This is a genomic window from Streptomyces sp. NBC_00249 (assembly GCF_026342355.1).
Taxonomy (GTDB): Bacteria; Actinomycetota; Actinomycetes; order Streptomycetales; family Streptomycetaceae; genus Streptomyces.
This window is the reverse complement of sequence record NZ_JAPEMV010000013.1, coordinates 1-57,671: the sequence shown is the minus strand read 5'-3', so window position 1 is coordinate 57,671 and position 57,671 is coordinate 1. Positions and strand designations below refer to the sequence as shown.

Here is a 57,671-nt window from a genome sequence, read left to right as displayed (position 1 = left end):
GGAGCTGGTGGGCCTGGGCGGCAAGGAAGGCCGCATGCCCGGCGAGCTGTCCGGCGGTGAGCAGCAGCGCGTGGCCATCGCCCGCGCCTTCGTCAACCGCCCCGCCCTGCTGATCGCGGACGAGCCGACGGGCAACCTCGACCCGCAGACCTCCGTGGGGATCATGAAACTGCTGGACCGGATCAACCGGACCGGCACCACCGTGATCATGGCGACCCACGACCAGCAGATCGTCGACCAGATGCGCAAGCGCGTCATCGAACTCGAACAGGGCCGACTCGTACGCGACCAGTCGCGCGGCGTCTACGGCTACCAGCACTGAAAGGTCCTTGAGACGTCATGCGCGCCCAGTTCGTCATGTCGGAGATCGGCGTCGGTCTCCGCCGCAATCTCACCATGACCTTCGCGGTCATCATCTCCGTGGCCCTCTCGCTGGCCCTGTTCGGCGGCTCCCTGCTCATGCGCGACCAGGTCAGCGCCATGAAGGGGTTCTGGTACGACAAGGTCAACGTCACCGTCTACCTCTGCACCAAGAACGACGCCATCGACGCGGCGGCCGCCCCCGCCGGCAGCCCCGCCGACGGGTCGAAACCGGCCGCCGGTTCCGGGAAGCCCTGCTCCAGGGGGGCCGTGACCCCCGAGCAGAAGCAGGGCATCGAGGGCGAGCTCAAGAAGATGGAACTCGTCCAGAACGTCATGTACGAGTCCTCGGACGAGGCCTACAAGCACTACAAAGAGCGCTTCGGGCACACGGCGCTCGCCTCCGTCGTCACCCCGGACCAGATGCCCGACTCCTTCCGGGTCAAGCTGAAGAACCCGGAGAAGTACGAGGTCATCACCTCCGCCTTCACCGGCCGGGACGGGGTCCAGTCGGTCGCCGACCAGAGCTCCGAGCTCGACAACCTCTTCGCCCTGCTCAGCACCCTCAACTGGGCGGCGCTCGGCATCATGCTGATCATGCTGATCGTGGCCCTGCTGCTGATCGTCAACACGGTGCGCGTCTCGGCGTTCAGCCGTCGGCGGGAGACCGGCATCATGCGGCTGGTGGGCGCGTCCGGCTTCTACATCCAGGTGCCGTTCATCATGGAGGCGGCCGTGGCCGGCCTCATCGGCGCCGGTCTGGCCTGCGGCATGCTGGGCGCCGGCCAGTACTTCGTGATCGACCACGGCATCGCGCTCCGCGACAAGCTCCAGCTGATCAACTTCATCGGCTGGGACGCGGTGCTCACCAAGCTCCCGCTGGTCCTCGTCATCGGCCTGCTGATGCCCTCCCTGGCAGCCTTCGTCGCGTTGCGCAAGTACCTGAAGGTATGACAAGCGCCGCCTGTGAGCTCCGGCCAACCCGGCTTGCCACGGCGGCGCTTGTCCTAGACTCGGCGCCATGCCGGGTCTGCCCGCTCTCTGTCTCCGGCCCCGCGACCTGCGTCGCGGGGCCGTTTTGACGTTGGTCTTCCTCGTGTCCGTCGCCGCCGCCGCGGGGACGGGATGCTGGGACCCGGCGGACGCCCGCACCGTCGCCGCGCCGCAGGCCGGACAGCCGGCCGGGGCGTTATCCGAGGCCCCGCACCAGACCGGAACCGCCGACCGGGAGGCCGTGGCCCGGGCCGCCGCCGAGGCCGTCGCCGAGGGCAAGTCGGGCAAGAAGGCCGCCCAGGAGGTCGTCAGCCGCAGCGGCGACCGCTGGGGCACCGTCTACGACCGGGGCGAGTACGCCGCCTTCGCCGAGGACCTCGACGGCCGCTGGACCGGCGTCGGGCTCTGGGCCGGGCGCCGCCGCGACGGCCGCATCGAGGTCGACAAGGTCCAGCCCGACAGCCCCGCCGCCCGGGCCGGCCTGCGCGCCGGGGACCGGCTGCTGAGCGTGGACGGCCAGGGCGTCACGGGCCTCGCGGTGGCCGACGTGGTGGCGCTGCTGCGCGGCCGGGAGGGCACCCCGGTGGTCCTCGGCCTCAGCCGCGACGGGGCCGACCGCACCGAGACCGTCCGCCGGCAGCAGCTGCGCGCCGAGCCGGTGACCGTACGCCGCCTCGCGGACGGCACCACCGTCATCAAGGTCGCCTCCTTCACCCGGGGCTCGGGCGAACGGGTCCGGGAAGCCGTCCGCGAGGCCCCGCCCGGCGCCGGGGTGATGCTGGACCTGCGCGGCAACCCGGGCGGGCTGGTCACCGAGGCGGTGACGGCCGCCTCCGCGTTCCTGGACGGCGGGCTCGTGGCGACGTACGACGTACGCGGCTCCGAGCGCGCCCTGTACGCCCAGCCCGGCGGGGACACCGCCCGCCCCCTGGTGGCCCTCGTCGACGGCGGCACGATGAGCGCGGCCGAGCTGGTCACCGGCGCCCTCCAGGACCGCGGCCGCGCCGTGACGGTGGGCACCCGCACCTTCGGCAAGGCCTCGGTGCAGATGCCGACCGAGCTGCCGGACGGCTCGGTGGCGGAGCTGACCGTCGGCACGTACCGCACACCGGCCGGCCGCAGCCTCGACGGCGGGGGCATCACCCCGGACCTCGCGGCGGGCGACGGGGCCGAGGAACGGGCGCGCAAGGTATTGGGTGGCCTCGGGGTGGGTCCGTAGTGCGAAAATGACCGCACTATGGCTAAGGAAAAAGGGCGCAAGCTGATCGCCCAGAACAAGAAGGCGCGGCACGACTACACGATCGTCGACACCTACGAGTGCGGGATCGTGCTGACGGGCACCGAGGTCAAGTCCCTGCGCCAGGGCCGGGCCTCGCTGGTCGACGGCTTCGTGTCCGTGGAGGGCCGCGAGGTCTGGATGTACAACGTGCACGTGCCGGAGTACAGCCAGGGCACCTGGACCAACCACAGCGCCCGGCGCAAGCGCAAGCTCCTCATGCACCGCGAGGAGATCGACAAGCTGGAGCGGAAGGCGGACGAGTCCGGCCACACGGTCGTGCCGCTCGCCCTCTACTTCAAGGACGGCCGCGCGAAGGTCGAGATCGCGCTGGCGAAGGGCAAGAAGGAGTACGACAAGCGGCAGACCCTGCGCGAGAAGCAGGACACCCGCGAGACGAACCGCGCGATCTCGGCGATCAAGCGCAAGCAGCGGGGCACGGTTTAATCTCCTGGCACGTGGTGGTCCACTTCGCGTACCATGGCGTCAGCACCACCCCCCAGGGGGCGGCGCACCTTGAAAAAAATACATGGGGATGATCGGTTTCGACAGCGGATGTCGATGCAGGGGAAGCGAGCCGAGGAAGCGGCAATGATCTCGCTAACCACATGTCGCAAACAATAATCGCCAACTCCAAGAGCGATAACTCCCGCTTCACCCTCGCTGCCTAATAACAGTGAGCTGAAGCCTCTGTGAGGAGCGTCAGCCCGGAAGTGGTCCCGGTCCGGATCCTGGCGTCAACTAGGGATCTAAACCTCTAGCCCCGGTCACGGGGGCCTGAGGGAAATCAAACAGTGACTGAGCCCGTCGGAGACTTGTCCGTGTGATCTCCGGGGCCGAGAAAATCGCAGCGGACTGCGCTCGGAGAAGCCCTGCTTCTGCACCGTTGGACGCGGGTTCGATTCCCGCCATCTCCACCACCCCATGTGGGCGAAGGCCCCGCAGCCGGTTTCGACTGCGGGGCCTTCGTCATGTGCGAGCCCCCTGATTGGCATGCTCGGGGCTGTGTCAGAGATCGAGCATCAGCCGCAGGTACCGGCGTACCTCGTTTTTCTCTTTGTCGCTGATCACGCCGAGGGGCTGGCGTCCTACGAGGCGCTGCTCGCTGATGGAGCGGATGTCGTCGGTGCGGGCCCAGCTCGGGCGGTCGAGGCCGGATTCGCGGGAGGTGATGGGGATGTGGTGATCCAGGCCCCTGGTCTTCGTGGTGAGGGGCACGATGATCGTCATGGGGATGGGGAACACCGCGTGGGTGGGGGAAGAGATCACGAGGACCGGGCGGCGGCCTGACTGCTCGCTCCCGATGACGGGGGAGAGGTCGGCGTACCAGACCTGCCAGGGGCGGGCGAGACGGCTCACGCGTTGGTCTCCCAGGGGTCATTGGCAAGACCGTCTCCTGCGAGGGCATCCCACTCGCCCAGCTCGGCCATGTACTCGGCCCACTCGACCGGGTCGGCCTGGAGGCGGGTGTACTGGTCGAGGATGCGCTGGCGGCGGTGGTCGTCGAGGAGACGTTCCAGGGCCGTGGCCATCGTGCCGCCGAGTTCGGCCGCGACCTCACTGATCCGGTCGCGGAGGTCGACGGGGACCTTCATTGTGGTGATCGCTGCTGCTGCCATACGCAGAGTATACCCCGAGGTATCCCAAACGGTATCCCTAGATTTCTCCCTGGGCTGGACCTCGCCCAGCGTGAGAGGCCGGGATCATCTGTGCTCCCGGCGGGAGCGCGCCCCGTCGTGTCTGGCGTTGTCCGGCGCCGTCCCGTGCCGCCCTGTCCGGCTCTGACTTGCGTAAATAGCGATCACCGCGGGTCGCGCATACCCCTGCGAGCCGGTTCGATTCCCGCCATCTCCACCACCCCATGTGGGCGAAGGCCCCGCAGCCGGTTTTGGTTGCGGGGCCTTCGTCATGTGTGGGGTCAGGCGCAGTACGGGACCTTGCCGAGGTTCTGGGCGTAGCGGGCGGCGATCCAGCCGGAGCCGTCGGCGAGCTTGTACCAGATCGAATTGCCGTCGACCGTCTCGCCGTTGACCTTGCACTGGAGGGCTACGGTCTCGCCGCTGCGGAGCTTGGACTGCTTCGCGTAGTGGGTGCCGGGGCCGGAGCGGACGCCGAGGCCGTGGCCGCTGGTGACGATGCGGGCCTTGGGGCTGTTGGTGTGGTCGGGCTTGCCCGGCTTACCGGGCTTGTGCGGCTTGCTCGGCTTGTCGTGGTGGTGGTTGCCGCACTTCTTGCAGGTGCCGGGCTTGCCGGGCTTGCCGGTGTCGCCCTTCTCGCCCTTCTCGCCCCGGGGGCCGGCCGGGCCGCGGTCGCCCTGCGGGCCCGGGATGCCCTGGTGGCCCTTGTTCCCCTTGTTCCCCTTGTTCCCCTTGTCTCCCTTGTCGCCCTTGCGGCCCTTCTCGCCCTGGGGGCCGGTGTCGCCCTGCGGGCCCTCGGGGCCGGCCGGGCCGCGGTCGCCCTTGTCGCCCTTCGGGCCTCCGGCGGGGCCGGTGTCGCCCTTCGGGCCCTGGGGGCCGGCCGGGCCGCGGTCGCCGGCGGGGCCGGTGTCGCCCGTGGTGCCGCGGTCGCCCTGCGCGCCGCGGTCACCCTGGTCACCCTTGTCGCCCTTGTCACCCTTGGGACCGCCCGAGGGGCCCTGGTCTCCCTTGTCGCCCTTCGGGCCCTGGGGGCCCTCGGGGCCGCGTTCGCCGCGGTCTCCGCGTTCGCCCTTCTCGCCCCGCTCTCCGCGTTCGCCCTGGTCTCCCTTGTCGCCCTTGGGGCCGGGGCGGCCCGGCTTGCCGTGGTGGCCGGGCTTTCCGTCGTGGCCGTGGTGGCCGTCGTGACCCGGCTTGCCGTCGTCGCCCTTGGGGCCGGTGACCGGGGTGGACACCGCGAAGAGGGCGGGGTCGCCGGTGCCGGTGGCCCACTCGCCGCCGTCCAGGGTCACGCCCTCGGGGGCGTTGGCGTCCACCCGCAGGGACACCGCCAGCCGCGTCTGCGCGCGCGCCGGGAAGGCGAAGCCGGCCCGGGTCTGTGCCTCGCAGGTCAGCAGCCGCGCGTTGGAGGAGCGGGTGCAGGAGCCGCCCGCCCGCTGCCCGTTCCAGTAGAAGCGCGCCTCGGGGAAGGTCGTCCGGTCCGGGGCGGTGATCCGGAAGGTGCTGCTTCGGGCCGGGCCCTCGCCGTTGGTGGCGGTGAGGACCACACGGCCCGTCTTGCCGGCCGCGATCGAGGGGACGTACGGCTGGGAGAACCGGATGTGCGAGGAGTCGGCCAGGGCCGGTACGGCCGGCACGAGGCAACTCGCGGTGACGGCCGCGACGATCAGGGCCGAGGACACGGAACGGGAAGCAGACAAGGGGAGTTCCTCCGCGAAGGGAAGGGTGCTGTGAAGACCCCCCAGTTATGTCCGATCATGTGCGGCCGGGGCGCGTACCACGCGGGCACCGTCACTCGCCCGCCGGATCGATCGCCCCGGCATGGTGGAGAGCAGGAGGGCCAGGAGGGCCGCGCCCGCCGGGAGCGCGTACGCCGTCGTGGTGCCGAGGCGGTCGACGGTGAGGCCCGCCGTGGCCGACCCGGCCGCGATGCCCGCCAGGATCGCGGTGACGGCGAGGGTCATCCCCTCGTTGAGCCGCCCCTGCGGGGTCGCCCGCTGGACCAGGGCCATCGCGGTGACCATCGCCGGGGCCGTGGCCATGCCCGCCAGCAGCAGCGCCCCCGCCAGCAGCGGCAGGGAGCCCGTCCCGGCCGCCGCCCAGGGCAGGGCCATCGCCGCGCACAGGGCGAGCAGGCAGACGGTGAGGCCGCGGGGGCGGCGGGTGCCGTAGAACAGCCCGGCGGCGCAGGAGCCCGCCGCCTGGAGGGCCAGTACCGGCCCGGAGGCGGCCCCGAGCCCCTGCGCGGCGAGGTGCGCGACCGAGGTCACCTCCATCGAGCCGAAGACCGCCCCGGTGGCGAGGAACAGCCCGAGCAGCGGCAGCAGGGCGCGCAGCGGCGACGGACCCCGCCGCGCCGCCGCACCGGCGGCCGGGGGCTCCGTGGAGCGGTGCGCGGTGAAGACGAGCATGCCGGTCAGGAGCAGGGCCGCCCCCGTGAGGGTGCCCGCCTCGGGGAAGACGGCCGTGCAGAGGAAGGCCGCGAGCACCGGACCGAGCATGAAGCACAGTTCGTCGGCGGCCTGCTCGAAGGACATCGCGGTGTGCTGCGCCTGCGGGGGCAGCAGGTGGTTCCAGCGGGCCCGGGACAGGCCTCCGATGTTGGGGGTGGTCGCGGTGGCCGCGTAGGAGGCGAAGAGGGTCCAGGCGGGCGCCTGCGTACGGACGCACACGACCAGGCAGAGCGAGCCGAGGACCGCGATCACGGTGGCCGGTACGGCGATCCGGGCCTGGCCGTGCCGGTCGATCAGGCGGGCGGTCCAGGGCGCGACGAGGGCGGTCGCGGCCAGCCCGGTCGCGGTGACCGCCCCCGCGAGGGCGTACGAGCCGCGCTGCCCGGCGATCATCATGACCGCGCTGATCCCGAACATGCCCATGGGGAGGCGGGCGAGGAGGTTCCCGGCAGTGAACCCGCGCGTGCCGGGGAGGGCGAACAGGCGGGCGTACGGGCCGCGCGGCGTACGGGGCCGAGGGGGTGCGGGGACGGGGGCCGGGGCGGGGGCGGGCGTGCGCGGGGCCGGGGCGGCCAGGACCAGGGTGCTGCCGGTCACGGCCATGAGCGGGGTTGTCTGCGGCATGCCCCCGAGCCTGCCGCCGGGGACGCGGCGCGGTCCAACACCTGTTCTGGGCCCATTCACCCGTTCCCGTTGTTAATCTCCGGGAGTGAACCCCCGCGACCTCGACCCCCGGCTGCTGCGCGGCTTCGTGGCCGTCGCCGAGGAGCTGCACTTCTCCCGCGCCGCCGCCCGCCTCTACGTCGCCCAGCAGGCCCTCAGCCGCGACGTACGCCGCCTCGAACAGACCCTGGGCACCGCACTGTTCCTGCGCACCACCCGCGCAGTGGAACTCACCGCCGACGGGGAGCGGCTGCTGCCGCACGCCCGCGCGGTGCTGCGCGCCCACGAGGAACTGGCCGCCGCCTTCGCCGGACCGCCCCGCGCCCTGCTCGTCGACGTCAACACCGACGGCCCCGGCACCGGCCGCAGCATCCTCGAACGCGCCCGCGAACTGGCCCCCGGCTGCGAGCTGATGGCCCGCTTCGAGAGCGGCCTCACCTACGCCGCCGCCGAGATCACCGCCGGGCGCCTCGACGTCTCCTTCGGCTACGCCGCCGGCCTCGACCCCGCGCTGCGGGCCCGGCTCGCGCACCGCCCCGTGCGCTACGAACCCCTCGCCGTACTGCTGCCCGACACGCACCCGCTGGCCGCACTGCCCCGCGTACCGCTCGCCACGCTCGCCGGGGAGACCGTCTACGCCGGGGCCGGGAACCCCCGCACCCTGGAGTGGACCGGCCTCGCCCGCGAACTGTTCGCCGGGCGCGGGATCGACCTCGCGCCCCCCGCACCCGTCGCCATCGGCAAGGAGGAGTTCGGCCGGGTCATGGCCAAGACCGGCAACCCGGTGCTGGCCACCGTCGGCTTCACCGACATGCCCGGCTGCGTGAAACGGCCCCTGACCGACCCCGTCCCCCTGTCCCCGCTCGCCATGGTCTGGCGCAGCGGCCTGCGCCACCCCGGCCTCGACGCCCTGCTCCGGGCCGCCGAGGAGCTCGCCGGGCCGCGCGGCTGGCTGGAAGTCCCCGCGGGCAGCTGGCTCCCGGCGGCGCTCACAGCGGGCCCCGGAGGCGGGTGAGTGCAAGGTTTCCCGCCGGTCATCCGGCGGGGACCGGGGCCGAAACGCGCCGTTCCTACCGTCGTCACCACGGACGCGACAGCAGTGGAGGCGTGTGATGACCGGTACGACCGCACCGCGCAGGGGAGGCCGCTGGATCGAGCAGTGGGATCCCGAGGACGAGGTCTTCTGGAAGGAGACCGGCGAGAGGACCGCCCGCCGCAACCTCCTCTACTCCGTGCTCTCCGAGCACATCGGCTTCTCCATCTGGTCCCTGTGGTCGGTGATGGTGCTGTTCATGGGCCCCGCCTACGGAATCGACCCCGCCGGGAAGTTCTTCCTCATCGCCACCGCCACCTGCGTCGGAGCGCTCGTACGGGTGCCCTACACCTTCGCCGTCGCCCGCTACGGCGGCCGCAACTGGACCGTGGTCAGCGCCCTGCTGCTGCTCGCGCCGACCGTGGCCGCGCTGCTGGTCATGGAGCCCGGCACCTCGTACGCCACCTTCGTCGCCGTGGCCGCGCTCACCGGGGTGGGCGGCGGGAACTTCGCCTCCTCGATGACGAACATCAACGCCTTCTTCCCGCTCCGCAAGAAGGGCTGGGCGCTCGGGCTCAACGCCGGCGGCGGCAACATCGGCGTCCCCGTCGTCCAGCTCGCCGCCCTGCTGGTCATCGGCACCGCCGGGGCCGGACACCCGAGGCTGCTGCTCGCCGCCTACCTCCCGCTGATCGTGGCCGCCGCCGCACTGGCCCTCGTACGCATGGACAACCTGGCCCCGGTACGGGCCGACGCGGGCGCCGTCCGGGAGGCCGCGCGCGACGCGCACACCTGGATCATGGCCTTCCTGTACATCGGCACCTTCGGCTCCTTCATCGGCTACAGCTTCGCCTTCGGACTCGTGCTCCAGACACAGTTCGGGCGGACCCCGCTCCAGGCCGCCTCCCTCACCTTCGTCGGCCCGCTCCTCGGCTCGCTCGTACGCCCCGTCGGCGGGGCGCTCGCCGACCGCTTCGGCGGCGCCCGCATCACCCTCGCCTGCTTCGTGGCGATGGCGGCGGCGACCGGAGTGGTCGTCCTGGCCTCCGTACGGGAGTCCCTGCCGGTGTTCCTCGTCGGCTTCGTCGCGCTCTTCGTGCTCAGCGGCATCGGCAACGGCTCCACCTACAAGATGATCCCCGGCATCTTCCAGGCCAAGGCCCTCGCCCGGGGCATGAGCGGCGAGGACGCCGCCGCCAGCGGACGCAGGCTCTCCGGGGCCTCCATGGGCCTCATCGGGGCCGTGGGTGCGCTCGGCGGCCTCGGCATCAACCTCGTCTTCCGGCAGGCCTTCACCGACTCCGGCTCCGGGACGGCCGCCTTCGTCACCTTCCTCGGCTTCTACGCGGCGTGCTGCGCCGTCACCTGGTCGGTATACCTTCGCCGGCCCGCCCCGGCCACCGTCCCCGCCGCCGGAACTCCGGCAAAGGCGCAGCTCACGTCCGTGTGACGGGCCCGGGGCGCGGCGGCGCGTTACGGCCCCGAAATACGGTGGAACCGAGCCTGACACGACGTGTTGGCAGGCTCGGTCCACCCGTTCCCGCGATGTGCACCCCGCCCCGGCGGGCAAGGCAGCCAAGGCAGGTCACGACGATGGACGACGCCACCCACAGCGGTCCCCCCACCGGTTCCCTCCCTCCTCTTGCCGGTTCCCCCGCCGGTCCGCTTGCCGGTGCCCCCGCCGGGCCCCTCGCCGGATTCACCGTCGGGGTCACCGCCGCCCGGCGGGCCGACGAGCTCATCGCCCTGCTGCGCCGCCGCGGGGCGGCCGTCGTGCACGCACCCGCCCTGCGGATCGTGCCGCTGGCCGACGACAGCGAGCTGATGGCCGCCACCAAGAACCTCGTCGACTGCCCGCCCGACGCGGTCGTCGCCACCACCGCCATCGGCTTCCGGGGATGGATCGAGGCCGCCGACGGATGGGGGATCGGCGAGGAACTGCTCGACCGGCTGCGCGCCACCGAACTCCTGGCGCGCGGACCCAAGGTCAAGGGGGCCGTACGGGCCGCCGGACTGGTCGAGGCCTGGTCCCCGCAGTCCGAATCCCTCGCCGAGGTCCTCGACCGGCTGCTCGACGGCGGCGTCGCCGGACGGCGGATCGCGCTCCAGCTGCACGGCGAGCCGCTCCCCGGATTCGTGGAGGCCCTGCGGGCGGGCGGGGCCGAGGTCGTGCCCGTACCGGTGTACCGGTGGATGCCGCCCGAGGACCTCGCACCGCTCGACCGGCTGCTCGACGCGGTGGCCGTCGGGGCGGTGGACGCCGTCAGCTTCACCTCCGCACCCGCGGCGGCCTCACTGCTGTCCCGGGCCGCCGAACGCGGACTGCGGGAAGCCGTCCTGGAGGCGCTGCGGGGGAAGGTGCTCGCGGCCTGCGTCGGCCCGGTGACGGCGCTGCCGCTGCAGGCCGAGGGGGTGACGACCGTACAGCCGGAGCGGTTCCGGCTGGGGCCCCTGGTGCAGCTGCTGTGCCAGGAACTCCCGGGCCGGGCCCGGGTCCTGCCCGTCGCCGGGCACCGGCTGGAGATCCGGGGCCAGGCGGTCCTCGTCGACGACGGGCTGCGGCCCGTGCCCCCGGCCGGGATGGCCCTGCTGGAGGCCCTCGCCCGCCGCCCCGGATGGGTCGTGTCCCGGGCCGAACTGCTGCGGGCGCTGCCGGGCGCGGGGCGCGACGAACACGCCGTGGAGACGGCGATGGCCCGGCTGCGGGCGGCGCTGGGGGTGCCGATGCTGATCCAGACGGTGGTCAAGCGGGGGTACCGGCTGTCGCTGGACGCGGGGGAGTGCGGGGTGGCGCGGTGAGGGGCTGGTCGCGTCGCGGGGGCGTCCGTTAGCGTGCCGGAATGATCATTCACGGGGTGGAGATGAGGGGCGTCGCGCTCGACGACGCCGCCGCGCTGACCGACGTCATAGTGCGCAACCGGGCGTCCATGGCGCCCTACGAGCCCCACCGGGCCGAGGAGTTCTACACGGAGGCGGGCCAGCGGGACCGGATCGAGGGCCTGCTCGAGGAGCGCGAGGGCGGGCGGATGCTCCCGTACGTCCTCGTAGAGCACGCGAGCGGGGCGGTCGTCGGGTCGATCAACCTCGGCAGCATCGTCCACGGCCCCCTCGCCAGCGGCGGCGTCGGCTACTGGGTCGACCAGGCCTGGCACGGCAAGGGGCTCGCCACCGCCGCCCTGGAGGAGGTCTGCCGCATCGCGCGCGAGGACGTCGGACTGCACCGCGTCGAGGCCGGGACGCTCGTGGACAACCTGGCCTCGCAGCGGGTCCTCGCCAAGGTGGGCTTCACCCAGTACGGGCTCGCACCCCGCTACCTCCACATCGCCGGCGCCTGGCGCGACCACCGCCTCTTCCAGCGCCTGCTCCACGACGACCCGCCCGCCCCGTAACGCGCCCCGCGGCCCCCGCCCGGGGGCTTCCGCAACGCACGCGCCGACGGCACTCTGGAGAGGCGTCCCACGGCGACCGAGGCGGTGACGGGCATGTGGACGGGCATGGGGACCGGCATGTGGTTCGACTCAGGGCGGGTCTGTCTCGACCTGCTGGCCACCTTCACCCCGCACGGGAAGGCCGAGGGGATCCGAGACACCGACGACCTGCGGCTGTGGCTCGTCGGCGCGGGCCTGGTACCCGACCGGACCCCGCTCGGACGGCTCGGGCCCGACTGGGTGGCGGCCTTCCGGAGCCTGCGCGCCGACGTCGACAGCCTCGTACGGGCCGAACTGGCCGGCGCCGGCGCGGAGGCGGGCACCCTCGCCCTCGCCCTCGCCCGGGTCAACGCCGCCGCCGCGGGCCCGCCACCGGGGCTGTGCGCCGTACGGGACCAGGAAGGACACCTCGTACGCGAACTGTGCGGCGGGGTGGAATGCGCCGGGCTGCTGTCCTCGGTGGCCCGGGACGCGGTGGAGCTGCTCACCGACCCCGGCGACCTGGCGCTGCTGCGCTCCTGCGAGGGCGACGGCTGCGCCCGCGTCTACCTCGACACCTCCCGCGGCCACCGCCGCCGCTGGTGCTCCAGCGAACTGTGCGGCAACCGCGAGCGCGTAGCCCGCCACCGGAGGCGGGTCCGGGCGGTGGTGGGGGTGGGGGAGTAGGCGCTGCCCTTGGTCGGTCTCAGAGACGGTATGGGGGTTTCCCGTCAGTCTCATCGTCCTTCCGCGCCGTGCCGGCCTGTCAAGGGCGCTCCTTCGTCGCGTCGCTCCGCGATGGCCTTCGGCCACCCTTGACAGACCGACCCGGCACGGAAAAACGAAGACTGCCGGGAAACCCCCAAAAGAACGGGACGGGGCGGAGAGGGGGGAGGGGCGGGTCTCTCAGCGAAGAGACGACCTGCCTTCGGCCGCCATCCACCCATCCGGGCAGCTCAGAGTCCTGATTCCGGACCGGTGAGCGGCCTACCCGCACGAAATGACGACGAGGCGGCCATCAGCCCCCTCCAGACGCGTCAGATCGCTACGCGCTCCTCATTTCTCAGCGTCTGCGGTCCGTCCGGGGCTGGTCGTCCGGTAGAGCACACAAGGGCGCAGTGGTCCTTCGGGTACGGACGGGTCCTCGAAGTCGTCGGCCGGGTCGCGGGTCATGCCGATGCGGTGCATGACTGCCTGGGAGCGGAGATTGCCGACCGTCGTCGACGCGAGGACTTCCCGCAGCCCGAGGGTCCCGAAAGCAAACGCCAGGCAGGCCCGGGCGGCTTCGGTCGCGTAGCCGTGGCCCCAGGCCGAGCGGACCAGCCGCCACCCGACATCCACCCCCGCGAACGGAATGTCGATCTCGTCCAAGCCGGCGCGGCCGATGAACTCACCGGTCTCCCGCAGCTCCAGCGCCCACCATCCAAAGCCGCGCGCGTCGAAATCTGTCCGCATGCGCTCCACGACGGCATCGCTCTGCTCTCGCGTCAGCAGGTCCCCCAGATACTTCCGCACCTCGGGATCGGCGTTCATCGCCGCCCACGGCTCGAGATCGGACTCGCGCCACGGGCGCAGCAGGAGACGATCGGTACGCAGCTCAGGCATGGCGCCACCCAACGCCATCACGGGTCGGGGTGTCGACCGGTTATACGGCCGTCACGGGCTCGACGTTGCCGACCGCCGTGGTGAACTCCCGCCCGGACGCGGCCCGGATGTAGGCCAGCGGCATCCAGCGCTCGACACCGGTGTCCGAGACGTTCTCGTTGATCACCGCCATCAGCTCTCCTTCGGTGCCGGAAGCGATATCCCGGACACGCCGACGCAGCAATTGATGCGGGAGGTACGCGTAGCACTCACTCATTTCCTGCCTCCTCGAATGAGGAGAGGAACCGCTCCCAGCCGACGCGTGCGCGGTCGAGGAGGGCCTGGGTGGGTGCAGGGTTCAGGCGGACTGCGCCGCAGTCCTCGCATGTTTCGGCGTGGAGCCGGGTGACGCTGGTGTCCGTGGCCATGGTGCCTCTCATCTGCATGTGCGGTGCGGGCAGACAGATGGTGGGGCACTCCAGGCGGCACAAGGGATACTTCCTGTATCCCCGCAAGGGCTCAGACGGCGCCGATCCATTCGGCGTAGTGCGTCAGCTCCGTGGCATCGGCACGCTTGAGCCGACGGATCTTCTCGATGTCCTCCCGAGCCCATGGGTGTTCGCGTACGTGCTGTGGGGCTTGGCTGCGGGCTGCCTTGAGGGACTCGAAGGCGCCGTCCGGATCCCCTGACCACAACTGGGCGCGTGCCACCTCGATCCAGAATCCGGACCGGCGTTCCGCAGGAAGCTCATCGCCCGGCCGCCATTCGCGGGCGACATTGAGGGCATGGCCGATGTGGTCCCGGCCGAGGCTGACGGAGAGCGCCACCTCGTGGATGCGGATGCTGGACGGTCCGAACGCGGTGCCGAGGTAGATGCCCTCGCGAAGACCCTCGGCAAGCCTTCGAGCCTCACGCAGGTGCGCGTACGCGGCATCCGGGTCAGCCGCTCGGGCGGCCACTACAGCGGTCCGCATGTGCAGGGCACCGCGCGTGGCCGTCGACAGTTCACCGCCCGGAGCGGGCGCCGCGTCCAGAGCCTGCTCCAAGGCGATCTGGCCGACCCGGTGAGCTCGGGCGGCAAGGAAGGTCTCGGCGCGGACGTAGGCGACTGTGGCATGGACGGCGGGGTCGTCGACCTGCACAGCTGCCCATCGCATCACGTCGATCAGCCGGGCCGAGAGATCGTGCGCCCCGAACTTGTAGGCCACCGCGTCGGCCGTCCGCGCCGCCGTGACCACCAGCCGCGCGGCATCCTCCCTCCTGACCCCCGCGGCCGTGTGCAGGCATGCCAACGTGTCCGCGAGGAGCTCAGGAGCACGGGTTGCGATCAGGCCGTACTGCGCGGCGAGACGCCACCCGACCGCGGTATGGAGATCGGCCCGCAGTTGCGGCAGAGGACGCGGCGACGGGCCCATTGCGTACTCGTATCCGGCGATGGCCGCCGAGATGGAAGGGAGTGAGGCGTGCACTCGGCGAGTTGTCGCTCTGCACGCCGGATCGAGGCGCGACGCGTCCACGGCGAGCGCGGACGCGATCGCCTCCAGCGTCGAGGGGCCGGGCGTACGGACGCCCCGCTCACAGGCTTTGATCATGGCGAGGGAGACGTGGGCCTCACGAGCGAGATCGGCTTGGGTCATACGTCGGGCCCGGCGCCGTGTGGCGATGCGCTGCCCGATGTGGTCGGCCATCCCCGCAAGGTAGTACGACCTCCGGTGAAAGCGGGCGAACTCGGCCCTGATGCCTATTGTTTGACGATGTGGGGCAGCTCTGCGAGGGAGTCGATGGACCAGTCCGCGGCAGCGCGGACACCGGGGTCGTCGGCCCACCAATGACCCCACGGCCCACGCCGCAGGTGAGCGGTCCGCAGGCCGGCGGCGCGGGCCGGATGGATGTCGTTGGCCGGATGGTCGCCGACGTACAACGTCTCCGACGCCGGGCACCCGGACACCGCCAGCACCTGCTCGAAGAACCCGCGCGCAGGCTTCGCCACGCCCCACTCGCCCGAGGTGACGACCAGGTCCGCGGGCAGGTCCAGCGCGCGCAGGAGGTCGCCCGCCTGGCGGCTCTGGTTGCCTGCGACGACGACACGCACCCCTGCCGCACGAAGGGCTGCCAGCGCCGGCCGGACATCCTCGTAGAGGTCCGTCTCGTCGAGCCACTCGCCGCGCCCCGCAGCGTCGCGGGCAGCGTACTCGGCGGCGATGTCGACATCCGGGCGCAGCATGCGAATCGCATCCGCGTTGTCTCTGCCGTCCACGACCACGGCCCCCACCAGCGCGGAGAGCGTGTGCCGAGACACGCCGAGCCAGTCGGCCCATGCCGCCCAATAGCGATCGTCCCGGGTGAGCGTCTCGCCGATGTCCAGAACGACCGTCCGAATCATCCCGCCAGCCTACTGAGCCCTGGTGCGGGGAAGCACCCGTGGCCTCCTGGCCGTGGGCTGGTGCGGGGAGCGGCCCCGGACGGACCGCAGACGCTGAGAAATGAGGAGCGCGTAGCGATCTGACGCGTCTGGAGGGGGCTGATGGCCGCCTCGTCGTCATTTCGTGCGGGTAGGCCGCCCACCGGTCCGGAATCAGGACTCTGAGCTGCCCGGATGGGTGGATGGCGGCCGGAGACAGGTCGTCTCTTCGCTGAGAGACCCGCCCCTCCCTCTCTCCGCCCCGTCCCGTTCTTTTGGGGGTTTCCCGGCAGTCTTCGTTTTTCCGTGTCGGGTCGGTCTGTCAAGGGTGGCCGAAGGCCATCGCGGAGCGACGCGAACGCAGTGAGCGCCCTTGACAGGCCGGCACGGCGCGGAAGGACGATGAGACCGACGGGAAAGCCCCAACACCTCTCCGAGACCGTCCCGCCCCTATACGGACCCTTTGCCTCCCCCGGGTGATTTGTCCGGCGCGTGGAACCGGCGTGCGCGCAGGCCCTGGATTCGCGTACGGTTGACGGTCGCCCATGCACGTCAGAAGGGGGCCTTGGTGGCCGCGCAGAATGCCGCTGTCGACAGCACGGCGGATTCCGTCCGCGATCGGGAGATCGCGGTCGAGCAGACGCATCTCGATCAGGTGTACCGACGCCTTGAGGAGAAGATCCACGAGGCCGAGTTCCTGATGAACGACGCCGCCAAGCGGGGGCAGGTCGGTACGCCCGGCGCCCTCGCCGAGCGCGACGCGCAGGTGTTCCGCGCCGGGATCCACCTCAACCGGCTCAACAACGAGTTCGAGGACTTCCTCTTCGGCCGGATCGACCTCGTCCTCGGCAAGGACGGGGAGCGCGGCCCCGACGGGGCGTACACCTCCGGCGAGCCCGCCGACGACGCGATCCGTGCCGATCTCACCGCCGACATCGCCGAGACCCTGCACATCGGGCGCATCGGCGTACTCGACACCGACTACGCGCCGCTCGTCATCGACTGGCGCGCCCCGGCGGCCGCGCCGTTCTACCGTTCGACCCCGAAGGACCCCGGCCGCGTCGTGCGCCGACGCGTGATCCGCTCCAAGGGCCGCAAGGTGCTCGGCGTCGAGGACGACCTGATGCGTCCCGAGATCACCGCCTCCCTCGATGGGCGGGAGCTGCCCGCCATCGGTGACGGCGCCCTGATGGCCGCCCTCGGGCGGGCCCGTACGCACTCGATGCGGGACATCGTCTCCTCCATCCAGGCCGAGCAGGACCTCGTCATCCGAGCCCCCGCCGCGTCCGTCGCCGAGGTGGCCGGCGGGCCCGGGACGGGGAAGACGGCCGTGGCCCTGCACCGGGCCGCGTACCTGCTCTACCAGGACCGCCGCCGCTACTCCGGCGGCATCCTGATCGTCTCCCCGACGCCCCTCCTCGTCGCGTACACCGAGGGCGTCCTGCCCTCCCTCGGCGAGGAGGGCCAGGTCGCCATCCGGGCGCTCGGCTCGCTCGTCGACGGGGCCGAGGCGACCACGTACGACGACCCGTCCGTGGCCCGGATCAAGGGCTCCTCCCGCATGCTCAAGGTGCTGCGCAAGGCCGTACGCGGCGCCCTGGAGCTCGGGAACGCCCCCGAGCGGCTGCGCGTGGTGGCCTTCGGGCGCCGCCAGGAGCTGGAGGCGCCCGAGCTGAACCGGATCCGCCAGACCGTGCTCAGCGGCACCGCCCCGGTGAACCTGCTGCGCCCGCGCGCCCGCAAGCTGCTCCTCGACGCCCTCTACGCGAAGTCCGGCGGCGCGGGCCGGCACAGCGACCCGGAGCTGGCGGCCGAGCTGCGCTCCGCCTTCGACGAGGACATCTCCACCGAGGACGACTTCATCGGCTTCCTGAACGCCTGGTGGCCGGAGCTGACCCCGCGCAAGGTGCTGGCCTCCATGGCCGACGAGCGCCGCCTCGGCCGCTGGTCGCGCCGGGACCTGAACCCGCGCGAGACCCGCCAGCTGGCCCGCTCCCTGCGCCGGGTCGGCCAGGACGGCAAGGGCCCGCTGTCGGTGCACGACGTGGCGCTCCTCGACGAGCTCCAGCTGCTGCTGGGCGCGCCCGCGCGGCCCAAGCGCAAGCGGGAGATGGATCCGCTGGACCAGCTCAGCGGGCTGGAGGAGCTGATGCCGACCCGCGAGGAGACGCAGTGGGAGCGGGCCGAGCGGATCGCGGCCGAGCGCACCGAGTACGCGCACGTGATCGTCGACGAGGCCCAGGACCTGACGCCGATGCAGTGGCGGATGGTGGGCCGGCGCGGCCGGATGGGCACCTGGACGGTGGTCGGTGACCCGGCGCAGTCGTCCTGGACCGACCCGGACGAGGCGGCCGCAGCCCGCGACGAGGCCCTCGGGAGCCGGCCGCGCCGCCGGTTCACCCTGACCGTGAACTACCGCAACCCGGCCGAGGTCGCCGAGGTGGCCTCCCGGGTGCTGAAGCTGGCGATGCCGGGCATGGAACCGCCGACCGCGGTGCGTTCCACGGGCCTGGAGCCCCGCTTCACGGCCGCCGGGGACGATCTGGGCGCGGCGGTCCGGGAGGAGACGCAGCGGCTGCTGGAGCAGGTCGACGGGACGGTCGGCGTGGTCGTGGCCATGGACCGGCGTGCGGAGGCCACGGGCTGGCTCGCCGACCTCGGCGCGCGGGCGGTGGCCCTGGGCAGCCTGGAGGCCAAGGGGCTGGAGTACGACGCCACGGTGGTGGTCTCCCCGGCGGAGATCGCCGACGAGTCCCCGGCGGGCCTGCGCGTGCTGTACGTGGCGCTGACGCGCGCGACGCAGCAGCTGACGGTCGTCTCGGCGGCGGCGGACCGCCCGGGCGCGGACGGAGTACCGGAGCTCCTGCGCCCCTGAGGCGGCCCGGGCCGGGCCCACCCCCGGCCCGGGCCGGCTCGGGCCGCGGGCCCGGCGCCGCCGGAGCGTCGCCCGCGCGCGGCCGGAGAACCACCCGAGAACCGCCCGAGAACCACCTGGCCCCGCCCCGAGAGCCGACGGAGCCCCGGGGCCCGCCCTGGCCACGCCCTGACCGCCGCCGGATGGCCCGCGGCCAGGCGCGTGAGCCGGGGGACCGACTCGCGGGAGGGGGGACCGCATTCGGCGATCCTTTGTTAGCCTGGGTACGACACCGGCTCGATCCAAGCCCCCGGGCCCAACCTTCGTCGCCTAGAGCGACCACTTGCCGCGAGGCGAGCATGGCGGGTCGGTGTCATCAGTCTTAGTGAGTCAGTGAGAACACCAGGTCCGCGCTCCCCACCCGTGGGGGGCGCGGACCTGTTTTGTATCAACCCACCATTCCGAAGGCCCCTGGTATCTCGTATGGTGGAAGTGTCTTTCCGAAATTTGTAGCTGGTTACCTCGTACCGGCTGGTAGGTGGGACGATCGGACAACGGGACCCGACACACCTGCCGTGTGCGGGCCCTGTGTACAGCGAAAAACAGGGACAGAAGAGGAACACGGCCATGGCAACGGCGCCCAGCGTCTCGTATTCGATGACGGTCCGCCTGGAAGTGCCCGCGAGCGGAACCGCGGTCTCCCAGCTCACCACCGCCGTGGAGTCTTCCGGAGGCTCGGTCACCGGCCTCGACGTGACCGCATCGGGCCACGAGAAGCTCCGTATCGACGTCACCATCGCCGCCACCTCCACCGCGCACGCCGACGAGATCGTCGAGAAGCTGCGCGGCATCGAGGGCGTCAGCCTGGGCAAGGTCTCCGACCGAACCTTCCTGATGCACCTCGGCGGCAAGATCGAGATGTCGTCCAAGCACCCCATCCGCAACCGTGACGACCTCTCGATGATCTACACCCCGGGCGTCGCCCGCGTGTGCATGGCCATCGCGGAGAACCCAGAGGACGCGCGCCGCCTCACCATCAAGCGCAACTCCGTCGCAGTCGTGACCGACGGCTCCGCCGTGCTGGGCCTGGGCAACATCGGCCCGATGGCCGCGCTGCCCGTCATGGAGGGCAAGGCGGCCCTCTTCAAGCGCTTCGCCGGCATCGACGCCTGGCCGATCTGCCTCGACACCCAGGACGCCGACGAGATCGTCGCCATCGTCAAGGCCATCGCCCCGGGCTTCGCCGGCATCAACCTGGAGGACATCTCCGCGCCGCGCTGCTTCGAGATCGAGGCCCGGCTGCGCGAGGCCCTCGACATCCCCGTCTTCCACGACGACCAGCACGGCACCGCCATCGTCGTCCTGGCCGCCCTGACCAACGCACTGCGCGTGGTGGGCAAGGCAGTTGGGGACGTCAAGGTCGTCATGTCGGGCGCCGGCGCCGCCGGTACCGCCATCCTCAAGCTGCTCCTCGCGGCGGGCGTCAAGAACGCGGTCAGCGCCGACATCCACGGCGTCGTGCACGCGGACCGCCCCGACCTGGTCGACGCGGACGCCGACTCCCCGCTGCGCTGGATCGCCGACAACACCAACCCCGAGGGCTACACCGGCACCCTCAAGGAGGCCGTGGTCGGCGCCGACGTCTTCATCGGCGTCTCCGCCCCGAACGTGCTCTCCGGCGAGGACGTCGCCGCCATGGCGGAAGGCGCGATCGTGTTCGCGCTCGCGAACCCGGACCCGGAGGTGGACCCGGCCGTCGCGCGCCAGACCGCCGCCGTCGTGGCCACCGGCCGCTCGGACTTCCCGAACCAGATCAACAACGTGCTGGTCTTCCCCGGTGTCTTCCGCGGCCTCCTGGACGCCCAGTCCCGGACCGTGAACACCGACATGATGCTGGCCGCCGCGAGCGCCCTGGCCGACGTCGTCGGTGAGGACGAGCTGAACGCGAACTACATCATCCCGTCCGTCTTCAACGACAAGGTCGCCGGCGCGGTCGCCGGAGCCGTCCGCAAGGCCGCCACCGCCGCCACCGCCGGCTAGACCCCGCCCGGGCCGCCTCCCCGGCCGCCGGGTGTCCGCGACGCGCTGTGACGGGCCCCACGGTCCGATCCCGGCGCGTCGCGGGATGCGGGCCCGCCGGGGCGCCTCTAGGGTTGCGGGGATGCCCGCGTGGCCCGCGGTCCGCATCCACCCGGGCACTCACCGGAGCCCTCGGTGCGGACGGAGCGTCACCGCGGCGTGACTGTGGCGCTTTTCGTGTGACCCTGGCGGGTGCCGGATTGGCTTTCCCGCCGCTGGTGGGGGCAGGATGCGTAACCGGGCGAGAGGGTCTGACGTTCAGACCCGGGTCCGGGGACTGTCCGAGGGCCCTGGCAGCATCGGCTTCGATCTCACGCCTCTAAGGCAAGTTGAACACGGGAGTACAACATGAACCGCAGTGAGCTGGTGGCCGCTCTGTCCGAGCGCGCCGAGGTGACCCGCAAGGACGCCGACGCCGTTCTGGCCGCGCTCGCCGAGACCGTCGGCGAGATTGTCGCCAAGGGCGACGAGAAGGTCACCATCCCCGGCTTCCTGACCTTCGAGCGCACCCACCGTGCCGCTCGCACCGCGCGCAACCCGCAGACCGGCGACCCCATCCAGATCCCGGCCGGCTACAGCGTGAAGGTCTCCGCGGGCTCCAAGCTCAAGGAAGCCGCCAAGGGCAAGTAGTCCGCCCTTGTGCCGAGGGCCGCACAGGCCCTCGGGACGGCAGTAGTACGTAGAACGGACGAAGGGCGGCCACCCCCGTGGGGTGGCCGCCCTTCGGCCTTCCCAGGGCCCCGTGGGGCCCTGGGAGGAGGATCAGACGAGGTCGCCGTTCGGCAGCTCGACCTTGGCGCCCAGCTCGACGAGCTTCTCCATGAAGTTCTCGTAGCCGCGGTTGATCAGGTCGATGCCGTGGACGCGCGAGGTGCCCTCGGCCGCCAGCGCCGCGATCAGGTACGAGAACCCGCCGCGCAGGTCGGGGATGACCAGGTCGGCGCCCTGCAGCTTGGTGGGGCCGGAGACGACCGCCGAGTGCAGGAAGTTGCGCTGGCCGAAGCGGCAGGCGCTGCCGCCCAGGCACTCCCGGTACAGCTGGATGTGCGCGCCCATCTGGTTCAGCGCCGAGGTGAAGCCGAGGCGGGACTCGTAGACCGTCTCGTGGACGATCGACAGGCCCGTCGCCTGCGTCAGGGCGACGACCAGCGGCTGCTGCCAGTCGGTCTGGAAGCCCGGGTGGACGTCCGTCTCCAGGTGGATCGCCTTGAGCGGGCCGCCCGGGTGCCAGAAGCGGATGCCCTCGTCGTCGATCTCGAACGCCCCGCCGACCCGGCGGAAGGTGTTCAGGAAGGTCATCATCGAGCGCTGCTGCGCCCCGCGGACGTAGATGTTGCCGCCGGTCGCCAGGGCCGCGGAAGCCCAGGAGGCGGCCTCCAGGCGGTCCGGGAGCGCCTTGTGGTTGTAGCCGCTGAGGCGGTCGACACCGGTGATCCGGATGGTCCGGTCCGTGTCGACGGAGATGATCGCGCCCATCTTCTGCAGAACGCAGATGAGGTCCTCGATCTCGGGCTCGACGGCGGCGTTGCTGAGCTCGGTCACGCCTTCGGCCAGGACGGCCGTCAGGAGGACCTGCTCGGTCGAGCCGACCGACGGGTAGGGCAGGCGGATCTTGCATCCGCGAAGACGCTGCGGGGCCTCCAGGTACTGACCGCCCTCGCGCTTCTCGATGGTCGCGCCGAACTGGCGGAGCACGTCGAAGTGGAAGTCGATCGGCCGGCCGCCGATGTCGCAGCCGCCCAGGCCCGGGATGAAGGCGTGGCCGAGGCGGTGCAGCAGGGGGCCGCAGAAGAGGATCGGGATCCGGGAGGAGCCCGCGTGCGCGTCGATGTCGGCGACGTTCGCGCTCTCGACGTGGGTCGGGTCGAGCACCAGCTCGCCCGGCTCCTCGCCGGGACGGACGGTCACGCCGTGCAGCTGGAGCAGCCCGCGAACCACCCGCACGTCGCGGATGTCGGGAACATTGCGCAGCCGGCTGGGTTCACTGCCGAGCAGAGCGGCGACCATGGCCTTCGGCACGAGGTTCTTCGCGCCGCGGACACGGATCTCGCCCTCAAGCGGGGTACCGCCGTGGACAAGCAGGACATCGTTGCCGGTCATGGATCTCGCGTTCCGGAGAGGATGGGCAGGGGGCCAGGGAAAAGGGTAAGCGCCATCACCCCCTTGTTTGTATGGCTGACGTGGCCCTGTATCCGACATGAATTCGGGACGGCACCCACCGTGTGCGCGAAGTAGCGGAGCGTTGTGTTCCGGCGCACGAGGCGGCGCGCGCTCCTGCTTGCCGCCGTGCGCCCTGAGCTGCGCGTGATCCGATCACGCCGCCCGCTCCCCCTGGAGGGCGATTGTGCGAGATCATGTGCGCATGACCGAGGTGTCCTCCCTCACAGGGCGGCTGCTCGTGGCCACCCCCGCCCTCGCGGACCCGAATTTCGACCGCGCGGTGGTGCTGCTGCTCGACCACGACGAGCAGGGCTCCCTCGGCGTTGTCCTGAACCGGCCCACCCCCATCGACGTCCGCGACATCCTGCTGCCCTGGGCGCCGCTGGCCGGCGACCCGGGCGTGGTGTTCCAGGGCGGCCCGGTGGCCCTGGACTCGGCCCTGGGGGTCGCCGTGATCCCGGGCGAGGAGGGGCCGCTCGGCTGGCGCCGGGTCCACGGGGCGATCGGCCTCGTCGACCTGGAGGCACCGCCCGAGCTGCTCGCCGCCGCCCTGGGGGGCCTGCGCATCTTCGCCGGGTACTCCGGATGGGGCCCGGGCCAGCTGGAGGTCGAGCTGGGCGACGGCGCCTGGTACGTCGTGGACTCCGAACCGGGTGACGTCTCCTTCCCCGACCCCGAACGGCTGTGGCGGGCGGTGCTGCGCCGCCAGCGCAGCGAGCTGGCGATGGTCGCCACCTATCTGGACGACCCGTCGCTGAACTGAGCCCGGCGGGGTTCAGTACCCTGGCTTTTATGAGCACTCTTGAGCCCGAGCGCGGGACTGGTACGGGGACCCTCGTAGAGCCGACGCCGCAGGTGTCCCACGGCGACGGCGACCACGAGCGCTTCGCCCACTACGTCCAGAAGGACAAGATCATGGAGAGCGCGCTCGGGGGCACCCCCGTCGTCGCGCTCTGCGGCAAGGTCTGGGTCCCGGGCCGCGACCCGAAGAAGTACCCGGTCTGCCCCATGTGCAAGGAGATCTACGAGTCCATGGGCGCCGGCGGCGACAAGGACAAGGGCGGCAAGGACAAGTAGGAAAGTCCTGACTGTCGAAGGCGAAGGCCCTCGGTGCGCGGATTCGCGCCCGGGGGCCTTTTCCGTGCCCCGGGGGCGGGCTAGGGTCGGTCGCGACGAGCGCTCTGTGGAACGGGTGTTGCGCAGGGTGCAACAGGTGCGCTGTGGCGAAGGGCTGACGCATGGACCTGATCCCGCTACCCCAGGTCGCGGTTCCGGACGGTGAGGGACGCCGCTACGCCTTCGGGCCCGCGCCGGCGCTGGCCGCCGGGCCGGGCGCCGAGGGGGTCGCGCGCTGGCTGCGCCGCGAGCTCGGGGCCGCCACCGGATGGGAGCTCCCGGCGCCCGCGGGAGGCGCGCGGGGCGACGTACGGCTGGATGTCGACCCGGGGAAGCTGGACGGGCTCGGGCCGGAGGCGTACCGCATCGAGGTCGGCGCCGACGGGGCCGAGCTGACCGGGGCCACCGCCGCCGGGCTGTTCCGGGGGGCGCAGACGCTGCGTCAGCTCCTGGGGCCCGACGCCTACCGCAGGGCGCCGCTGCCCGGCCGCACCGGCTGGAGCCTGCCGTACGCGGCCATCGCCGACAGCCCCCGCTTCGCCTGGCGCGGGCTGATGCTCGACGTCGCCCGGCACTTCATGCCCAAGGACGCGGTGCTGCGCTACGTCGACCTGCTCGCCGCGCACAAGCTGAACGTGCTCCACCTGCACCTGACGGACGACCAGGGCTGGCGGATCCAGATCCGGCGCTACCCCAGGCTCACCGAGGTGGGGGCCTGGCGGGAGCGCAGCCGCTGGGGGCACCGGGCCTCGCCGCGCTGGGACGAGACCCCGCACGGCGGCTTCTACACCCAGGACGACATCCGCGAGATCGTCGCCTACGCCGCCGAACGGCACGTGCGGGTGGTCCCCGAGATCGACATCCCCGGGCACTCGCAGGCCGCCGTCGCCGCCTATCCGGAGCTGGGCAACACCGACGTCGTGGACACCGCGGCGCTGCGCGTGTGGGACGACTGGGGGATCAGCGAGAACGTGCTCGCCCCCACCGAGGACGTACTGCGCTTCTACGAGGGGGTCTTCGAAGAGCTGCTGGAGCTCTTCCCGGCCGAGGTCTCGCCGTTCGTGCACATCGGCGGCGACGAGTGCCCGAAGGGGCAGTGGCGGGCGTCGGAGGCCGCGCAGCGGCGGATCGCGGAACTGGGGGTGGACGGGGAGGACGGGCTGCAGTCCTGGTTCGTCCGGCACTTCGACACCTGGCTCGCCGCGCGCGGCCGCCGCCTCATCGGCTGGGACGAGATCCTGGAGGGCGGGCTCGCGGACGGCGCGGCCGTGTCCTCCTGGCGCGGGTACGCGGGCGGGATCGCCGCCGCCGAGGCCGGGCACGACGTGGTGATGTGCCCCGAGCAGCAGGTGTACCTGGACCACCGTCAGGCGCCCGGCCGCGACGAGCCGATGCCCATCGGATACGTCCGCACCCTGGAGGACGTCTACCGCTTCGAGCCGGTCCCGCCGAAGCTGTCGGCCGAGGCCGCCGCGCACGTCCTGGGCGCGCAGGCCAACGTGTGGACCGAGGTGATGGAGAACCAGAGCCGGGTCGACTACCAGGTGTTCCCTCGGCTGGCCGCCTTCGCGGAGACGGTGTGGTCGCGACTGCCGGAACCGGAATCCCGGGACTACGCCGCCTTCGAGGCCCGTATGACGGCGCACTACGCGCGGTTGGACGCCCTGGGGGTCGAGTACCGGCCACCGGGCGGACCGTTGCCGTGGCAGTGCAGGCCAGGGGTGCCGGGGCGTCCGCTCGAGGGGGTCCCTCCGATCGTGTGACCCGGGGGCGCGCGGCCCGCGGCCGCCGGCCATGACCGCAAGCGGAACTCTTCGGGAAGGTTCGGGAAGCATCGGGAAGGTTCGGGAAGGTTCAGGAACCTTGGGAAACCGGGGGAACTCTCGCTCGAACGAGGCGTATACGGCGAAAAACGGGCGTAACGCGGGCGCATGGGGGCGCGAGGTGCGAAGGCCGCGCGGCGCCGTGCGGGTGGTGTGCGGGCGGTGGCGCGCCGGTCCGCCGGGCCGGGTGCGGGCCGGGTCCGGGCGGCGGGGCGGGGGAAGCCGTGCGGGAGACCCTCGCGCCGGGCGCTCCCGAAGATGTGCCAGAGTTGCCACGTCCCGGCGGTGAGCACGTACCGTACGGCGGACAGGCGTGAGCGCCGGGACCGGGACATCGGGAAGGGGCAGCTGGGTTGACCACGCACGCACCGCACGCACCGCATTCAGCTCAGGGGCCGCAGTCCGTGACCCTGCCGACCTCGCTCGACGAGGCAGTGGCGGCTCTCGCCGCCATGCCCGCCGCCGTGCCCGTGGCCGGCGGCACCGACCTCATGGCAGCCGTCAACGCGGGCCTGCTGCGGCCCGCCGCGCTGGTCGGACTGGGGCGGATCAACGAGATCCGGGGCTGGCAGTACCAGGACGGACACGCGCTGCTCGGCGCCGGACTGACGCACGCCCGGATGGGACGGCCGGACTTCGCCGCCCTGATCCCGGCGCTCGCGGCGGCCGCGCGGGCCGCCGGCCCGCCGCAGATCCGCAACGCCGGCACCCTCGGCGGGAACATCGCCACGGCCGCGCCGACCGGTGACGCCCTGCCCGTGCTGGCCGCGCTGGAAGCCGTACTGGTCATCGTCGGCCCCGGCGGGACGCAGCGCGAGATCCCGGTCTCCCATCTGCTCGCCGGACGCGAGATGCTGCGGCCCGGCGAACTGATCGGTTTCGTACGGGTGCCGCTGCTGCACGCGCCGCAGGTGTTCCTGAAGGCCACGGGCCGTACGGGTCCGGGGCGCGCGGTGGCGTCCGTGGGGCTCGTACTGGATCCCGCGCGCCGGGGTGTGCGGTGTGCGATCGGGGCGGTCGCGCCGATGCCGCTGCGCCCGCTGGAGGCCGAGCAGTGGGTGGCCTCGCTGATCGACTGGGACGGGGACCGCGGACTGGCCCCCGAGGCGCTGGAGGCCTTCGGCGAGTACGTCGCGGCCGCCTGCGTGCCCGACCAGGGGGAACCGGTGTCCTCCGGAGTACTGCATCTGCGGCGGACGGTGGCCGTGCTGGCGCGCAGGGCCCTGGGAAGGGCGCTGACCTCATGAGTGAGAACGAGAACGTGAGCGGAACGACCGGGAACACGGGCGGCGCGGGCAACGCGTGGGGCTGGGAGCCGGTGCCGCACGGCGGCGAGTACGACTCCGAGGCCACGGCCTTCGTGAAACTGCCGCAGGACATGCTGGACGCCCTCGACAACGGCGAGCCCCTGGCCGCGCCCGGACACGGCTACGTGCCGCCGCCGATGATCGTCCCGCTGGGCTCCGGCAGCGCGGACCCCAGCGCCACGGGCACGTGGACCATGCCGGTGCAGTGGCCCGAGGCGGGGGCCGCGGCGCCCGCCGACACGGCCCCGCCGGCCCGGGCGCCGATCCCCGCGTCGATCCCGCTGCCGGCTTCGGTGGCCGCGGTGTTCACGGACGCGGGAGCGGTGGACGCGGAGCGCGGACCGGAGGCGGAGCGGGAGCCCGATCCCGGCGCGACCGCCGAATGGCAGTTCCCCGAGGCGGTGCACCAGCCCGAGGCGCAGACCGCCACCGGGCAGTGGACGCTGCCGACGGGGGCGACGGACGGCGCGGGCTACTCGTTCGCGGACCTGCACGGGGACCCGAACCAAGGTCTGCACGCGGACCTGCACGCGCAGCCGCACCGGGACCCGCACGGGGACCCGCGGGGCGAGCTGCACGGGGGCCCGCAGGGGGACCCGCGGGGCGAGCTGCGCGGGGGCCCGCAGGGGGACTTGCACGGCGGGTACCAGGGCGACGGGCTCGGCGGTGACGGCCTGGGCGGTAACGGCTTGGGCGGTGGTGGCTGGGGTCAGGCCCCCGCGACGCTGCCGGGCGGTGCCTCCGCACCGTGGGCCGCGCACGGTGCGCCGCAGGGTGCGCCCGGCGAGGGCCTGCCCGACGGACTGATGAGCTCCGGCGTGCTGCCCGGCGAGGGCCACGCGGCCGGCGCCCTGGGACGCGGTCCCCGGGTGCTCGGCGGGCCCGGGGTGGGTACCCCGCTGCCCGAGGGCTACGCGCAGCACGGGTCCGGCCCGGCGGCCGGGCCGGAGCCCGAGGCCGTGCCGCACGCCGCCCCGGACATCGAAGCCGCCCACGGCCCGGCCGGCGTACCGGCCGACGGTCCGGTCGAGGGGGAGCGGCCGCGCCCGGTGGACGCCGGGGAGGCCGCCGACACCGCGGAGCCGGAGCCGCCCGTGGTGGCCGGGCAGGGTCCCGGGCACACGCTCGGGCAGGGCCTCGCCGTGACGCTGCCCGCCCCGGCCGGAGCGGAAGCCGCGCCGGTGCCGGGCGAGGACGCCCCCGACAGTGCTGTGGCGGCCCCGGACGAGGGCGACGCGGCAGGTTTCCCGGGGCAGGAGGCGACGTACGAGGAAGAGGGCATTCCCGCCGTCGCCCATCACGAGCACCCGGCAGCTTCCTACGTCCTGCGCGTCAACGGCGCCGACCGGCCCGTCACCGGCGCCTGGATCGGCGAGTCGCTGCTCTACGTGCTGCGCGAGCGCCTCGGCCTGGCCGGCGCCAAGGACGGCTGCTCGCAGGGCGAGTGCGGGGCCTGCGCGGTACAGGTCGACGGGCGGCTCGTCGCCTCCTGCCTGGTCCCGGCGGCCACGGCGGCGGGCAGCGAGGTGCGGACCGTCGAGGGCCTCGCGACCGACGGGGAACTCTCGGACGTGCAGCAGGCGTTGTGCAGGTCGGGCGGGGTGCAGTGCGGGTTCTGCGTACCCGGCATGGCCATGACGATCCACGACCTGCTGGAGGGCAACCACGCCCCCAGCGACCTGGAGACCCGGCAGGCGCTGTGCGGCAACCTCTGCCGCTGCTCCGGCTACAAGGGCGTCATCGAAGCGGTCCGCGAGGTCGTCGCGGAACGCGAGGCGACGCTGTCCGCGGAGGCGGAGGCCGAGGCGCAGGCGGCGGCCCAGGCGGCGGCCGAGCCGCGCATCCCGCACCAGGCACTGCCCGGCGAGGGCGGCATCCACGGGATGCACGGGACGCACGGGACCAACGGGGCCCACGGCATCCAGGGGATGCACGGGTTTCCCCAGAACGGAGGCATGGCGTGAGCGGCCACGACGCGGCCACGGCGACGACGACCGTCACCACGGTCAGCACCGCCCCCGCCGAGGAACAGCCGCGCGCCGTGCGCGGAATCGGAGCCTCCGTCCCGGCCGCGGACACCCGCGCCAAGACCGAAGGCACCTTCCCCTACGCCGCCGACCTGTGGGCCGAGGGCCTCCTGTGGGCCGCCGTCCTGCGCTCCCCGCACGCCCACGCCCGCATCCTGTCCGTCGACACCACGGCCGCCGCCGCGATGCCCGGCGTGCACGCGGTCATCACCCACGCCGACGTCCCCGGCGCCACCACCCACGGCCGCCGCATCGCCGACCGGCCCGTCTTCGCCCACGACGTCGTACGCCACCACGGCGAGCCCATCGCCGCCGTCGCCGCCGACCACCCCGACACCGCCCGGCTCGCGGCCGCAGCCATCGCCGTCGAGTACGAACTCCTCGACGCCGTCACGGACCCCGAACAGTCCTTCGGCGCCGCCCCGCTGCACCCCGACGGCAACCTCGTCCGCCACATCCCGCTCCGCTACGGCGACCCCGAAGCCACCGGCGAGGTCGTCGTCGAGGGCCTCTACCGGATCGGCCGCCAGGACCCCGCGCCCATCGGCGCCGAGGCCGGGCTCGCGGTGCCCCGGCCCGACGGGGGCGTGGAGATCTACACCGCCTCCACCGACCCGCACACCGACCGCGACCTCGCCGCCGCCTGCTTCGGCCTCGACCCCGACCGCGTCCGCGTCGTCGTCACCGGAGTCCCCGGTGCGACCGCCGACCGCGAGGACGCCGCCTTCCAGCTCCCGCTGGGCCTGCTCGCGCTGCGCACCGGCTACCCGGTGAAACTGGCCGCCACCCGCGAAGAGTCCTTCCTCGGCCACGCCCACCGCCACCCCACCCTGCTGCGCTACCGCCACCACGCGGACGCCGAGGGCCGCCTCGTCAAGGTCGAGGCGCAGATCCTGATGGACGCCGGCGCGTACGCCGACTCCTCCTCGGAGTCCCTGGCGGCGGCGGTGGCCTTCGCCTGCGGCCCGTACGTCGTCCCGCACGCCTTCGTCGAGGGCTGGGCGGTCCGCACCAACAACCCGCCGTCGGGCCACGTCCGCGGCGAGGGCGCCATGCAGGTCTGCGCCGCCTACGAGGGCCAGATGGACAAGCTCGCCGCCGCCCTCGGCATCGACGGCGCGGAACTGCGCATGCGCAACGTCCTCGCCACCGGCGACCTCCTGCCCACCGGCCAGACGGTCACCTGCCCGGCCCCCGTGGCCGAACTCCTGCGGTCGGTCCGTGACTACCCCCTGCCCTCCCTCCCCAAGGACACCCCGGAGGAGGACTGGCTGCTGCCCGGCGGGCCCGAGGGCGCGGGCGAACCCGGCGCGGTACGGCGCGGGGTCGGCTACGGCGTGGGCATGGTCCACATGCTCGGCGCCGAGGGCGCCGACGAGGTCTCCACCGCCACCGTGAAGGTCGTCGGCGGCACCGCCACCGTCATCTGCGCGGCCGTCGACACCGGCCAGGGCTTCTCCACCCTCGCCCGCCAGATCGTCCAGGAAGTCCTCGGCGTGGACGAGGTGGCGACGGCCCCCGTCGACACCGACCAGCCGCCGGCCGGCCCCTCCGCCCACGGCCGGCACACGTGGGTCTCGGGCGGCGCCGTCGAACGCGCCGCGAAGATGGTCCGCACCCAGCTGCTCCAGCCCATGGCGCACAAGCTCGGCATGTCGACGGAGCTCCTCCAGATCGCGGACGGCCGGATCACCTCCTACGACGGGGCCTTCTCCATGTCCGTCGCGGAGGCCATAGAGGGCAAGGAGCTCTGGGCGACCGCCCAGTGCCGCCCCCACCCGACGGAGCCGCTGGACGCGGACGGCCAGGGCGACGCCTTCGTCGGCCTCGCCTTCTGCGCGATCCGCGCGGTGGTCGACGTCGACATCGAGCTCGGCTCGGTGCGGGTCGTGGAACTCGCCGTGGCCCAGGACGTGGGCCGCATCCTCAACCCCCGCCAGCTGGAGGCCCGTATCGAAGCGGGCGTCACCCAGGGCGTGGGCGCGGCCCTGACGGAGAACCTCCGCTCCGTCGCCGGCCTGGTCCGCCACCCCGACCTGACGGGCTACGCCCTGCCGACGTCCCTGGACGCCCCGGAGGTCCGCATCGTCCGGCTGGTCGAGGAACGCGACGTGGTGGCCCCGTTCGGGGCGAAGGCCGCGAGCGCGGTCCCCGTGGTGACGACCCCGGCGGCCGTGGCCTCCGCGGTGCGGGCGGCTACGGGCCGGCCGGTGAACCGGATCCCGATCCGGCCGTCGGCGGCGGTCGCGGTGCCCAGCGCGTGAGGCCGCGCCGCGTAATGTGACCTCGGACACATGCGCGCCGGAGCGGGGGAGAGCACCGTGGCAACGCACTTAGCCGGGGACCCGCCGGCGGCGGCCCTGGCCGAAGCCCTCCGGAGCCAGGCCGGGGCGCTCGCGGTCGAGTACCAGGCCATGTCGGACTACAAGAGGACGGTCGACGACCTCCTGCGCCGGCTCGAGGGCTCCGAGGCCGACGGCCGTCGCCTGGCCCACGGCACCCTCCCGACCGGCACGCTCGGCCGCGGCTTCGCGGAGGCGGACGCGCTGTTCACGGCGTACGGGACGGTCCACACGGAACTCCAGAAGCTCTCCCGGGCCCTGGCCGGCCAGATCGAGGCCCTGGGCATCGCCGTCCTGACGGCGGGCAAGGGCTACGCGGAGGTGGACGAAGCCACCCAGGACCGCATGCGCACCCTCATCCGCGGCGCGAAACAGAACTCCACCCCGCCGACGGGCCCGTCCCCCTCCCCCTCCACATCGGGGGGCTCCTTCTGATGCCCACGGACTTCGAGGCGTACTCGCACCGCCAACTCCTCGCCATGCTGGCCGGGCTCGACCCGGAGACGGTCAAGGCCCGCGCCGCGCAGCTGGCGCGGGCCGCGGAGGACATCAGGGGCATCGGGGAAGCCCTCAAGGCACACCGGGTCACCGGCTGGGAGGGCGAAGCAGCCCGCACCTTCCAGGACTGGGTCAACGGCGCGGGCAACGCGACACTCCGTCTGGGCGACTTCAGTGCCGACGGGGCGAAGTGGATGACCCACGCCGCCCAGACGATGATCGAGGTCAAGGCCAACACCCCGCCGTACGACACCACGGCCTCCGCCGACCTCGAGGCAGCCCAAGCCGCCCACAACGACCCGGACGCCGAACGCGTAGCCCGCGCGGCCCACACCAAACTGACGACGGACCACCAACAGGCGATCCAACAACTGACGAAGCTGGCCCAGTCGTACGACACATCGACAACCCAGCTGAACAGAGCCGAGGCCCCGACGTTCCCGCCACCACCGCCGGCATTCGAACCGGGGAGTATCTCCAGCCAGACTTCCCTGAACCGTTCGAGTGATGGTTTGGACGGAGGCTCAAGGCAGGGGAGCCCATCCCACATGCCGTCGATCTCGGGCGCCGGCACCTCGGTGACCGAACCTGGCTGGGTGACTGGCGCACCGCCGAGGGACAGTCCGCTGCATTCGGTGGCTGGGCGTCCGTCGACCCAGGCCGTCCCAGCGCCTGGTGTGGACTGGAACCTCGATCACGTCGCGGCGCTTCCGGATGGCGCCCTGCCTTCGAGTACGGGTGTTCCAGGAGGGGTAGGACCCGTCGGCCCGGGAGGAGTTGGCCATGTCGGCGGGGCGATCCCCTCGGTACTCCCGCCGATAGGTGCCCTGCCGATGCCTGGCGCCTTCCCGAGTACGAGGCCTGTGGCTGACTCCGGCATTGTCGGTGGTCGGTCCGTCTCGTCTGGCAGCCCCAACGTAGCCATTCCACGTGGCACAGTCATCGGGGCGGAAGGTGGGCCCGCCGTGGGGCGCGGCAAGGGAGGCTCGATCGGCGGTTCGCATGGAGCGCCCGGTGGTTCGGTCACGAGTGGCCAGCCCTTTACCCAAGGTGGCTCGGGCCTAGTACGCAACGGACCGGGCGGTGTGATGGGGCACGGTGGTGTTGGGGCCCCAGCTCCAAGTCCACGGCGCGGATACCAGGGGAGCGGACGCCCCGATTACCTGGTCGAAGACGAAGAGACCTGGCAGAGCAACCGTCGCGTTGTTCCGCCGGTCATCGACTGACGGAACGGACGGCGCACGAGATGCGTTGGTTGAAGGCGACCTCGGGCCTGGTGGGTCTGCTGTTGGCCGGGGTCGCCGTGACGCCAGCTCACGCGCAGACCATTCGAGAGCGGCAATGGCACCTCAACGCCATGAAAGCCGACGACATCTGGAAGACCAGCACTGGCAAGGGGATGACTGTCGCCGTCATTGATAGTGGGGTCGAAGAGATTCCTGAACTTGAGGGCCAAGTTCTCTCAGGCAAGGACTTTGCGGCCGGTGAGAAGGGTTACAAGGGCGATGAGCGCAACGACTACGAAGGACACGGCACCGCGATGGCGGCGTTGATCGTGGGCTCTGGCAAACATCCGAGCGGCGACGGTGCATTTGGGCTGGCCCCCGGAGCCAAGATTCTTCCTGTCCGAGTGCCGCACGAGTTCAATGACACCAGGCCATCGTGGACTGCAGCGATTCGATACGCGGCAGAATCGGAAGCCAAGATCATCAATATCTCCCTGGCCACAGGCAAGGACGATCCCGAGCGGGCAGGCGCTGTGAAATACGCCCTGTCCAAGGGGAAGCTGATTTTCGCCGGCGTCGGGAACGACGGAGACACAACGAACAGCACGCTCTATCCAGCGGCGACGCCCGGAGTGGTGGGTGTCGGTGCGGTGGGCCTTGAGGGCGCTGCTACGAGGGAGTCACAGCACGGCGCACAGGTGGACATCTCCGCCCCCGGCGTGGACATCGTCACGGGTTGCGGACGTAAGACGGGACTCTGCACAAGCCACGGCACCAGCGACGCCACCGCCCTAGCCTCCGCATCCGCCGCCCTCCTCTGGGCCGTTCATCCCGACTGGACCAACAACCAGGTGCTCCGCGTCCTGCTCGACACCGCCGGGAAGCCCGTCGACGGGGTGCGGCGGAACGACTACGTCGGGTACGGGGTGGTGCGGCCTCGGGTTGCCGTGGTGGAGGAGCGGGATCCGGGGCCGGCGGATGTGTTCCCGTTGCCCGAGCTCGCGGCGGGCGGTCCCTCGACCGGGCGGAAAACCCCGCCGCGCCCCGCACCGCAGGCGCGGTCCGGCGTTAGGGAGGGCGGCGGCGGTTTCCCCTGGCTCGGGCTCGGGCTCGCGGCCGGCGTCCTCATCGGCGGGGCCGTCGCCGCGGCCGCCGCCGTACGCCGCCGCCGTTGACCCATGGCAGAGGAGCCCGCCGGATGTCCTTCGACGAGGAGTGGTCCGCGGCCCGCGCAGCAGCAGCCGCCGCCAGGGTCACGGCTGCCCCCGCAGCCAAAGACCTGGAGCTGAACCAGGACCACATCGGCGCCATCGGCTCGGAGGCGTACGAGCTCCACTCGCGCCTCCAGGCCGACGCCCGGCACGCCGCCACCGCCACCTCCGAGGCGGCCGCCGCCCTCGCGAAGGAGGGCTTCGCGAGCGGCGCGGCCCTCGCCACGGCGCAGGCGCGCTGGGAGGGCCAGGTGAAGACCCTCGTCGCGGCATGCGCGCAGATCTCCAACGGGCTGAACTACTCGCTCTCCTCCCACCGCAAGGAGGAGCAGCGGCTGTACGCCGAGTTCACCTCCTCCAAGATCGCCGAGTACCTCACGTAGTGCTGACGTACGAGAACGTGCTGCACGCCCCGCTGGACGCGCTCGGGGCGGCGGCCCGCGACTGGCGGGCGATGGCCGGGAAGCTGACGGAACTCGCGCAGGCCGCCCGGGGCGGCATGAAGGCGGCGTCGGACAGGGCCGAGTGGAGCGGGGTCACGGCGGGCGTGGCGCGGCCGTTCGTGGACCGGACGGCCAAGGAGTTCGAGGACGCCGCCAAGGAGGCCGACGGCGTGCACCGGGCCCTCGCCCAGGGGCACGCCGCCTTCAAGGCGTCCCGCGACCGGCTCCGCGTGCTCGCCGAGCAGGAGGTGCCCGCCGCCGGGTTCCTCGTGGACGCCCGGGGCAGGGTCCGGGCCGCGCCCCTCACCACGGACGCGGAGCGGGACGCGGCCCGGCACGACCCGGACTACCAGGAGGCGGTCCGCGTCAACCTGCCCCTCTGGCAGGCGAGGATCGACGCCGTCGTCGACGCCTGCGACGACGTCGACCGGTCGCTGGCCCGGCTCCTGAACGCCAACATCGCCGACGAGCACGACTTCCGGCGCCCGAAGTACGCCGGCTTCACCGCCGAGCAGTGCGGCCACGCCGTCGACCTCGCGCGCAAGGGCCGCGCCCTGTCGCACGCGGAGCTCGGGGAGCTGAACGAACTGCTGGCGGACCACGCGGGGGCGCCGGAGTTCGCGACCGGGTTCTACGAGGGCCTCGGCCCGAAGGGCGCGCTGGAGTTCTTCGGGCAGCTCTCGACCGACACCGGAGCGCGCGGCTACGACCCCGAGCGGCTGAAGGACGTCCAGGACCTCCAGCGGAACCTGGGCCTCAACCTCGCGACGGCCACCGACCCGGACCACCCCCGCCACCTCCCGGACCGCTTCGGCCAGGACCTGCGGCGGCTGGGGACGGAGCGGATCCCGCTGTCGAGGTACGACGGCAACCCGCCCTTCGGCTACCAGCTGCTCGGCGGCATCATGCGCTACGGGAACTACGATCCGCGCTTCCTCGTACCCATCGCGGACCACGCCACCCAGGTCCAGGCGAAGGACAAGGACTTCTTCTTCCGGAACAAGCCGGTCAACGGCTGGACCCAGACCCAGTTCAACCCGTCCGGGGCCGGCGGGGCCGGCTTCGACCCCGTCAACAGCTTCCTGGAGGCGCTCGGGCACAGCCCGCAGGCCGCCACGGAGTTCTTCCGGCGCGAGGGCAGCGACCTGGTCGCCTACCACCAGGACGGCACGGTCAAGGCGGGAGCGCCCGCGCTGGGCAAGGGCGTCACCAACTACCTGGACCACTTCGCCGACGAGAAGTACGCCGCCCCGGCCGACTCCAACGACGTGGACGCCAAGGGCGTGGCGCGCGCGAAGCAGTACATGCCCGACGCCCTCGGCCACGCCCTGGAAGCGGCGACCCTCGGACACGCCTGGGACGAGACGGCCCCGCAGCTGCGGCGCAGCGAGGCCACCGCGGAGGTCATGGAGGCGGTCGTCGCGAAGTACGGCGCCGATGCCGGACTGCTCAAGCGGCACGAGGCCCTCGCGGACAGCCTGGGCCGGATGACGGCCGGGTACCTCGACGACGTCAACCGGGCCCTCGCCGACCCCGGCGCCGGAAGCGTGTTCGCACCGTCCGGGGGCCACGGCGCCGGTCATGTGGACCTGAGCCGCGAGGAGGCGAGGGACCTGCTGAGCGCCCTGGGTCAGCACCCGGATTCGTACGCGACGCTCACCACCGCCGAACGGATCTACGGCGCGAGCGTCCTGGAGGCGCAGGGCTTCCGCGACAGCCGGATCGACCAGGGCCGCGCCGAGTCCACCGTCCGGATCACGGCGGAGGTCCAGGGGATGCTCGACGAGTCCCGCGCCGGGCAGCTGGGAGCCGAGGCCGAGAAGAAGCACAAGGAGTTCGAGGAGGCCGTCGAGAAGCGCGGCGCGTGGGTCGAGTTCGGCACGTCGGCGGCCGTGGGCGGCGTGGTGGCACTGCTCCCCGTGACGCTCGTCGGCGCGGGGGTCGCCGCCGTGGCGGTGCCGATCGCCATCGACACCGGCAGCGGAGCGGTGGAACAGGCCGCGTCCTCGGCGATCACCGAATGGTCGGACGAGGCGGCGGCCAAGGAGAAGGACCGGATCGACGACGCCACGCACACCCGCACCCGGGCGATGTACCAGGCGGGCGAACGCAGCGCGGAGACCCCGCTCGTGCAGTTCATGTCCCGCCACGGCATCAGCGGGACGAGCGTCCTCGCCAACAGCCTCACCAACTCGATGGAGATCGGCTACGCGAAGGGCAACGCCCGCGCGGGCCAACAGGGTCACGCCGCGGAAACGGGCCGCGAGCCGTGAGGCGGGTGATCTGGAGTGGGCGTGAGTGACGCGCTGTGCGATACCGAGAAGTGGAAAACCGTACGAAGCCAGGGAGTTCCCCTGGCCATCGCGTATGAGTCAAACCTCCTGTCCGATGCGGAACAGGAAATGGCGCCGACGGTCGAGGGCGATCTCGGGCCTCGGCGGGAGTGTTCCCGGCATGACGGTCACGCGGCCGTAGCAATCGCAGTGGGTCAGGAAGGCGGGAAGACGGGGCGGCAGGGCGGCACCCGGATCGGGTGCCGCCCTGCCGCCCCGCTACGTCAGCGGGCAGAAGCCGTGACCGGAATCGAACCGGCGTAACTCGCTTTGCAGGTTTGTCCGCGTTGGGCAGAGCGTGATCCGGGCGCGTTCAACAACGTTCAATCCGGTGCGTGAGCAGTGATCACCAGAGGCGCATGAACGGCCTTGGGCGGCAGCGTACGGGGATGAACGAGACGGAAACCGAGACGGGCGGGTAGCACCGTGGCACCGTTGGACGGGGTGCTGCAGGCGCTCCGCAGCCGCCAGGTAGCCCGTTGGCCTGGTCGAGACCGCCCGCAAGGCCGGGCTGGACCAAGGCGATATCGGCGGTGCTGACGCCGTGGCGACGTCCGCAGGCGGTGCGCGATCCGGGCAAGATCCTGCCGGACGTGGCCCTCGCCGTCGCGGTGGGCGGGGACTGCCTCGCGGATGTCGGGATGCTGCGGGCAGAGCCGGCCGTGTTCGGGCCGGTGGCCTCCGACCCTACGGTCGCCGCTGGGCTGAAGGGTCGAGGTTAGAGCTGGGTCGCACCGATGTGGGTCCAGTCCCCGAATTGTCCGGCCGGGAAATCCTGCAGGTGGACGAAATCACCACTGGCGTCGAGCTCGCCCGATGCAGCGGCTCGCGTGTTTTTGTTGTAGAAGAAGAGCTTGCGGCGGGCGGGCACGATGTGGGTCCAGTCCCCGAATTGTCCGGCCGGGAAATCCTTCAGGTGGACGAAATCACCGCCAGCATCGAGCTCGCCCGATCCAGCAGCCCGCGTGCCCTTGCTGTAGAAGAAAAGCTTGGAGGCATCTTCGTCGAAGGCGATGTGGGTCCAGTCCCCGAACTGACCGGCCGGGAAATCCTTCAGGTTGACGAAATCACCGCCAGCATCGAGCTTGCCCGATCCGGCAGCCCGCGTGTCCTTGCTGTAGAAGAAGAGCTGGACGCCGTCGGGCACGATGTGGGTCCAGTCCCCGAACTGCCCGGCCGGGAAATCCTTCAGGTTGACGAAATCACCGCCAGCATCGAGCTTGCCCGATCCGGCAGCCCGCGTGTCCTTGCTGTAGAAGAAGAGCTTGCCGCCGCCGGGCGCGATGTGGGTCCAGTCCCCGAACTGCCCGGCCGGGAAATCCTTCAGGTTGACGAAATCACCGCCAGCATCGAGCTCGCCCGATCCGGCAGCCCGCGTGTCCTTGCTGTAGAAGAAGAGCTTGCCACCGCCGGGCACGATGTGGGTCCAGTCCCCGAACTGCCCGGCCGGGAAATCCTTCAGGTTGACGAAATCACCGCCAGCATCGAGCTCGCCCGATCCGGCAGCCCGCGTGTCCCTGTTGTAGAAGAAGAGCATGGTGTTGCCTCCTGTTTCGCTACCGCCGATTCACCAGTGCCAGCGCGGATGCACCGACCAGACTGCCGGATACGTCGTCCGGAGCCCTACAGGCCATCTTGGTTGTGAGGAACCTCAATGGCATGCGGGCGGGGCCATGTAGGTGAGAGGAGTCCGGCTCAGGATCTAACCTCGGCAGCGGGACGCCAAGACCGTGCGCAAGCCGGGCAAGGCCGTGACGGTCAAGGCCTGGCTGACGCACTGGATCGAGAACGTGGCACCCCTCACGGTCAACGACAACACGATGGTCGGGTACGGCGTCGCCGTGCGGAAGCACCTCATCCCCGGCTTGGGAGCTCACCGTCTCGACAGGCTCAAGCCCGAGCACATCGAGATCTTCTACACGAAGATGCAGGCCAACGGCAGCAAGCCCGCGACCGCCCACCAGGTGCACCGCACCTTCCGCACCGCCCTCAACGAGGCCGTACGGCGCGGCCATCTCGGCAAGAACCCCGTTCAGTTGGCGAAGGCTCCGAAGACGGGGGACTACGAGTGGAAGGCCCTGCTTGTGGAGGCGGAGGCTCGTGACGGGCGTCTGCACGACGCACGCCACACGGCCGCCACGGTTCTGCTCATCCTCGGAGTATCCGAGCGGGCCGTCATGGGCCTCATGGGGTGGTCGACAACCGCCACGGCAGCGCGGTACCAGCACATGGTCGACGCGGTGCGAGCCGATGTGGCGCGGCAGGTCGACGGTTTGATCTGGAAGGCTGAGGCGGACCGGCCGGACGATGATGACGGCGCGGCCGGCGCGCTCGTACGGGCCGACTGAGACGGGAACTGAGACGAACGAACGAAGAGGCGGCGCCCCATCCGGGGTGCCGCCTCTTCGTTTTGCCTGTTCAAGGCGTGAGAAGCCGTGACCGGAATCGAACCGGCGTAACTCGCTTTGCAGGCGAGTCCCTCAACCACTCGGGCACACGGCTGTGGGGTGGTGAGTACGAACGTACGGGGGTGCCGGCGGGCGGGGAAGGGATCCCGGCGGGACGCAATGCGACTGCCATACCGCGTTCACAGACCTAGGTCGTCTCTTTCGGATCTTGCCTGGCCCGCGCCGCCCGGCACCGCACCTCGCCGCGTTGGCGGGGCACCCGAGTACGTCCAGTACACGGGCGCCCCGCCAACGCACCGATGCACGGCACCGGACGACGCGGGCTTAACCGGCAAGATCCGAAAGAGACGACCTAGGTCCCGCGGACGAGGCGAGATCCGTCGAAATGACAGGGTCAAGAGCGGGGGACGCGCCTTACCCTGGGGCGATGAGTGCCCTTGAACCCCGGATATCCGATCCTGCCGCAGCCGTCCCGCCCCCGCAGGGCGGGATCCTGGGGACGGCGTACCGGGCGCTCAGTGTCGGGATCATCTCCGTCGTCTTCCTCATCGCCTTCGAGGCGACCGCCGTCGGGACGGCCATGCCCGTCGCCGCGCGGGAGCTCGACGGGATCGGGCTCTACGCCTTCGGCTTCTCCGCCTACTTCACCACCAGCCTCTTCGGCATGGTCCTGTCCGGGCAGTGGGCCGACCGGCAGGGCCCGCTGCGGCCGCTGACCGTGGGGATCGGGGCCTTCGCCGCCGGGCTGGTGTGTTCGGGGACCGCCGGGGTGATGGGCGTGTTCGTCATCGGGCGGGCCGTGCAGGGGCTCGGCGGAGGGCTGGTGATCGTCGCGCTGTACGTGGTGGTCAGCCGGGCCTACGAGGAACGGCTGCGGCCCGTGATCATGGCGGCCTTCGCCGCGAGCTGGGTGGTGCCGTCGATCGTCGGGCCGCTGGCCGCGGGGACGGTCACCGAGCACCTGGGCTGGCGGTGGGTGTTCCTCGGGATACCCGTCCTGGTCGTCGTACCGCTGTGCGTGGCGCTCCCGGCGATCCGGCGGACCGCCTCCGGGCCCGTGGGCGGACAGGCCGCCGCCTTCGACGGGCGGCGGATCCGGCTCGCCCTGGGGATCTCCGCCGGCGCCGGGCTGCTCCAGTACGCCGCCCAGGACCTGCGGTGGCTGTCACTGATCCCCGGGCTCGCGGGCGCGGCCCTGCTCGTGCCCGCGGTGCGGGGGCTGCTGCCGCGCGGCACCTACCTCGCCCGGCGCGGGATGCCGTCCGTGGTGCTGCTGCGCGGGGTGGCGGCGGGGTCGTTCATCGGGGCGGAGAGCTTCGTACCGCTGATGCTGGTCACCCAGCGCGGCATGAGCCCGACCCTGGCCGGGTTTTCGCTCGCGCTGGGCGGGGTGACCTGGGCGCTCGGCTCGTGGGTGCAGTCCAAGGGGCGGGCCGCGCCGTACCGGGAGCGGCTGATGGTCGCCGGGATGGTGATGGTGGCCTTCGCGATCGCGGCGGCCCCGGCGGTGCTCGTGGACCGGGTGCCGGTGTGGACGGTCGCGCTGGCGTGGGCGGTGGGCTGCCTCGGGATGGGCCTGGTGATCGGTTCGACCAGCGTGCTGCTGCTGAAGCTGTCGCCGCCGCGGGAGGCGGGGGCGAACTCCGCCGCGCTGCAGATCTCGGACGCGCTGGCCAACGTGGTGCTGCTCGCCGCCGTGGGCGCCGCCTTCGCCGCCCTCGGCGGGGGAGCGGTCGGGGCCGGGCACGCGGGGGGCGCGGACGGTGCGGCCTCGCACCCCGCCGCGTTCCTGGTGGTGTTCCTGCCGATGGCCGTCGTGGCCCTGGCGGGGGCCTGGGTCGCGACCCGGCTGGACCCGGCCGATGCCGCCGCTCCCGAGGGGGACGTGCGCAAAACCCCGTGAACCGGAACGCGCCGGGCCGCTAGGGTCCCGGCATGGACCAGATGATCATCCCGCTCACCGGCGCCGAGCGCGCCGAGCTCGCCGACCTGGCCGATGCCACCGGGCGTACGCCCGAGGAGCTCGCGCTGGGCGCCGTACGGGCACACCTGCGGGCCGAGCGCGGGCGGGTCGCGGACGAGGCCGCCCGGCTGGCCCGGCTGCACGCCCCGCTGCTGGAGAGGCTCGGGCAGTGAGGGCCGAGAGGGCCGAGACGGCCGACGGGGTCCGGGGAGCCGGGGTGCGGCACCTCACCCTCGCCGAGGTGCTCGATCTCGCCCGGCACGCCTGCCTGGCCCAGGGACAGCCCGTCGAGCTGCGCGCCCCCGGCCTCCTGGAGTCGGCGGTGCACCGGCCGAGGGCCCGGATGTTCGGGACCCCGGCCTACGAGGACCCGTACGAGCAGGCGGCCGCGCTGCTGCACGGGATCGCCACGAACCACCCCCTCGTCGACGGGAACAAGCGCACCGCCTGGCTCGCCGCCGCGACCTTCCTCGCCGTGAACGGAGTCGATCTCGCCGGGGTGGACCAGGACGTGGCGTACGGCCTGGTCATCGATGTCGCCGCCGGGCACGAGGGTGATGTGGCCGTGATCGCACAGCGGTTGCGTTCCATGTGACCCTCGCCGCACCCGCCGAGGTCACGGGCCTGTCCCTCGATGAGGGGCGGGCCCGTGCCGGTAAGGTGGCCCGGTTGTCCTACGTACGACCGCCACCGAGAGCACGAACCGGAGACCGTGACTACTACCGCCTCCCACCACCTCTCACCCGCCTTCCCCGGCCGTGCGCCGTGGGGCACCGCGAGCAAGCTGCGTGCCTGGCAGGAGGGTGCCCTCACCCGGTACATCGAGACGCAGCCGCGCGATTTCCTCGCGGTCGCGACCCCGGGCGCCGGCAAGACCACCTTCGCGCTGACCCTCGCCTCCTGGCTGCTGCACCACCACGTGGTCCAGCAGGTGACCGTCGTCGCGCCGACCGAGCACCTGAAGAAGCAGTGGGCGGAAGCCGCCGCCCGGATAGGCATCCGGCTCGACCCCGAGTACTCGGCCGGGCCGCTGAGCAAGGACTACCACGGGGTAGCCGTCACCTACGCGGGCGTCGGCGTGCGCCCGATGCTGCACCGCAACCGCTGCGAGCAGCGCAAGACCCTGGTGATCCTCGACGAGATCCACCACGCCGGTGACTCGAAGTCCTGGGGCGAGGCCTGCCTCGAAGCCTTCGACCCGGCGACCCGGCGGCTCGCGCTGACCGGTACGCCCTTCCGGTCCGACACCAACCCGATCCCCTTCGTGACGTACGAGGAGGGCAACGACGGGATCCGGCGGTCCTCCGCCGACTACACCTACGGCTACGGCAACGCGCTCGGCGACGGCGTCGTCCGGCCCGTGATCTTCCTGTCCTACAGCGGCAACATGCGCTGGCGCACCAAGGCGGGCGACGAGATCGCGGCCCGCCTCGGCGAGCCGATGACCAAGGACGCCATCTCGCAGGCCTGGCGCACGGCGCTGGACCCGCGCGGCGACTGGATGCCGAACGTGCTGCGCGCCGCCGACCAGCGGCTCACCGAGGTCAGGAAGGGCATCCCGGACGCGGGCGGCCTCGTCATCGCCGCCGACCAGGACTCGGCGCGCGCCTACGCCAAGCTGATCCGGGAGATCACCGGCACCAAGGCGACCGTCGTGCTCTCCGACGACACCGGGGCCTCGAAGAACATCGACACCTTCAGCGCGAACAACGACCGGTGGATGGTCGCGGTCCGCATGGTGTCCGAGGGCGTCGACGTCCCGCGCCTGGCCGTCGGCGTGTACGCGACGACGATCTCGACCCCTCTCTTCTTCGCGCAGGCGGTCGGCCGTTTCGTGCGATCGCGCAGGCGCGGCGAGACCGCGTCCGTGTTCCTTCCGACGATCCCCTACCTCCTCGGCTTCGCGAACGAGATGGAGGTCGAACGCGACCACGTCCTCGACAAGCCGAAGAAGCAGGGCGAGGAGGATCCGTACGCCGAGTCCGAGAAGGAGATGGACGAGGCGAACCGGCAGGAGGACGAGGACACCGGCGAGGACGAGCAGATGTCCTTCGAGGCGCTGGAGTCCGACGCCGTCTTCGACCGGGTCCTCTACGACGGCGCCGAATTCGGCATGCAGGCGCATCCGGGGAGCGAGGAGGAGCAGGACTACCTCGGCATCCCCGGGCTGCTGGAGCCGGACCAGGTGCAGATGCTGCTGCAGAAGCGCCAGTCGCGGCAGATCGCGCACAGCCGTCGCAAGCCGGACTCCGAGGCCGACCTGCTGGAGCTGCCCGCCGAGCGGCGGCCGGTGGTTTCGCACAAGGAGCTGCTGGAGCTGCGCAAGTCGCTGAACACGATGGTGGGCGCGTACGTCCACCAGAGCGGCAAGCCCCACGGGGTGATCCACACCGAGCTGCGCCGGGTGTGCGGCGGGCCGCCGAGCGCGGAGGCGACGGCGGGACAGCTGCGGGAGCGGATCAAGAAGGTCCAGGAGTGGGCCACGCGGATGCGCTAGGCGCCGCGGGGCCGTAGGAACGCGGAACGGGGTCCGTGCGCTGGTGCGCACGGACCCCGTTCTCGTGGAGCGTCGTCGTCGATCAGACGGTGGTGCGGCGGCGACGGCCGGTGCCCGCGACCAGGGCCGCACCCATGGCGAGGGCGATGCCCGCGCCACCGATCGCCCAGGTGGTGGCGGCGTCGGCGCCGGTCTCGGCGAGCTCGCCGCCGGTGTTGGTGGTGCCACCGTTGTTGGTGGTGCCGCCGTTGCCCGGGAGGACGATCGGCGTGGTGGTGCCGCCGCCGTTCGGCTTGGTGCCGGTGTTGCCGCCACCGTTGTTGTGGCCGCCGTTGCCGGTGTTGCCGCCGGTCGAGGCCCGGGTGATCTTCGACTTGAAGGTCCGCATGTCGGACGCGAACAGCTCGTCCTTGACGTTGCTGCCGCCGGCTACGACGAACTCGATGTTGCCGACCGGAGCGTCCTTGCTGAACTTCACGCGCAGCTTGATGGTGAAGAACTCGTCCTCGTCGACATGGCTGTCGAAGAAGGTACCCGCGACCTGGCCGGACGGGTCCTTGTCGGCGGCGACCCACTCCCCACCGTCGAAGATCTGGACGTCGAGGTGCTTGGAGCGCAGGGTGTCGTGGTCGTTTCCGCCGAGGACGGCGAAGCCGTAGTCCTTGAAGCCCTGGATGCCGGAGTTGTCGACCACCAGGCCGATCTCCGTCCAGTCGCCGCCGGCCTTGAAGCCGGCTGCGGGCAGGTTGCGCAGGCCCAGCTTCGGGCCCTCCTGGTACTCGTACTCGTCCGCGTCCTCGACGCCCGGCTTCGCCGGGGCGGGCTTCGCGTCCTTCGCCGGGGCCGGGGCGGGAGCGGGGGTCTGTGCAGCGGGAGCGGCGGGGGTCTGCGCGGCGGGCACGGCGGGCACGGCCGGCGTCTGGGCGGCCGGGACGGCCGGAGCCGCCGGGGTCTGCGCTGCCGGAGCGGCGGCCGGAGCCGCCGGGGCGGCGGCGTCGTCCTGCGGAGCGGTGTCCGGGGTCGTGACGGCCGGGTTCTGGACCTCGTCCGCCATCGCGGGCGTGGCCATGAGGACCGTCGGGCCGACCACGGCGGCAGCGGCGACGACGGCCATGCGCTTCAGGTTCACAGTTGCTTCTCTCCCCTACGTGAGCGCAAGGCAGGTTGCCCCCGCCCACCCCCAACATCTTTTTGAACACGATCAGACTAAGGGCGCCGTAAACCGATTTTCTGCTGAACTACATTACGAATTGGCACAGGCACGAGCAGAAATGGCCGCAAACCGGCAGCAGGCGCCCGGATTCTGGACGAGGTCTTCCGCTCAGCGGACCCGCTCGCTACTGTCCCCGCATCGAACGCCCCGTGGCAGCGCCGCCGCGGGAGCGCAGCCGGTGCCCTGGCCGCTACCGGCGGCCTCTCCGTGCGTCGCCGAGGGACCGGCAGCGCTCCGCCTCGTGAGAGTCACCGCCGCCCACCGAAAATGAGGGAGAGGCGTCGTGACCGCGGAAACCTCCCAGACTCTCGACCGGGGACTCAGAGTCCTCAAGCTGCTCGCCGACACCGACCACGGTCTGACCGTCACCGAGCTCTCCAACCGCCTCGGTGTCAACCGCACCGTGGTCTACCGCCTGCTCGCCACCCTCGAACAGCACGCCCTGGTCCGCCGTGACCTCGGCGGCCGGGCCCGGGTCGGGCTCGGCGTGCTGCGCCTGGGCCGTCAGGTCCACCCGCTCGTCCGGGAAGCGGCCCTGCCCGCCCTGCGGTCACTCGCCGAGGACATCGGGGCCACCGCGCACCTGACCCTCGTCGACGGCACCGAGGCGCTCGCCGTGGCCGTCGTCGAGCCGACCTGGACCGACTACCACGTCGCCTACCGGGCCGGCTTCCGCCACCCGCTGGACCGCGGCGCGGCCGGCCGGGCCATCCTGGCCGCCCGTCAGGGCTCGCTCATCGAGCCCGGGTACACCCTGACGCACGGCGAGCTGGAAGCGGGCGCCAGCGGCGCCGCCGCGCCGCTCGTCGGCATCACCGGGCTGGAAGGCAGCGTCGGCGTCGTCATGCTGGCCGACGCCGTGCCCGAACGCGTCGGCCCCCGCGTGGTCGACGCGGCACGCGAGGTCGCCGACGCCCTGCGCTGACCACCGCGCGGGCCCGGCGGGCCGGGGAGGCGGGGAGGCGGGAGACGACCGGGTCGGTAGATTGGCCGGGTGCTCTCTCGCCTCACACGTCTGCCGCGCCCCGCCGCCCTGGCCGTCTGCGCCGCGCCCCTGCTCGGCCTGTTCGCCGCGGCCGCGTTCGCACCGCTGCCCTTCGTGATCGCCCAGCCCGGGCTCACGGCCGACGTGCTGGGGGCCCGCGACGGCAAGCCCGTCATCGTCGTCACCGGAGCCCCCACCCGCGACACCAAGGGCCAGCTACGGATGACCACCATCCAGGCCACCGGCCCCTCCACCACGGTGAAACTGCCCGAGCTGCTGAGCCACTGGTTCGACGGCACCCGGGCGGTCATGCCCAAGGAGGCCGTCTACCCGTCGGGCGGAAGCGACGAGCAGATCGAGGAGCACAACCTGGAGGAAATGGCCAAGTCGCAGTCGGCCGCGGCCGACGCCGCCCTCGGCTATCTCCACAAGGACCCCAAGGCCGTCAAGGTCGACCTCAACCTCGCCGATGTCGGCGGACCGAGCGCCGGACTCCTCTTCTCCCTCGGCATCGTCGACAAGCTCGACGGCGACGGCAGCGGCGGCGACCTCACCGGCGGCCGCAGCATCGCCGGTACGGGAACCATCACCGCCGACGGAACGGTCGGCGCGGTCGGCGGGGTGGCGCTGAAGACGCAGGCCGCTCAGCGGGACGGGGCGAGCGTGTTCCTCGTGCCGGAGGCGGAGTGCTCGGACGCGAAGTCCGAACTTCCCGAGGGGCTCCAGCTGATCCCCGTCACTTCGCTGACGGGTGCCGTGGACGCGCTGCGGGCCCTGAACCAGGGGAAGCCGGTTCCGTCCTGCTGACGCCGTAGGCGGACAGACTGAGCGGGTGGGTTCGGCAGCCTCTGGCTGCCGAACCCACCCGCTTGTTGTCAGCTCGCTGTCTCTCTCACCACAGAGGAACGGGCAGAGGGGCGGTGCTCAAGGCAGGAATCGTCCAGCGCTGTGGGTTGCTGGCGTTGCAGTCCCAAAGGTAGAGCTGGGTGCCCGTCTCCATGTTGGCCGCGTCCACGCACCGGCCGGAGACAGGGTTGTAGAGGCTGCCGTCCGCGCGGGGGAGGAACTGCTGCGCGGGGTGGTTATGGCATCCGGCGATCTGGATCGGCGTGCCGTTGGTGATACCCGCGTCCTTGGCGTCGAGGCACTTCTCCTGGTGTCGGATGGTGCCGTCCGCGCGGATGTCGAACTTCTGGGCACCGCCGCCGCCGAGCATGTTGCAGTCCCAGGCCTGGATCTTGTTCCCGTCGACCGGCCGGCCGTTGTCGTTGTCCATGCAGTGGCTGGGCTTGGCAGTCAGGGACATAGGGCCGGTGGTTCCGGGCGCGGTGAGCGGCGCGGCATAGGGGTAGACCGCGACGTTGCTGATGCCGCCCTTGAGGCCGTCGTGGTAGAAATCGGCCTTTCCGTTCTCCTTGAACCGTCCGAGGACGAGGGGGCCGGTCGGGGCGGGGCTGCTGGCCGCGTTGTGGTGGCCGACGGCGGCGAGCGCGCCGTTGACGTAGAGGCTCATCAGCCCAGTGCTGGCGTTGTACACGGCGGTCAGTTGCTGCCAGGTGTCAGGGGTGAACCGGGCCGCGTCGTTGGTGGTCTTGTTGGACCAGTCGTAGGCCGAGCCGTCGACGTCGGCGTAGGAGAGGGCGAAGCCCCACTTCTTCGAGTCGGGGTCGGCGAAGATGGCGAAGGCGCTGTTGCGGTTGTTGTCCTGGCTGATGACGGCACCGCTGGGACCTGGCTTCACCCATGCGCTGATGGTGAAACTCTGGCGCGTGTCGACCACGGGCCGGTCGGTGGTGATGGACGACTGGGGGCCGTCGAACGCGGCGTAGGGGGTGTTGCGCCCGCCTATGGTCGCGGAGGGCCACGTGATCCCGGCGGTCTCCGCAGGGAAGCTGCCTGCGGAGCTGGGTGTGCTGGTGCTGCTGCCGGACGGGCCGGTCAGCTTCCACTGGGCCGCGGGCGCGGTGACGTTACCGAGGAAGGCTGGCGTCGGGTTGATGCCTGTGACGTTCAAAGGCTGGCTGGTGCCGGTGCCGTTGAAGGTTGCGAGTTGCCGGTTGGAGTCGACCGCCCAGAGATCGGCCAGCTTGTCCCCGGTGACGTCACCCGCTGAGCCGAGCGTCGGGTAGGCGGTCTTGCCTATGCCGGAGGCGATCTTCACACGGCTGGCGGGGCTTCCCCAGGTGGTGGGGTCGACCAGGCCGTTGAGGCCCTTGCTGCCGAACGTACGGAAGATGTCGCCGGTGGCGTCGTCGCGCAGCCACAGGTCGGGAACGTTGTCGCCGTTCAGGTCGCCGGGAGCGATGACGGTGAACTTGTCCCAGTCGCCGTTTCCGACGAGGACGGGCTCTCCGTTGCTGTCGAGGGACCCGAAAATGCTGCCGTAGTAGGCCCACAGCTGCTTGCCCTGCTTGACCAGCACATCCGGTGCGCCGTCGCCGTTGAGGTCGCCCGGCGGGATGATCTGCTCGGCGTTGTACCAGTGGTCGTCGCCGTTCCAGTCACTGCCGTAGTCACATCCGACTGCGGGGTCCTTTACCGGGCAGGCCACTGTCAGTTCGACGGGGTTGTTGACGACCGAGCCCTGCCCGTTGTTCGGGTAGCTCCAGAGCTTCTTCTGGGTCATCCCGGACGGTTGCTGCAGGGAGACTAGGTCGTTGAAGCCGTCGCCGTCCCAGTCGCCCTGGGTACCGATCTGGGCCCCGCTGAAGGAGACACCGCCCTTGGCGGCGGCGGCGAACTTGCCATTGCCCTGGCCGGCGTAGGCGAGCAAGGTGCCTTGCGAGTCGACGGTCCAGATGTCCCGGTTGCCGTCACCGTTCAGGTCGTTCGGGCCGTCCGCGGTCTGCGAGCGCTTGGCGTAGTAGAGGTAGCTCGCAGTGTCGGACCGGTTGCCGGCCTTGTCGACGGTGATCGCGTAGACGAAGTGAGGGCCGGAACCGGAGGGTGTGACGGTCACACTTGCACCCGGGGCGACCGCCTGAGGTGCGGGTTCGGAGTCCGTGTAGTAGAGGATCTCCTGGACATCTGCGACGCCGTTGGCGGAGAACGTGAACGTGCCCGGGGTGCGGGCCTGGCCAGTGGTGGCGGGCCAGCCGTTCTTGCCGTCGGGGAAGTGAGCCGAGGTGATCACCGGCGGCTTGCTGGGACGGGTGCGGTCGACGCGGAAGGCGCAGCTGGACGACCAGTCGGAGTAGGCGTTGTCCTGATCCTTGGCTCGGACCTTCCAGGAGTACATGCCGTCGGGCAGAGTGGCGTCGGGGACGCTCCAGGTCGCGACCCTGCCCCTGCTGGCCGGGATGGACTGCGTCGCAATCAGCTTGGACCCGCCGGTGGGGAGGAAGGACCGCTTGAACAGCTGAAACTCGGCTTCCAGGTTGCCGCCGTCCGGATCGTCGATCTTCGCGTACAGACCCACACGGGAGTCACCGATTGTGCGCGAGGGAACGAACCGGCCAGCGAAGTCGCAAGGGCCTTCCGGGTCGGTGCCCAGACCCGTCGGCTTGCCGGGCGGGTGGTTGTACTCGGTCTCCAGCGTGATCGTCTTGGGGTCGAAGCGCTTCCACTGGTACACGTCGCCCTCATTCGCGGCGTACAGACCCAACGTCACACTGGACCAGCCTTTGGAAGCGGACTCCTTCGCGGCCTCCGTGGCGTCGAACTCGAGGTTGCCCTGCGAGCACCCCTCGTAGCCCTTGGCCGCGGTGACGGTGGCGAGCCGCGTTCCCTTGCCGGGCTGGTTGTTCCATGTCGTCTTCGACGAGATGGGGCCGGTGGTCCAGAGCTCCACCGGGGTGGCGGTGCAGGACCAGGACCAGGTCTCCTTCACACGGAAGGTCGACTTCGAGACCAGGGTGCCCTTGATGTTGGACGTGTCCAGCTGGAAGAAGGATCGGGAGAGTCCGTTGGTGTCGCTCTCGTACCCGACCCGGACGTCCTGCTTGGTGTTCCAGTACGAGTTGTTCGGCCAGCTCCGGTAGGCCCAGGCCCAGTTCTGGCGTTCACCCCATGCGACAGAGGGGTCGATGTAGACGGGGTACTTCGTCTGTGCGTCCGTCAGCAGGGCCTGGTTTGGCTTGATCTCCAGGGAGCCACCGGCGACCGTCGTCGGCATCTGCGCGTCCTTCGCCCCGGACGGGGCCACGAACACATCCGATGGCTCGCCGCTCCCGGTCCCCGGGCCTGCGGCGAGGGTACGGGCGGCACCTGATGAACGGACCTGAGCAGCAGCTCCCGTTGTGGTGGAGTCCCACATCATGGGCGCCGAGGCGGTGAAGACGTTCTGCCCCGCCGGGTTGACCGCGGTGAGCAGTCCGGTCGTCGGGTCGCTTGTGACGTTCAAGCCAACGGTGTCGAGCTTGAACTTCAGCACCGCCAGATCGGGATGCTTCGCCGCCTCTGCTGTCTTGACCACCAGCAGCTGCGAGAAGCCCTCGACCTCGGCCTTCAGCTGCAGGTCCACGTCCGGCAGTACGTTCGCGTACGTGGCCACGTTCGCCGCTAGCGTCGGCTTCGGCAGTGCCTTGGACCACGTCAGTGACAGAGTGCGGCCGTCCTTCACCCCGGTCAGGAGGGGGCCGGTGCCGCCGCCGGAGAAGGCGACCGCGACGGCCGAGGCCTTGGGCTCCACCTTCCCGTCCGCGGCGAACTGGAGCGTCGGGTCGGTCGCGACCCAGACCCCACCCTGACGCACCCGCACCGTTGTGCCGTGACGCTTCACGGACCACTTGCCGTTCGGAAGGGCCCAGGTGTCCGAGGAGCCGGTCCGTGCGGACGCCAGCTCGTAGGGCTGACCTGTCTCTTTGGCCTTGGCGAGAGCGAAGTCCTCCGCGCTCATGGAGCCGTCAGCTACCGGATCAGTGGCCGCCGAGGCTCTCGTCGCTGGCTGTAATGCAGTCAATCCGGCAGTCGCTATTGCGCCAATCAAGGTCATGGATATGGCTCGGGATATCCCCCGTCCGCCCGGTTTCCGGAATGGGGTCTTTCTTTTCGTCACGCAAACTCCAACCGTCCGATATTCGCGGCGACTGTACTCGAAGCGGCAGCTCCTGCCCACCCTTTGAGGTGGTCTTTTATGTGGATCTTAGGTGGAGTGTCTTGCTTTGTTCTGAAAGGTTAACTTTGCATTGAGTGACGTTTTCCGTGCTCGAATTCAAGCCACTTGCGGAGGGTCGGCTTGCGAATTAGGGCTGTTACTCTGCGCCCGATAAATTCCTTAGGAACGTGGGGTGGGGTGTGAGAAGATTTCGCATGCGGGGGCTTTCTGCGGCATTGGCCGCGGTGGTCCTCTCAGGCATGCTGCCGGGAGCTGAGGCCGTCGCCGACAGCAAAGACGGGCCGTTACTGCCGGGGCTCAAGCAGCCGAAGGCCGTACCGGTCAAGCCGGTCCGCAGCGGCGGAGCGAAGAAGGTCGATGCCGCAGCCGGGAACCCGTGGCGTGCCCCGAAGGTCACTTGGCCTGCGGCAGGTTCGGCTGAGGTGGACCTCGTGCCAGGCGCGGGTTCCAAAGCCCTTGCCTCTGGCGCGGGATCGGCACCGGCCATCGGCTCCGGTCTGCACCAGGCCGGCCTGCTCCCGGTGACGGTGTACGCGGCATCGAGCGCATCCGCAGAGACCCCGGCCAAGGTGAAGGTCCTCGTCGCTGCCCGGGACGGGGCCCGCAAGGCCGGTATCGACGGTGTGCTGCTGTCGGTGGGGCGCTCGGACGGTGGCCGGCAGTCGGCGTCCGCCAAGGTCGAGGTGGACTACAACACCTTCCGCGCCGCGTACGGCGGTGACTATGCAGCACGTCTGCACCTGGTCGAACTTCCGGCCTGCGCGTTGACAACCCCCGACCGCCCGGAATGCCGTACGCAGAAGGCTCTGGAGACGCGGAACGACACCCGGTCGGGCAAGCTCACGGCCGAGATCACGACACCCGGTCCGTCGGTGCAGATGCTCAAGTCGGCTGGATTACCTGCGCAGTCGGCGCCCGCCGCCGCACCCGCCGCGACGGTCCTCGCCGCGACGGCCGGTGCCTCCGGTTCTACCGGCAACTACAAGGCGACGCCACTGGAGCCCTCCGGCTCCTGGAACGCCGGTGGGTCCACCGGCGCGTTCTCCTGGTCGTACAACGTCGCGACACCTCCCGTCCCGGGAGGCCTCGTGCCGAAGATCTCCCTGGACTACAACTCGCAGTCGGTCGACGGCCGCACTGCCGCATCGAACAGCCAGGCGTCCTGGATCGGCGACGGCTGGTCCTGGGAGCCGGGATTCATCGAGCGTAGGTACAAGCCGTGCGTCGACGACAAGACCGGCAGTACGAACACCACCAAGGTCGGCGATCAGTGCTGGTTCAACGACAACGCCACGCTCTCGCTGAACGGGAAGTCCACGGAGCTGGTCCACGAGGAGGGCAAGGGCTGGCACCCCGCGTCCGACTCCGGCGAGAAGGTCGAGAAGCTCACCGGCGCCACCAACGGCGACAACGACGGTGAGCACTGGAAGATCACCACGACCGACGGCACCCAGTACTTCTTCGGTCTGAACCGTCTTCCGGGTTGGAAGGACGCGTCCACACCCACGACGAACTCCGCCTGGACGGTGCCCGTCTACGGCAATCAGGCCGGAGAACCCTGCTACAACGCCTCCTTCGCGAGCGCGTGGTGTCAGCAGGCCTGGCGGTGGCAGCTCGACTACGTCGTGGCCCCCGGGGGCAGCGCCATGGCCTACCACTGGAAGACCGAGACCAACAACTACGGGCGCAACGTCTCCCAGACCACCGGCAAGGGCACCGTCACCCCCTACATTCGCAGCGGCTGGCTCGACCACATCGACTACGGCCTCCGTGCCGGGTCGGTCTACAGCGCCAAGGCCATGGGGCAGGTCACCTTCGACGTCTCGGAGCGCTGCCTCACCACCTGCGGCACCTTCGACGAGACCAACGCCAAGAACTGGCCGGACTCGCCGTACGACCAGTTCTGCAAGGACGGCTCCGCCGAGTGCAAGAACCAGTTCTCGCCCACCTTCTGGTCGCGCATGCGACTGACGGGCATCAACACCAAGATCCTCACCGGCGGCGCGTACAAGGACGTCGACTCCTGGGCCCTGGATCAGAGCTTCCCGCCCTCTGGCGACGGGATTTCCACCCCGCTGTGGCTGAAGTCCATCACCCGCACGGCCAAGGCCGGCGACGCCCCTGATATCGCGCTTCCTCCCGTCACCTTTGCGGGCGAGCAGAAGGCCAACCGCGTCGACAAGACGGGCGACGGGCTCGCCCCCTTCATCCGCTTGCGCATGTACCAGGTGACCACGGAGTCCGGAGGCACGATCGGCGTCACCTACTCGCAGCCGGACTGCACCACCGCCACCCTGCCCGCAGCGGACGCTTCGAACACCACGCGCTGTTACCCGGTGAAGTGGGCCTTCGAGGGCGAGACGGCGAAGCTGGACTGGTTCAACACCTATGCGGTCAACCAGGTGGTGGAAGGAGACAACCTGGTCGACTCGCCTGACAAGGTGACCTCGTACAGCTACCTCGGTGGAGCGGCCTGGGACAAGAGCACGGACGAGTTCACGAAGTCCGAGGACCGCGTCCATTCCGTCGCCCGCGGGTACGAGCGCGTCCAGGTGCGAGTCGGCGCCGCGGACGAACCGAAGTCCCTCAGCGAGACGCGCTACTTCCGGGGCCTCGACGGCAAGGAGGTCAAGGACGGCACAGGAGCAGCAGTTACCGACCGTCCGGAGTTCGCCGGGCGGCCGCGGGAGTCGGCCACCTACAACGGGGACGACACGGGCAAGCTCGTCACCGCGACCTCGAGCACGCCCTGGCGCTCGGACATCGTCGCCAAGCGGGCCAGGCTCGGTCTCCCCGACCTCGTCTCGTACAGGACCGGAGTCGAGAGGGTCTCCACCCGTACGGCCGTGACCGGTGGGACCCGGACCACCGAGGTGACCCGGCACTACGACAGCTACGGCATGCCCGAGTGGGAGTCCCAGACCGGCGACACCGCCACGAGCGGGGACGAGACCTGTACGACGACCAGCTATGCCCGCAACACGGCGAGCTGGATCCTGGACAAGGTGAGCCGGGTCGAGACCGTCGCCGTGCCCTGTGGCACGGCGGTCAACCGGCCGACGGACGTCATCTCCGATACCCGGTCCTACTTCGACAACGGCGCGATCGGCACCCTCCCGGGTACGGGCCTGCTGACGAGGACCGAGACGATCAACGCGAAGGGTGACGGCTACGACACCCTCTCCTCGGTCCCCAGCACGTGCGGCACCTCCAAGGACCAGCTCTGCTACGACGCCTACGGGCGACAGCTCGCCATCGCCGACCCGTACGGCAAGCTCACCACGATCGCGCTGACGCCGGCCGCTGGGGAGGTCGCGACCACCATGGTCGTGACGAATCCGAAGGGGCACGCCGTGTCCTCGGAGCTCGACCCCTTGCGTGGGCAGTCCACAAAGGTCACCGACCCCAACGGCAAGGTGACCACGACGGCCTACGACGCCCTCGGGCGTACGTCGAAGGTCTGGCTGCCGAACTGGCCGGCCTCCAGCAACCCGGACAAGCCGAGCCGCCTGTTCGAGTACACGATCCGCAACGACGGCCCGAGCGTCGTCACTTCCAAGTCACTGACCCAGGACTACAAGTACTCCGTCAACTACTCCCTCCAGGACGGGCTGCTGCGCGAGCGCCAGAGCCAGACGCAGTCACCCGACCTGGCGGGCCGCCTGATCTCCGAGACCTTCTACGACACGAAGGGACAACCCTGGCGGGCCTCGGGCACGTACTACGCCGACGGGCCCCCGGAAGCACAGCTGGTGACGGGCCTGGAGAGTGGCTACCCGGGCTCCGCCGACACGGTCTATGACGGTGCAGGCCGCCCCACCACCGTGATCTCCAAGAGGTTCGGGGTGGAGACGAAGCGGGCCACCACCAGCTACACCGGTGACACCACCACGGTCATCCCGCCCCAGGGCGGCACTTCGGCGACCACCGTCGTGGACGCCCGCGGACGCACGGTTGAGCTCAAGCAGTACACCGACGCCGGTCGCATGACCTCGCAGTCCACCCGGTACGCCTACGACAGGCTCGGACGCCTGGCCCAGGTCACCGACCCGAGCGGCGCGCAGTGGACCTACACCTACGACGTACGTGGTTCCCAGACCGAGGTGAAGGACCCGGACAAGGGCACGACCAAGACCACGTACGACAGCACCGGCAAGGCCACGGACGTGACCGACGCCCGGGGTATCACCCTGCACACCGACTACGACGAGCTCGGCCGCCCCACAGCGGTCAAGCAGGGCGAAACAGTCCTGACCTCGAATGTCTACGACACCGTGGCCAAGGGCAAATTGGGCAAGTCGACCCGCTACATCGATGGCCAGCCGTACGAGTCGGAAGTCACCGTCTACGACCACCTGTACCAGCCGCTGCAAGCGCAGATGAACATCCCGGCGGCACCGGACACGGGCGCGCTGGCCGGTACCTACAAGTGGACCAACACCTACAACATCAACGGGCAGCTGCTCACGACGAAGCAGCCGGCCATGGGCGACCTGCCCGCCGAGACAGTCGGCAGCACCTACAAGTCGGTGTCCGGCCTCCTCAACACCATAGGAGCCGGAAGCAGCCGACTCGTCTCGGCCATGACGTACGACCACTTCGGCCGTGCCACACGCCAGGAACTGGGAGCCCCCGGTCAGCGGGTGTTCACCTCGACCGAGTACGACGACCACACCGGAACCGTCACCCGCGCCTACACCGACCGGGAGGTCGCACCACAGCGCATTGACGACACCCGCTACACCACCGACCCCGCAGGCAACCTGACGGCCATCGCGACCGCCAGCGGCCAGGACGCGGACCGGACGACCGACACCCAGTGCGTCAGCCTCGATGCCCTGCGCCGCATCGTCGACGCATGGACCAACAAGGGTGAGACCTGCGCGACGGCGCCCTCCGACACGGTCGTCGGCGGCCCGGACGCGTACTGGACGACGTACACCTATGACGCGGTCGGCAACCGAAAGACGGAAACCAAGCACCAGACGGCCTCAGGTCCGGTTTCCGACACCGTTCGTACCTACACGGCGCCGACAGCGGGCAAGCACGACCTGCCCAAGATCACGCAGTCGGGTACCGACGCGCGGGACGAGGTCTTCACCTACGACGCATCCGGCAACACCAAGACCCGAAAGATCGGAACGGCCGAGACCCAGTACCTGGAGTGGGACGCCGAGGGACACCTCAAGGCCCTCAACCAGGGCACGTCCAGCAACTCGTTCGCGTACGACACCGCCGGCCAGCGTCTGCTCCGCAAGGACTCGACCGGCGTCACGCTCTACCTCCCCGGAGGCAACGAGCTCAAGCTCGACAAGTCCGGCAAGGTCACAGGCACCCGCTACTACGGCGGCGTCGCCATGCGCACGGGCGGCAAGCTCACCTTCACCCTGGCCGACCACCACGGCACTGGCACCACGCAGATCAGCGCCGATGCGACGCAGACCGTCACCCGCCGCAAGACGGGGATCTTCGGTGAGGAACGCGGCACCCAGTCCACTGCCTGGGCCGGCGACAAGGGGTTCGTCGGTGGCACCAAGGACGCCGACAGCGGCTTCACCCACCTCGGAGCCCGTGAGTACGACCCTCTGATCGGCCGCTTCATATCCGTCGACCCGCTGATGGACCTGTCCAACTCGCAACAGCTCCACGGCTACGTGTACTCCAGCAACAACCCCGTCTCTCTGAGCGACCCCACCGGAGAGATAGAGACCGACTGCCTGAACGGCAACTGCGGCGGCCACTACAACCCCCGCGACGACAAGCTGGCCGTCGATGACCCGAATCGTCCTCACGGGATGTCTGGGGGGTACAACAGCAGGCCCAGCACCTACAGGCCGACCGTTAACGACATCGTTTGGCTGGATAAGGCAGACAAGCCGCTTCGCCTCCCCAAGAAGGTCACGCCAAAATTCCTCAAGGAGTACAGGAAGCAGATCGAAATTCAGCTTCGCTTTGTGGTGAATACTGAGCGGGGGACGATCTGGACCGCGCAGACCACGGCGCTGCTCAATGCTTGTCAGGAAACCGACTGTGATGAGCTCGGGTATTACGCAGAGCTCAACATAGCGGCGAAGCTTGTGAATGGCGAGATTGCCCCCTATGACACCCCGGGTGGATCTGGCGGCGGAATAAGAATTCGAGATTCGGGCAAGACCAAGCCTGCTAAGGGCGGCGGCTGTAACTGCTTCCTTGCTGACACCCGCGTTCTCATGGCTGACGGCAGTGCAAAAGGAATTGAAGCGATCCAGATCGGCGACGAAGTGCTCGCCTCCGATCCAAGGTCGGGAGAATCGAGTACGCGTCGTGTGACACGACTGATAGTCAC

The 57,671-nt window shown here is 71.0% G+C and carries 42 protein-coding genes, 1 tRNA gene, 1 other RNA gene and 2 pseudogenes (1 of these 46 running past the window's edge); 32 read left to right on the top strand and 14 right to left on the bottom strand.

What is annotated here, in order from left to right; translation table 11 throughout:
• From ftsE to ssrA, 5 genes are all read left to right on the top strand, one after another.
• Nucleotides 1–322: the final stretch of a cell division ATP-binding protein FtsE gene (gene ftsE / locus OOK31_RS38215; RefSeq protein ID WP_030240478.1), read on the top strand. It extends 368 nt beyond the left edge of the window; only the last 322 of its 690 coding nucleotides appear in the window; the start codon falls outside the window, past its left edge; it ends in the stop codon at nucleotides 320–322.
• A 17-nt stretch (nucleotides 323–339) separates the two neighbouring features.
• Entirely contained in the window at nucleotides 340–1,314 is a 975-nt protein-coding gene (gene ftsX / locus OOK31_RS38210; protein WP_267092053.1) for a permease-like cell division protein FtsX, read from the top strand.
• 67 nt (nucleotides 1,315–1,381) lie between these two features.
• Nucleotides 1,382–2,572, top strand: coding sequence for a S41 family peptidase (locus tag OOK31_RS38205; RefSeq protein ID WP_267092052.1), 1,191 nt, complete (start codon nucleotides 1,382–1,384; stop codon nucleotides 2,570–2,572).
• An 18-nt stretch (nucleotides 2,573–2,590) separates the two neighbouring features.
• Nucleotides 2,591–3,076, top strand: a complete 486-nt coding sequence (smpB, locus tag OOK31_RS38200; protein ID WP_267092051.1) for an SsrA-binding protein SmpB — start codon at nucleotides 2,591–2,593, stop codon at nucleotides 3,074–3,076.
• 84 nt (nucleotides 3,077–3,160) lie between these two features.
• Nucleotides 3,161–3,549, top strand: a transfer-messenger RNA (tmRNA) gene (ssrA, locus tag OOK31_RS38195).
• Between the two features lie 88 nt (nucleotides 3,550–3,637).
• On the opposite strand, the gene OOK31_RS38190 is transcribed toward ssrA, so the two are convergent.
• From OOK31_RS38190 to OOK31_RS38175, 4 genes are all read right to left on the bottom strand, one after another.
• Nucleotides 3,638–3,988 carry a type II toxin-antitoxin system PemK/MazF family toxin gene (locus OOK31_RS38190; protein ID WP_267092050.1) on the bottom strand — a complete coding sequence of 117 codons (351 nt, stop codon included), beginning with the start codon at nucleotides 3,986–3,988 and terminating at the stop codon, nucleotides 3,638–3,640.
• On the bottom strand, nucleotides 3,985–4,248 hold the full coding sequence (locus tag OOK31_RS38185) for a hypothetical protein (RefSeq protein WP_267092049.1): 264 nt from the start codon (nucleotides 4,246–4,248) through the stop codon (nucleotides 3,985–3,987). The genes OOK31_RS38190 and OOK31_RS38185 overlap by 4 nt, the downstream gene beginning before the upstream one ends.
• Before the next feature lie 299 nt (nucleotides 4,249–4,547).
• Nucleotides 4,548–5,963 carry an SH3 domain-containing protein gene (locus OOK31_RS38180; RefSeq protein WP_267092048.1) on the bottom strand — a complete coding sequence of 472 codons (1,416 nt, stop codon included), beginning with the start codon at nucleotides 5,961–5,963 and terminating at the stop codon, nucleotides 4,548–4,550.
• 45 nt (nucleotides 5,964–6,008) lie between these two features.
• Complete coding sequence (locus OOK31_RS38175) at nucleotides 6,009–7,340, bottom strand: MFS transporter (RefSeq protein WP_267092047.1); 1,332 nt, start codon at nucleotides 7,338–7,340, stop codon at nucleotides 6,009–6,011.
• Between the two features lie 85 nt (nucleotides 7,341–7,425).
• On the opposite strand from OOK31_RS38175, the gene OOK31_RS38170 reads away from it, so the two are divergent.
• The 5 genes from OOK31_RS38170 to OOK31_RS38150 all read left to right on the top strand — a co-directional run bounded on the left by OOK31_RS38170 (nucleotide 7,426) and on the right by OOK31_RS38150 (nucleotide 12,506).
• A complete protein-coding gene (locus OOK31_RS38170) occupies nucleotides 7,426–8,394 on the top strand; it encodes a LysR family transcriptional regulator (RefSeq protein WP_267092046.1) in 969 nt (322 codons plus the stop codon).
• A 97-nt stretch (nucleotides 8,395–8,491) separates the two neighbouring features.
• Nucleotides 8,492–9,862: a nitrate/nitrite transporter gene (locus tag OOK31_RS38165; protein ID WP_267092045.1), complete on the top strand. Its 1,371-nt coding sequence runs from the start codon at nucleotides 8,492–8,494 to the stop codon at nucleotides 9,860–9,862.
• A 143-nt stretch (nucleotides 9,863–10,005) separates the two neighbouring features.
• On the top strand, nucleotides 10,006–11,211 hold the full coding sequence (locus OOK31_RS38160; protein ID WP_267092044.1) for a uroporphyrinogen-III synthase: 1,206 nt from the start codon (nucleotides 10,006–10,008) through the stop codon (nucleotides 11,209–11,211).
• Between the two features lie 41 nt (nucleotides 11,212–11,252).
• On the top strand, nucleotides 11,253–11,801 hold the full coding sequence (locus tag OOK31_RS38155) for a GNAT family N-acetyltransferase (protein ID WP_267092043.1): 549 nt from the start codon (nucleotides 11,253–11,255) through the stop codon (nucleotides 11,799–11,801).
• Between the two features lie 117 nt (nucleotides 11,802–11,918).
• On the top strand, nucleotides 11,919–12,506 hold the full coding sequence (locus OOK31_RS38150; RefSeq protein ID WP_267092042.1) for a CGNR zinc finger domain-containing protein: 588 nt from the start codon (nucleotides 11,919–11,921) through the stop codon (nucleotides 12,504–12,506).
• Between the two features lie 369 nt (nucleotides 12,507–12,875).
• Here the strand turns inward: OOK31_RS38150 and OOK31_RS38145 are convergent, their stop codons facing one another.
• The 5 genes from OOK31_RS38145 to OOK31_RS38125 form a co-directional block, all read right to left on the bottom strand.
• Nucleotides 12,876–13,424, bottom strand: a complete 549-nt coding sequence (locus OOK31_RS38145) for a GNAT family N-acetyltransferase (RefSeq protein WP_267092041.1) — start codon at nucleotides 13,422–13,424, stop codon at nucleotides 12,876–12,878.
• A 40-nt stretch (nucleotides 13,425–13,464) separates the two neighbouring features.
• Nucleotides 13,465–13,680, bottom strand: a complete 216-nt coding sequence (locus OOK31_RS38140; RefSeq protein ID WP_267092040.1) for a hypothetical protein — start codon at nucleotides 13,678–13,680, stop codon at nucleotides 13,465–13,467.
• On the bottom strand, nucleotides 13,673–13,831 hold the full coding sequence (locus tag OOK31_RS38135) for a hypothetical protein (protein ID WP_267092039.1): 159 nt from the start codon (nucleotides 13,829–13,831) through the stop codon (nucleotides 13,673–13,675). The genes OOK31_RS38140 and OOK31_RS38135 overlap by 8 nt, the downstream gene beginning before the upstream one ends.
• Nucleotides 13,832–13,922: 91 nt before the next feature.
• Nucleotides 13,923–15,092, bottom strand: a complete 1,170-nt coding sequence (locus tag OOK31_RS38130) for a helix-turn-helix domain-containing protein (protein WP_267092038.1) — start codon at nucleotides 15,090–15,092, stop codon at nucleotides 13,923–13,925.
• A 53-nt stretch (nucleotides 15,093–15,145) separates the two neighbouring features.
• On the bottom strand, nucleotides 15,146–15,787 hold the full coding sequence (locus tag OOK31_RS38125; RefSeq protein WP_267092037.1) for an HAD family hydrolase: 642 nt from the start codon (nucleotides 15,785–15,787) through the stop codon (nucleotides 15,146–15,148).
• Between the two features lie 586 nt (nucleotides 15,788–16,373).
• Between OOK31_RS38125 and OOK31_RS38120 the strand changes: the two genes are divergently transcribed.
• From OOK31_RS38120 to OOK31_RS38110, 3 genes are all read left to right on the top strand, one after another.
• Nucleotides 16,374–18,680 carry a UvrD-helicase domain-containing protein gene (locus OOK31_RS38120; protein WP_267092036.1) on the top strand — a complete coding sequence of 769 codons (2,307 nt, stop codon included), beginning with the start codon at nucleotides 16,374–16,376 and terminating at the stop codon, nucleotides 18,678–18,680.
• A gap of 606 nt (nucleotides 18,681–19,286) precedes the next feature.
• Nucleotides 19,287–20,699 (top strand): NAD-dependent malic enzyme, encoded by a 1,413-nt coding sequence (locus OOK31_RS38115; protein ID WP_267092035.1) that lies wholly within the window; start codon nucleotides 19,287–19,289, stop codon nucleotides 20,697–20,699.
• A 387-nt stretch (nucleotides 20,700–21,086) separates the two neighbouring features.
• On the top strand, nucleotides 21,087–21,368 hold the full coding sequence (locus tag OOK31_RS38110) for an HU family DNA-binding protein (protein WP_007264399.1): 282 nt from the start codon (nucleotides 21,087–21,089) through the stop codon (nucleotides 21,366–21,368).
• Between the two features lie 132 nt (nucleotides 21,369–21,500).
• Here OOK31_RS38110 and murA read toward each other — a convergent pair whose 3' ends face one another.
• Nucleotides 21,501–22,838, bottom strand: a complete 1,338-nt coding sequence (gene murA, locus OOK31_RS38105; protein ID WP_267092034.1) for a UDP-N-acetylglucosamine 1-carboxyvinyltransferase — start codon at nucleotides 22,836–22,838, stop codon at nucleotides 21,501–21,503.
• Nucleotides 22,839–23,100: 262 nt separating this feature from the next.
• Here murA and OOK31_RS38100 point away from each other — a divergent pair, with 262 nt between their 5' ends.
• From OOK31_RS38100 to OOK31_RS38050, 11 genes and pseudogenes are all read left to right on the top strand, one after another.
• Nucleotides 23,101–23,661: a YqgE/AlgH family protein gene (locus OOK31_RS38100; protein WP_267092033.1), complete on the top strand. Its 561-nt coding sequence runs from the start codon at nucleotides 23,101–23,103 to the stop codon at nucleotides 23,659–23,661.
• Nucleotides 23,662–23,690: 29 nt separating this feature from the next.
• Nucleotides 23,691–23,975 carry a DUF3039 domain-containing protein gene (locus OOK31_RS38095; RefSeq protein WP_053679372.1) on the top strand — a complete coding sequence of 95 codons (285 nt, stop codon included), beginning with the start codon at nucleotides 23,691–23,693 and terminating at the stop codon, nucleotides 23,973–23,975.
• Between the two features lie 161 nt (nucleotides 23,976–24,136).
• Entirely contained in the window at nucleotides 24,137–25,777 is a 1,641-nt protein-coding gene (locus OOK31_RS38090; protein WP_267092032.1) for a beta-N-acetylhexosaminidase, read from the top strand.
• A 413-nt stretch (nucleotides 25,778–26,190) separates the two neighbouring features.
• Nucleotides 26,191–27,084: a xanthine dehydrogenase family protein subunit M gene (locus OOK31_RS38085; RefSeq protein ID WP_267092031.1), complete on the top strand. Its 894-nt coding sequence runs from the start codon at nucleotides 26,191–26,193 to the stop codon at nucleotides 27,082–27,084.
• Nucleotides 27,081–29,108: a 2Fe-2S iron-sulfur cluster-binding protein gene (locus OOK31_RS38080; RefSeq protein WP_267092030.1), complete on the top strand. Its 2,028-nt coding sequence runs from the start codon at nucleotides 27,081–27,083 to the stop codon at nucleotides 29,106–29,108. The genes OOK31_RS38085 and OOK31_RS38080 overlap by 4 nt, the downstream gene beginning before the upstream one ends.
• On the top strand, nucleotides 29,105–31,435 hold the full coding sequence (locus tag OOK31_RS38075; protein ID WP_267092029.1) for a xanthine dehydrogenase family protein molybdopterin-binding subunit: 2,331 nt from the start codon (nucleotides 29,105–29,107) through the stop codon (nucleotides 31,433–31,435). Before OOK31_RS38080 ends, OOK31_RS38075 begins: the two co-directional genes overlap by 4 nt.
• 57 nt (nucleotides 31,436–31,492) lie before the next feature.
• The gene (locus tag OOK31_RS38070) at nucleotides 31,493–31,948 is read left to right on the top strand and encodes a DUF2563 family protein (protein ID WP_267092028.1); all 456 of its coding nucleotides are present in this window, start codon (nucleotides 31,493–31,495) and stop codon (nucleotides 31,946–31,948) included.
• A 1,309-nt stretch (nucleotides 31,949–33,257) separates the two neighbouring features.
• Nucleotides 33,258–34,412: a type VII secretion-associated serine protease mycosin gene (gene mycP / locus OOK31_RS38065; RefSeq protein ID WP_267092027.1), complete on the top strand. Its 1,155-nt coding sequence runs from the start codon at nucleotides 33,258–33,260 to the stop codon at nucleotides 34,410–34,412.
• Between the two features lie 23 nt (nucleotides 34,413–34,435).
• The gene (locus OOK31_RS38060; RefSeq protein WP_267092026.1) at nucleotides 34,436–34,831 is read left to right on the top strand and encodes a hypothetical protein; all 396 of its coding nucleotides are present in this window, start codon (nucleotides 34,436–34,438) and stop codon (nucleotides 34,829–34,831) included.
• Nucleotides 34,831–37,164 carry a hypothetical protein gene (locus OOK31_RS38055; protein WP_267092025.1) on the top strand — a complete coding sequence of 778 codons (2,334 nt, stop codon included), beginning with the start codon at nucleotides 34,831–34,833 and terminating at the stop codon, nucleotides 37,162–37,164. The genes OOK31_RS38060 and OOK31_RS38055 overlap by 1 nt, the downstream gene beginning before the upstream one ends.
• Nucleotides 37,165–37,742: 578 nt before the next feature.
• Nucleotides 37,743–37,922 (top strand): annotated as a pseudogene (locus OOK31_RS38050) (IS1380 family transposase); the annotation flags it as partial.
• Nucleotides 37,923–37,942: 20 nt separating this feature from the next.
• Here OOK31_RS38050 and OOK31_RS38045 read toward each other — a convergent pair.
• Nucleotides 37,943–38,761, bottom strand: a complete 819-nt coding sequence (locus OOK31_RS38045; RefSeq protein ID WP_267092024.1) for a hypothetical protein — start codon at nucleotides 38,759–38,761, stop codon at nucleotides 37,943–37,945.
• A 172-nt stretch (nucleotides 38,762–38,933) separates the two neighbouring features.
• On the opposite strand from OOK31_RS38045, the pseudogene OOK31_RS38040 reads away from it, so the two are divergent.
• Nucleotides 38,934–39,572, top strand: a pseudogene (locus OOK31_RS38040) (tyrosine-type recombinase/integrase); the annotation flags it as partial.
• 82 nt (nucleotides 39,573–39,654) lie between these two features.
• On the opposite strand, the gene OOK31_RS38035 reads toward OOK31_RS38040, so the two are convergent.
• Nucleotides 39,655–39,726 (bottom strand) — tRNA-Cys (locus OOK31_RS38035).
• Between the two features lie 333 nt (nucleotides 39,727–40,059).
• Here OOK31_RS38035 and OOK31_RS38030 point away from each other — a divergent pair.
• The 4 genes from OOK31_RS38030 to OOK31_RS38015 all read left to right on the top strand — a co-directional run bounded on the left by OOK31_RS38030 (nucleotide 40,060) and on the right by OOK31_RS38015 (nucleotide 44,092).
• The gene (locus tag OOK31_RS38030; RefSeq protein WP_267092023.1) at nucleotides 40,060–41,535 is read left to right on the top strand and encodes an MFS transporter; all 1,476 of its coding nucleotides are present in this window, start codon (nucleotides 40,060–40,062) and stop codon (nucleotides 41,533–41,535) included.
• 32 nt (nucleotides 41,536–41,567) lie between these two features.
• Complete coding sequence (locus tag OOK31_RS38025; RefSeq protein ID WP_267092022.1) at nucleotides 41,568–41,768, top strand: hypothetical protein; 201 nt, start codon at nucleotides 41,568–41,570, stop codon at nucleotides 41,766–41,768.
• A 44-nt stretch (nucleotides 41,769–41,812) separates the two neighbouring features.
• Nucleotides 41,813–42,190 (top strand): type II toxin-antitoxin system death-on-curing family toxin, encoded by a 378-nt coding sequence (locus tag OOK31_RS38020; RefSeq protein WP_267092082.1) that lies wholly within the window; start codon nucleotides 41,813–41,815, stop codon nucleotides 42,188–42,190.
• A 117-nt stretch (nucleotides 42,191–42,307) separates the two neighbouring features.
• A complete protein-coding gene (locus OOK31_RS38015; protein WP_267092021.1) occupies nucleotides 42,308–44,092 on the top strand; it encodes a DEAD/DEAH box helicase in 1,785 nt (594 codons plus the stop codon).
• Between the two features lie 82 nt (nucleotides 44,093–44,174).
• Here the strand turns inward: OOK31_RS38015 and OOK31_RS38010 are convergent, their stop codons facing one another.
• Nucleotides 44,175–45,221 carry a hypothetical protein gene (locus OOK31_RS38010; RefSeq protein WP_267092020.1) on the bottom strand — a complete coding sequence of 349 codons (1,047 nt, stop codon included), beginning with the start codon at nucleotides 45,219–45,221 and terminating at the stop codon, nucleotides 44,175–44,177.
• A 367-nt stretch (nucleotides 45,222–45,588) separates the two neighbouring features.
• Here OOK31_RS38010 and OOK31_RS38005 point away from each other — a divergent pair, with 367 nt between their 5' ends.
• Both OOK31_RS38005 and OOK31_RS38000 read left to right on the top strand, forming a co-directional pair.
• Entirely contained in the window at nucleotides 45,589–46,230 is a 642-nt protein-coding gene (locus tag OOK31_RS38005; RefSeq protein WP_007264382.1) for an IclR family transcriptional regulator, read from the top strand.
• A gap of 69 nt (nucleotides 46,231–46,299) precedes the next feature.
• Complete coding sequence (locus OOK31_RS38000) at nucleotides 46,300–47,097, top strand: S16 family serine protease (RefSeq protein ID WP_267092019.1); 798 nt, start codon at nucleotides 46,300–46,302, stop codon at nucleotides 47,095–47,097.
• An 85-nt stretch (nucleotides 47,098–47,182) separates the two neighbouring features.
• On the opposite strand, the gene OOK31_RS37995 is transcribed toward OOK31_RS38000, so the two are convergent.
• Nucleotides 47,183–51,127: a ricin-type beta-trefoil lectin domain protein gene (locus OOK31_RS37995; protein ID WP_267092018.1), complete on the bottom strand. Its 3,945-nt coding sequence runs from the start codon at nucleotides 51,125–51,127 to the stop codon at nucleotides 47,183–47,185.
• A gap of 641 nt (nucleotides 51,128–51,768) precedes the next feature.
• Between OOK31_RS37995 and OOK31_RS37990 the strand changes: the two genes are divergently transcribed.
• A partial coding sequence (locus OOK31_RS37990) for an RHS repeat domain-containing protein (protein ID WP_267092017.1) occupies nucleotides 51,769–57,671 on the top strand: 5,903 nt, incomplete at its 3' end.

Coding starts and splice junctions, on each gene's coding strand:
- OOK31_RS38135 (WP_267092039.1), bottom strand. CDS start 13,831: ATGGCCACGGACACCAGCGTCACCCGGCTCCACGCCGAAACATGCGAG.
- OOK31_RS38130 (WP_267092038.1), bottom strand. CDS start 15,092: ATGGCCGACCACATCGGGCAGCGCATCGCCACACGGCGCCGGGCCCGA.
- OOK31_RS38205 (WP_267092052.1), top strand. CDS start 1,382: ATGCCGGGTCTGCCCGCTCTCTGTCTCCGGCCCCGCGACCTGCGTCGC.
- OOK31_RS38080 (WP_267092030.1), top strand. CDS start 27,081: ATGAGTGAGAACGAGAACGTGAGCGGAACGACCGGGAACACGGGCGGC.
- OOK31_RS37995 (WP_267092018.1), bottom strand. CDS start 51,127: ATGAGCGCGGAGGACTTCGCTCTCGCCAAGGCCAAAGAGACAGGTCAG.
- OOK31_RS38145 (WP_267092041.1), bottom strand. CDS start 13,424: ATGCCTGAGCTGCGTACCGATCGTCTCCTGCTGCGCCCGTGGCGCGAG.
- OOK31_RS38165 (WP_267092045.1), top strand. CDS start 8,492: ATGACCGGTACGACCGCACCGCGCAGGGGAGGCCGCTGGATCGAGCAG.
- OOK31_RS38160 (WP_267092044.1), top strand. CDS start 10,006: ATGGACGACGCCACCCACAGCGGTCCCCCCACCGGTTCCCTCCCTCCT.
- murA (WP_267092034.1), bottom strand. CDS start 22,838: ATGACCGGCAACGATGTCCTGCTTGTCCACGGCGGTACCCCGCTTGAG.
- OOK31_RS38110 (WP_007264399.1), top strand. CDS start 21,087: ATGAACCGCAGTGAGCTGGTGGCCGCTCTGTCCGAGCGCGCCGAGGTG.
- OOK31_RS38125 (WP_267092037.1), bottom strand. CDS start 15,787: ATGATTCGGACGGTCGTTCTGGACATCGGCGAGACGCTCACCCGGGAC.
- OOK31_RS38030 (WP_267092023.1), top strand. CDS start 40,060: ATGAGTGCCCTTGAACCCCGGATATCCGATCCTGCCGCAGCCGTCCCG.
- OOK31_RS38175 (WP_267092047.1), bottom strand. CDS start 7,340: ATGCCGCAGACAACCCCGCTCATGGCCGTGACCGGCAGCACCCTGGTC.
- OOK31_RS38185 (WP_267092049.1), bottom strand. CDS start 4,248: ATGGCAGCAGCAGCGATCACCACAATGAAGGTCCCCGTCGACCTCCGC.
- OOK31_RS38155 (WP_267092043.1), top strand. CDS start 11,253: ATGATCATTCACGGGGTGGAGATGAGGGGCGTCGCGCTCGACGACGCC.
- smpB (WP_267092051.1), top strand. CDS start 2,591: ATGGCTAAGGAAAAAGGGCGCAAGCTGATCGCCCAGAACAAGAAGGCG.
- OOK31_RS38090 (WP_267092032.1), top strand. CDS start 24,137: ATGGACCTGATCCCGCTACCCCAGGTCGCGGTTCCGGACGGTGAGGGA.
- OOK31_RS38060 (WP_267092026.1), top strand. CDS start 34,436: ATGTCCTTCGACGAGGAGTGGTCCGCGGCCCGCGCAGCAGCAGCCGCC.
- OOK31_RS38140 (WP_267092040.1), bottom strand. CDS start 13,680: ATGAGTGAGTGCTACGCGTACCTCCCGCATCAATTGCTGCGTCGGCGT.
- OOK31_RS38025 (WP_267092022.1), top strand. CDS start 41,568: ATGGACCAGATGATCATCCCGCTCACCGGCGCCGAGCGCGCCGAGCTC.
- ftsX (WP_267092053.1), top strand. CDS start 340: ATGCGCGCCCAGTTCGTCATGTCGGAGATCGGCGTCGGTCTCCGCCGC.
- OOK31_RS38115 (WP_267092035.1), top strand. CDS start 19,287: ATGGCAACGGCGCCCAGCGTCTCGTATTCGATGACGGTCCGCCTGGAA.
- OOK31_RS38095 (WP_053679372.1), top strand. CDS start 23,691: ATGAGCACTCTTGAGCCCGAGCGCGGGACTGGTACGGGGACCCTCGTA.
- mycP (WP_267092027.1), top strand. CDS start 33,258: ATGCGTTGGTTGAAGGCGACCTCGGGCCTGGTGGGTCTGCTGTTGGCC.
- OOK31_RS38100 (WP_267092033.1), top strand. CDS start 23,101: ATGACCGAGGTGTCCTCCCTCACAGGGCGGCTGCTCGTGGCCACCCCC.
- OOK31_RS38045 (WP_267092024.1), bottom strand. CDS start 38,761: ATGCTCTTCTTCTACAACAGGGACACGCGGGCTGCCGGATCGGGCGAG.
- OOK31_RS38150 (WP_267092042.1), top strand. CDS start 11,919: ATGTGGTTCGACTCAGGGCGGGTCTGTCTCGACCTGCTGGCCACCTTC.